We start from the raw sequence: 56,398 nt of genomic DNA, 5'->3' as shown, positions 1-56,398 counted from the left end.
CCGCTGATCGTGCGCTACCTGGTGGCGCCGGGTTTTGCCGGCACGCCGGGGAAATTCGACACCACGGTGACGCTGGCGACGATCATGTTCCCCTATCTGATCTGCATGTCGCTGGGCGCCATGATGGCGGGCATGCTGAATTCGCTGCGCCGCTATTTCGCCGCCGCCGTGGCGCCGGTGTTCCTCAACGTCATCCTGATCGGCGTGCTCGCCTATGCCTGGTACAAGGGCTCGGACGCACTCACAGTCGGCTACGGCCTGTCCTGGGGCGTGCTTGCCGCCGGACTGGTGCAGCTGGCGATCGTCTGGGTGGCGGTGCGCCATGCCGGCATCTCGATCGGCTTCCGCCGTCCAAAAATGACGCCCGCGGTCAAGCGGCTGCTGGTCCTGGCGCTGCCGGCGGCGATCACCGGCGGCATCACCCAGATCAACCAGTTGATCGGCACGGCGATCGCCTCGGCGCAGAACAGTGCGGTGTCCTCGCTCGCCTATGCCGACCGCATCTACCAGCTGCCGCTCGGCGTGGTCGGCGTCGCGGTCGCAATCGTGCTGTTGCCCGAACTGTCGCGGGCACTGAAGTCGGGCAATCTGATCGAAGCGGCCAATCTGCAGAACCGCTCGGTCGAATTCACGCTGTTCCTGACGCTACCGGCAGCCGCCGCACTCTGGGTGATGTCGGAGCCGATCGTGCGGCTGGTCTATGAGCGCGGCGCGTTTGCCGCCAACGGTTCGACACCGACAGTTGCGGCGATCCTGGCGATCTTCGGCCTCGGCCTGCCGGCCTTCGTGCTGATCAAGGCGTTCACGCCGGGTTACTTCGCCCGCGAGGACACGCGCACGCCGATGATCTTTGCCGCCATCTCGGTGGCGGTAAACGTCACCACGGCGCTGACGCTGTTTCCACGGATGGGCGCGCCCGGCATTGCGGTGGCCTCGGCAGTGGCCGGCTGGGTCAACGCGCTGATGCTGCTCGGCGTCTTGATTCGGCGCGGCCATTGGGGCCGCGACGTGCCGCTGATGAAACGCATTCCACGTCTGGTGCTGTCGGCGGTGGTGATGGGAACGGCCCTCTATTTCGCCGAACACTGGTTCGCCGTCAGGCTCGGCCCGGGCTCGCCGCTAGTCGTCAAAGCGACGGCGCTGCTGTCGCTGGTTGCCGGCGGAGCGCTGCTCTACTTCATCACCGCGTTTGCCACTGGCGGCGCCGACTTCGGCATGATCCGGCGCAATATCGGGCGAAAGGGCACGCCGCCTATCAAGGAACAGTCTCCAGATCCGTAAGCCGAAATTCGTCCGCCGTCGAAAGCATCGGAACGCCATAGTAGCGCGCGCAAGCGTAGTGAAAACAGTCGGCCAAGTTCAGGCGGATAGCGTTGTTGCGAAACCGCGACGCGGCCTCGGCGGACAGAGATGTTGCATCGGAGGCTGGCGGAAGCTCCCGCAAGGCAATTGCCCGCTCTTCGAGAAAACGACTGACTATCTTCAGGCTTACGTCGACCGGTATGGCCAGCTTTTCCGATCGCGAAAGCGCCATTGCTGCTTCCCAAACGGCGATCGCCGACGTGAAGGGAGCCGACGCTTCCATGACCGCCTGCGCGCAGCGCTGGGCTTCGGCCTCGTGGCTCAGCATCGCGACGATAGCGGCTGCGTCTACAAACATCAGTCTTCGCCGGACAGTTCGTCGTAGACCGAGCGCGGCAACGGATTGCGCGCCTGCTCGCTTAGCTCAATCCCAAACTCGGCCCGTAACCGAGCCGCCGTCTCCAGCGGCGTCTCGCGGTTGCGCCGGCGCTCAAGTGCCTCACGCATGGCGATCACGATCGCCTCGGTGATGCCTACCCCCTCGACCTTGGCGAAGGCGCGCGTCAGGCTGTCCGCCTCCTTGTTGTTGATGTTGATCGTCATCTCACAGCCCTGTCTTACCAGAAATGTAGCAGACAACATGTAGCAAGCTACATAACAATGTCAACATCCGCGTAGACCCTTTTGACGTTCCGGGAGTCTCTTGATCCTCTCCACGCCTTCGTCCATAAGCGCGCCGTCGTAAGACTTTCGCCGCGCGCGAAACGGCCCTCCACAAGCCATGAGGACAATCATGACCGCCTTCAAGCCACTCGTCTTTTCCGGTGTCCAGCCGACCGGCAATCTGCATCTCGGCAACTATCTCGGCGCCATCAAGAAATTCGTCGCCCTGCAGGACACGTCCGACTGCATCTATTGCGTCGTCGACCTGCATTCGCTCACGGCACAACTCGTTTACGAAGACCTCGCCGACCAGACGCGGTCGATCACCGCGGCGTTCCTGGCCTCGGGCATCGACCCGAAGAAGCACATCGTCTTCAACCAGTCGCGGGTCATGCAGCATGCGGAGCTAGCCTGGATTTTCAATTGCGTTGCGCGCATCGGCTGGATGAACCGCATGACGCAGTTCAAGGACAAGGCCGGCAAGGACCGCGAGAACGCGTCGCTCGGCCTACTAGCCTATCCCTCCCTGATGGCTGCCGACATTCTGCTCTATCGTGCCACCCACGTCCCGGTGGGTGAGGACCAGAAGCAGCATCTGGAGCTGACCCGCGACATCGCGCAGAAGTTCAACAACGACTTCTCCGACCGCATCGCCGCCCTTGGCGTCGGTGTCGAGATGCAGGTCGGCGAAGAGACCGTGAACGGCTATTTCCCGCTGACCGAACCAGTCATCGGCGGACCGGCGGCGCGCATCATGTCGCTGCGCGACGGTTCCAAGAAGATGTCGAAGTCGGACCCATCGGATCTCTCGCGCATCAACCTGACCGACGACGCCGATGCCATCTCGAAGAAGATCCGCAAGGCCAAGACCGACCCGGAAGCGCTGCCGAGCGAGCTGGACGGTCTGGCCAACCGGCCCGAGGCGGAAAACCTGGTCGGTATCTATGCGGGTCTCGCCGAGATGTCGAAGGCGGATGTGCTGAAGGCGTTCGCCGGCCAGCAGTTCTCGGTGTTCAAGCCGGCGCTGGCCGACCTTGCCGTGGAAAAGCTGGCGCCGATCGCCAGCGAGATGCGCCGCATCCAAGGCGATCGCGCCTATGTCGACGCCGTGCTCAAGGACGGTGGCGAACGTGCCAGCGTGCTGGCCGAAGCGACAATGAAGACGGTGCGCGACATCATCGGGCTGCTGCAGGGCTGATCCCCAACGTCGGGTGCACTGCACCAACACTGGCACAAGGCCGGGCGGCTTGCCGCCGGTCCGCCGCAGTGGCAGATTGCGGCCGAAATAGCATCGAGTAGATAGACATGGTCTCCAAACGCCTCAGCCGCGAAGCCGGCCATCGCCGTAAATTCCTGGCGATCATCGACGATACGCCGGAGTGTGAACGCGCCGTCGCCTACGCCTCGAAGCGGGCGCAGAGCACCAGCGGCACGCTGGTGCTGCTTTATGTCATCGAGCCGGATGATTTCCAGCACTGGCTGGGCGTCGAGAAGATCATGCGCGAGGAGGCAACCGCCACGGCGCGGGCAGCACTCGACACCTATGCCAACAAGGTACGCCAGAAGCTTGGCATCGAGCCTGAAATGGTGGTGCGCGAAGGCAAGCCGACGGAAGAGATCCACAAATTGATCGAGGAAGACCAGGACATCGCCATCCTGGTGCTGGCCGCCGGCGCGGGCAAGGAAGGCCCCGGGCCGCTGGTCGGCGCCGTGGCCGGCAAGGGCGCCGCCTTCCCGATCCCGGTGACCGTCGTGCCGCAGAACCTGTCCGACGAGGAGATCGACAGCCTGGCCTGAGGTGTATTGATCTTCAGGCGATGCCGGCCTGCAAATGGCGGTGTCCTGCGCTTCCGGTGCTCACGTACCAAAGTACGCTCCGCTCCGGTTCTCGGACACCACCATTTCGACTCGGCCTGACCTGAAATCTCGACACACCTCAACGCACCTCAAAGTGTGGTAAGAGCCGAAAAAACATTCCGCCAGCCAGCCGTTACGGCGATGCGTTTCGCTTGAATGTCCAGCCAATAGAGCCTATTTAGAATTATTCCAAACTAGCTGCCCGAAATGGGCACGGAGATGGCCATGTTCATCCAGACCGAATCGACGCCAAACCCGGCGACGCTGAAATTCCTGCCCGGCAAGGAAGTGCTTCTGGAAGGCACTGCTGATTTCCGCGATGCTGACAGCGCCGCTGTTGCCTCGCCGCTGGCTGGCCGGCTGTTCGAGATTGCCGGCGTCACCGGTGTTTTCTTTGGCTATGACTTCATCACCGTGACCAAGGACGGCCCCGACTGGCAGCATCTGAAGCCGGCGATCCTCGGCGCCATCATGGAGCATTTCATGACAGGCGCGCCTGTCATGGCCAAGGCCGGCCCGGCCGCAGAGACCAGTCAGACCGGCGAGTTCTACGACAAGGCCGACGAGGAACTGGTCATTACCATCAAGGAACTGCTTGACACGCGGGTGCGCCCGGCGGTCGCCCAGGATGGCGGCGACATCACCTTCCGTGGCTTCGAGAACGGCACGGTGTTCCTGCACATGAAGGGCGCCTGCGCCGGCTGCCCGTCATCGACGGCGACGCTGAAGCACGGCATCCAGAACCTTCTGCGCCACTTCGTGCCTGAGGTGCAGCAGGTCGAACAGGTCTCCTGATCGTTCAGCTTGCCGTCTTGCCGGCTAACAAATTCCATCGCAAACAACAAAAAACCGGGCCGAATTGCCCGGTTTTCTGTTTGGGACGTCCGTTGTTGCCTAGACGGTCCGCGTACGAAAGCTGCCTCTATCTGATCATGGTTTTCCCGAGAACCGGTACCGGTTTTTCGGCATCATGATCTAAAGAACAATGACTTTGGCGCCGACCGAGGCGCGGTCATAGAGGTCGATAATGTCCTGATTCATCAGGCGGATGCAGCCTGACGACATTGCCTTGCCGATCGAATTCCATTCCGGGCTGCCATGCAGGCGATAGCCCGAATCACCGCCCTTGTTGAACAGGTACATGGCGCGCGCGCCGAGCGGGTTCTTCAGGCCAGGCTCCATGCCGCCGGCAAACTTTTCCAGTTCGGGCTGGCGCTGGATCATCTGCCTCGGCGGCGTCCAGGTCGGCCATTCGCGCTTCAGCGCTATATGGGCGGTGCCATGCCACTCGAAACCCTCGCGACCGACGCCGATGCCGTAGCGAATTGCCCTGCCGTCACCCTCGACGAAGTAGAGAAACTTGTTCTGCGTGTCGACGATGATGGTGCCCGGCTTTTCCGGGCTGTCGTAATTCACTTCCTGCCGATGGTACTTCATCGGCACCTTCTCGATCGGGATGCGCGGCAGCTGGTAACCGGCGTCGGTGACCGCGCCATAGTCGTTGGAGAAGATCTGCGAGCCGATGGTACTGCAACCGGCGATAGCAGTGGAGAGCGCCAGTGCGGCGACGATTGCAAACGACTTCATGCGCATCAGGTGATCCGGTGCCCCGCCCCAACTTCGGCGGCACGAGTCGGCCGCTTTCTCGCCGATATTCATGCTGGCATTTGCTTTGCTTGCCAAGCGCGCGATGCCTATATGCCTGTGTTGACGCGCGGGTAAGCGTATCACTATGGCATTTCGGCAACAGCCCTCACAGGATTGTGAAGGAAATTCAAGGGGCAAGCCCACGGGCCCCTGAGAATCGAGGAGAATCCCAATGAACGTCGGTGACGCCGCCCACCGCTCCGGCCTGCCGGCCAAGACCATCCGCTACTATGAAGAGATCGGCCTGATCGCCCCGACGCGCGCCGCCAACGGCTACCGCGACTATTCCGGAGACGACATCCACCGGCTGGCCTTTCTGCGCCGCGCGCGCAATCTCGGCTTTTCCATCGACGATTGCCGCCAGTTGATGGCGCTCTACCAGGACCGCGGCCGCGCCAGCCACGACGTGCGCGAGATCGCCGCCGCCCATGTCACGGCGATCGAGGAGAAGGTGCGCGAACTGCAGTCGATGCGCTCTACCCTGCAGAAACTGATCCATGCCTGCCACGGCGACGAAAGGCCGGACTGTCCGATCCTTGATGACATGGCGGGCGCGGCGTTGCTCGACGACAAGGCCGCTTCAGCGAGACCCTAGGAAGAAACTGCTGAATGCCGGTCGGGACAACGGGGCCGGTGGCAGCGAACGATCTAAAGAAGCCCCCACCACAGCCGGCACGCGGTTCAATCGAATTTTCTTTTGCATCTAGGCGCGTCAATCTGCCGCTCTATGTCTTCCTTGTCGCAATGATCAACGATGGAGGTTTGGCATGGATCGGCGATTGTTTCTGACTGGAATGCTTGGGCTGGCAGGGGCTGCGACCGTGGTCGCCATCGTGCGTCCTGCCACTGCGTTGGCCGGCATCCCGAATTCGGGACCCGGCATTCTCGATGAACTCGACAAACCGTCCGACGATATCCTCGACCAGGATGGTTCTGATGTCCAAGACGGCATCGAGCTCGTGCGGCATCGCAGGTGGCACCGCCGCCGCCGCCGCCGCGTGTGGAGACGGGTTTGCCGTCGCTATTGGCGCAACGGTTACTGGCACCGCAGATGTTTCCGTAGATCTTTTTGGATCCGCTTCTGACGAGAGTCGGCAAACGCGAGGGCCTCGGCATCCGCCGGGAGTCTTCGCTGTTGCTGTCGGCAAGAATTCCAACCTGGCAAAAAAGGCCCGCCACCGTCGGGCAGCGGGCAGGTTCTGGAGTGCCAGGGGATCAACCCAGCATTGGGTCAACGAGCGGGCCATGGGTTGGTTGCAAAAGCACACGGGACTCGTAAGGCAAGGCGATAGGTCACTACGCCACGATAGCCAATATATGATGATTGACTAAAGTGCGGAACATCCAACAAACATTTGTGGAACCTTTACAGGCCCCTCAGACCTTTGCGTGCGCTTTGCAAGACTTTAGTCCCACCGTCTTATATTTAGGAGCGCAAGTTGCAGCACCGCATAAAGACCGTCCGCCTTCTACGGCTGGGTAGGGACTTCAGTCTCAATTGAGCAATCTCTAATGTATCTATAGCTTAGGCAATGCGGGGGACTATCCAAAAACCTAATCCCGCGATGGCCGGTGCCCACTCAACCCCTAGCATACCCAAGCACCGGCCATCCTTTTGGGCATATGTTGTGATTGGCTGACACAACGGACGTCCAAGGGACATTCGCGGAACTAAAGCGGTTACGTCAGACCTTGGTTGGTAACGCGCAAGATTTTCGTCCTGCTGCCCTATATTTAATAAATGGAGGTTCATCAGCGCGACACATCAAGTCGATTCGCGCTGACGATCTCTTTGTTTTTCGAGGAACTGCTTGGCGTGTTCCGCCCAATCAGCCGCCGTGACTTTGTGTTCCTGAACGGACGTTCTGAAAGCCTTGCGCAGCGCGTCAAGGTCGAAGGCCCACAGTTGTTGGCCCTCGGTGCTGTTTGATTTTGCGTCGCCCGTTCCCATGGAAGCGACGGTATGCACCGCAAGTTCAATCTTTCAAGGATCAATGGCTGACTTCTTTTGGGTATATCCGGGTATGTCAACCAGATAATCGCCTGCATAAAGGCGATTATATCGTTGACAAACCAAGCGGCACAAGGTAGAAAGATTCCAACAACTTAGGAACTTTCGCCATGTCTGTTCTCTCCCGCCCTCACTTCCGCGACGAAGCCGCAGCTTTCGAGCATGTCGAGGGTATGCTTTGGCCGTATGGCCCGGTCTGCCATCACTGCGGTTCGATGGAAAAGCCGTACAAGCTGGTAGGCGTCCGCACCAAGGCTTCGAAGAAGAACCCGAATGGTATCGAGCGCCACGGCCTCTATAAGTGCCGCGACTGCAAAGGCCAGTTCACTGTCCGCATGGGCACTGTCTTGGAAGAAAGTCACTTGCCGCTGACCATCTGGCTACAGGCTATCCATCTCATGTGTTCGTCCAAGAAGGGTATCAGCGCCCATCAGCTGCACCGCACCTTGGAAATCACCTACAAGGCGGCTTGGTTTCTGGCGCACCGCATTCGTGAAGCCATGCGCTCTGGCGACTTCTCGCCCATGGGCGGCAACGGCAAGACCGTGGAAGTTGACGAGACGTACATTGGCCGTCTCGCTGGTACCCCTGTGAAGCGTGGCGGCGGCGCTCACAAGAACTCTGTCGTTACGCTTGTCGAGCGTGGTGGCCGCGCCCGTTCCTTCCACGTCGATACCGCCCGCATTGGCACGGTCATGCCGATCGTTCGCGCCAACATCGCTAAGGAAAGCGCGCTGATGACTGACGAGGCTGGCATGTATCGCCGCGTTGGCCAGGAATTCGCTTCGCACGATGTCGTCACGCATTCCAAGGACGAATACGTTCGCTACGAAGGCGAAAAGACCGTCCATACGAACACCGTGGAAGGCTTCTACAGCATCTTTAAGCGCGGCATGAAGGGCGTTTACCAGCATTGCGGCGAACAGCACCTGCACCGCTACCTTGCTGAGTTCGACTTCCGCTATTCGAACCGTTCGGCCATGGGTATTGAAGATAACGTGCGGTCGCTCATCGCCTTGAAGGGTGCCGCAGGCAAGCGCCTGACCTATAGGGCGTGAGTTGACGCTCGTAAGGGATTTCGCAGGAAACCAATTCAATTAGGTCTGGAACTTTTTAGGAACAAAAAAAGGCGCAAAAGCTCAAGTGATTGAAAATTAATGACAAAAGTCTCTTTATAGACTCGGATTGGCGCCCATAGTGCAAACTTGCCCCATTGTCAAGCACCCTCTATATATGCGTTAACGGATTCGCCCTTAAAATGAGGGCGAAGAATCACAGGAGGTTGTCATGGCGACCGCAAAATTTAAGGCGCTTGTACACTTCATTGTGCATGAGTGCAGAGAACATCCGGGCCGGCTCGGGGCGATCCGCCTCAATAAGGCCCTTTGGTACACGGACGTCATGTCATACAAAATGAATGGCGTGTCTGTGACAGGAGAATCTTACGTCAAGCGCAAGAAGGGACCGGTGCCGGCTCAAATTTTGGCCACGCTTCGGGAATTGAAGAATGAGGGCAAGATACTCATTCAAGAGCCGGAATTTCTCTACGATGCACGCAAGTTCATTTCGTTGGCAAACCCAAGTGTGGAAACTCTTTCGGAAGATGACCGGATATTGGCGAAGTCAATATTGGATTCTGTGTGTGGCGTAACAGCCAACGCTATAAGCGAAATGACCCATGACGTTATTTGGGATGCCGCTGCCGAAGGTGAAGAGATTCCGCTTTACGCGACCCTCGCGTCCGAACTAGGAGAGGTCACGGAAGATGTGAAGTCTTGGGCTGCTTCTATGACAGCCGAAGTGGAAGCAGTGGCGGCATAACAAATGGCTTCATGGCCTACCTATCGCACCGTGGTGCTAGACAAGCGCGCACAGGACTTCGTGGATGAGCATTCTGTGCCGGGGAATCGGTTTGAAGACCAATGGCACGGCATCGAATGGCTGATTTGTAGGAAGCCAGAAAAGGGCCTACCTCGCCACCCCCAAGAGCCATCCAAGTTTTTGCTCCTAGTGGTGACTGGGTACGACTTAGCCGGCACGAAAGAGGTTTGGGTGTTGTACTCCTATGACGACAGCGATGTCGTCGTTCATGCGGTTACCTTCGCCCCAAACAAGCCAGAAACCGATGAATGACACTAAGCGGAAAAAGCAAACAGACCTGTCAAAAGACAGACAGTTCCAGAAGTTTGTCGAGAAGGCGCGCGAACTGGAAACCGACGAGTCAGAGGAAGCCTTTGACCGCGTGTTGAAGAAGGTGGTGAAGTCGCCGCCGCCAAAGGACAAGCCGAAAGCGGCGGCGAAGTAGCTACTTTTTGCCGCCAATTTTCTTTGGCTCGTACAGCGCCGCAATCTGTTCCGCGTGATCCAAGCCGCCTGACAAAACATTTGCCTTCCTTAAGATATAGGCCGGGTATTTGGTCGGCAGATATTCATGCCGAAACCACCGCCTGAACTCACCCAGCGCGCTGTCAGGATATGCCCATGGCAATTGCGGGTTGCTCGCCGACTGCGGGTAGTACCGTGGGTAGTTATGCTCGAACTTAATGCGTTCGGCGTGGTCGTCACGAAGTCCGCTGTCTTCCCAATGTTTGCTCCAGCACTTGCCCACACTGATATCAGGAATCGACTTGTCGTTAACGGGTAAGCCGGCCCGAATTAGGTCAACCACCATACCAGTGGTTTCCTTGAAGACGATGAAATGGCCATCCGGCGAACTGTCTTGGAGGATCGACACGCGGTCATTAAAATAGACCCACTTATCGGTCGGCGAATACCCAAGGGCGTCATAAATGTACTGATTAAGGCCGTACCTGGCCAGCTTGCGGAAGTTCAAAAGGGCGGTGTCATTCGTCCTTTGGGCCTCGAAGGCGAAGAACTCAATGAAGGCCATGCAAACGAGTTCGGGATAAGCGTAATGGGTAGAGCCATTGTGCTGGATCTCCATAAAGAGCGTCGGCTCGTCGTACCCTGCTTGCCTGAGGTAGTCGGAAAAATAGAGAGAACGGCCGCGCTGGAGATCGAGGCCGAAGTTGTCTTCCCATTCCTTGGTGATCTCTTGGATGGTTGACCGGGCCGCGCCACAGATTGCAGAAAGGCCGCGTTGCGTGAGATAGGCCATGCCATTTTCAAGCACACCCATTTCGATGCCGTTGACGTCTTTTTCAACCTCGATTCCGAGGTCGAGGGGAAGCTGTTTATAGGTGGCCGGAAGTCGAGGTGAATTTGCCATTAACCCATTGATCCCGCTGATGAACAGGGTGGCCGGTCTTTTCCTTAGCCGCAACCCTTGATTCGAGTCACGTAAGGTAACACAACTATAGCGATTCCTAATACAGGAGCTTTACTTATCCCCGGAGCTGAACGGGTCGGCCATTCCCCTACGGCTGGGTAGCGCTTACAGCCGTTGCCTGAGTGCAGAAACGAAAGCTGCCGCCGCATCGTCTGGCGCGGCCTTCACCATGGCTAACGCCAATTCTTCGAAGCTGTCGGCTTCGATATGGACGGCCCATTCGGTGCCCCGTTGCTTCAAATCGCCGGTCTCAAAATCTATCGCCACAACAGGACCGAGCCGGCGAACCCTGCCATCAACCGCGTCACTTACTTTCTTTGCCTGCCTACCCCTACGAACACAGGTGATGCCCATTTCCAGAACCCCCTCCCATTCAAGCCGAATAGCGCAAGCGGCCGCGCCTTTTGGAAGGGCGGGCCTACCGCGCTAGCTTTAAAGACATTTCGGTCATTCAGCGGATAGAGCAAGAGTCCGTGATTTGGCTGGGTTTGTCAAAGACATAAACCCCTGCATAAAACAGGTTCAAACCGTGAACAAAATCTGGCATGGTGCCTGTCATGCCGATCATCTCCCCCATCCCGATCAATCCGCTCATCGACGGTCGCCAGTCCGAACGCGCCATGCTGGTGCGGCGCGGCGTGCAGCGGCTGCTGATGGACATGGGCGCGCATGTGCTGCCCGAGCTGTCGCTGGCCACCGGCCGCCGCGCCGACCTCGTCGCGCTGACCCGGCAGGGTGATATCTGGATCATCGAGATCAAATCCTCGATCGAGGATTTCCGGGTCGACCGCAAATGGCCGGACTACCGGCTGCACTCCGACCGCTTCTTCTTCGCCACCCATCCCGGCGTACCCTCCGAGATCTTTCCGGAGGAGTGCGGCTTCATCCTCTCCGACGGCTACGGCGCCGAGATCCTGCGCGATGCGCCCGAACACCGCATGGCGGCGGCAACGCGCAAGGCGCTGATGCTGCGGATCGCGCGGGCCGGTGCCTCTCGGCTGCTGGCGGCGGAACTTGCCGGTGTGTCGGTGCCGGCGCTGGAGGGTGAAAGCGAGTAGGTTTTCGCCTTACTCTTCGCTCTCTTCCACCCCACCAACCGGCGGCGCCATCAAAAGCACGGCAGCCCCCAGGATGGCGGCGATGAAGGAGCCGGCGAGGATGCCGACCTTGACCGCGTCCTGCAACGCCACATCACTGGCGAAGGCGAGCAGACCGATGAACAGGCTCATGGTGAAGCCGATGCCGCACAGCAGCGAGATGCCGATCATATGCGACCAGCCGGCATTGGCGGGCAGGTCGGCAAGACCGAACCGGATGGCAAGTGCCGAGGAGCCGAACACGCCGACCAGCTTGCCTATAACCAGGCCGGCGGCGACACCCAGCGTCAGCGGCTCGATCAGCGCGCCAAAGCTCAGGCCGGCAAGCGAAACGCCGGCATTGGCAAAGCCGAAGATCGGAATGACGACAAAGGCCACTATCTTGTGCAAGCCGTGCTCGAGCCGATGCAGCGGCGAATGGTCGAGATCGTGGCCGATCCCGGCGGAGCGCTCGAGCGGGATGGTCAGCGCCAACGCCACGCCGGCAAGCGTGGCATGGACGCCGGATTTCAGCACCAGCACCCACAGGATGACGCCCAGCACGAGATAAGGCACCAGCGTCATCACCCGCATGCGGTTGAGCACGACAAGCGCGGCAATGACGGCGAAGGCAGCACCCAGATAGGCGAGCGAAAGGCCGCTGGTGTAGAAGATGGCGATGATGATGACGGCGCCGAGGTCATCGATGATGGCAAGCGCGGTCAGGAACACCTTTAGCGAAGCCGGCACGCGGCTGCCGAGCAGCGACAGCACACCGAGCGCGAAGGCGATGTCGGTGGCGGTCGGGATGGCCCAGCCGGACAGTGCCGCCGCGTTGTTGCGGTTGATGGCGACATAGACGAGTGCCGGCACCACCATGCCGCCGGCCGCGGCGATGCCGGGCAGGACGCGGCGCGGCCAGGTGGAAAGCTGGCCGTCCAGCATCTCACGCTTGATCTCCAGCCCGACGAGCAGGAAGAACACCGCCATCAGCCCATCATTGACCCAATGCGACACGCTGAGCGGGCCGAGATAGGCGTGGAGCGCGGAGAAATAGGTTTCGGCCAGCGGCGAATTGGCGACGATCAGGGCAAGGGCGGCGGCCACCATCAGGATAATGCCGCCGGCCGCTTCGCTCTCGAGAAATTCGCGGAAGACGGAAACCGGCCGCTGCTTCAAGTCCTGCATGTCGCCTCCGTCATGCCGCCTGTCGGCCGGCGTCATTGCGCAAGATGCGCAAGTCGCGCCTCAGCGCGGCGCGCGCTTGGCCAGTATCCGCTGCAAGGTGCGGCGATGCATATTGAGCCGGCGCGCCGTCTCGGAGACATTGCGCTCGCACATTTCATAGACGCGCTGGATATGCTCCCAGCGGACGCGGTCGGCCGACATCGGGTTTTCGGGAGGCGCCGCGCGCTCACCGGCGGTGCGCGTGAGTGCGGCGAAGATATCGTCGGCGTCGGCGGGCTTGGAGAGATAATCGACAGCACCGAGCTTCACCGCCGTCACCGCGGTGGCGATGTTGCCGTAGCCGGTCAGGATGATGGTGCGGGAATCCTGACGCTTTTCGCGGATGGCCGCGACCACGTCGAGGCCGTTGCCGTCGCCGAGCCGCATGTCCACCACGGCATAGGCGGGCGGATTGGCGCGCGCCTTGGCAACCGCCTCCTCGACGTTCTCGGCCGTCTCGACCACGAAGCCCCTGGTTTCCATGGCGCGGGCCAGACGCGTGAGGAACGGCTTGTCGTCATCGACGATGAGCAGCGAGGTGTCCTCGCCTTCAACCATTGCGCCAATATTTTCGTCGCCTGTCATAGTCTCAAAATTCCTGCTGCCTTAATTTTACGCAGATATAGTTCCTGAACCTCATTGTCCAATTTTTAGAGCTCCTTCAAGGCTCTCAGGCGGTATCGAACATGCTGGCCGAAGTGATTTCCGGATTGAGAAACACACCGCGCGGCCACGATATCTGTACCACGGCGCCCTCGCCCAGGCCGCTCGAATTGCGGAAATCGAGTGTCGCGCCCGAGCGTTCGAGCAGCGTCTTGGCAATGAACAGGCCGAGCCCCAGGCCGCCGCCGGCTTCATTGCCCTGGCGCGTCGACATATAGGGCTCGCCGATGCGGTCGATGATCTCGGCCGGAAAGCCGGGTCCGTCATCGATGATCGAGAAGGTCACAGAGGCGTCGTCCCAGCTCCAGCGCACGGTGACGCTCTTGCGGGCGAAATCGACGGCGTTCTCGACCAGATTGCCGAGGCCGTAGATGACGCCCGGATTGCGGCGACCGACCGGCTCCGGCCCGATGCGTTCGCCGGGCCGAAGCTTGATCGAAATGCCGAAATCGCGGTGCGGCGCGGTGACCTCCTCGACCAGCGAAGTCAGCGGCAGCCGCGAAAGATGCGCCTCGCCCTCGGAGGACAGGCTGGTCAGCCGCTTGAGGATTTCGCGGCAGCGCTCGCTCTGCGAGCGCAACAGCGTCACGTCTTCCCCGTATTTCGGATCCTTGCCGAGCGCCTTTTCCATCTCCTTGGCGACAAGCGCGATGGTGGCAAGCGGCGTGCCAAGCTCGTGCGCGGCCGCGGCGGCCAGTCCGTCGAGCGCCGAAAGGTGCTGCTCGCGCTGCAGCACCAGCTCGGTGGCGGCAAGCGCATTGGCCAGAAGCCGGGCTTCGGCGGCCACCCGAAAGGCGTATATGGCGGTGAAGGCGATCGAGGACAGCACCGCCATCCACATGCCGGCGACATAGATGAAGGGCATCGCCAGCGGCGCGTCTTCGTGCCATGGCAGCGGCAGATGGACAAAGACCAGAAACGTCGCCGCCGACATCACCAGCCCGCCGAGGATGGCGGTCAGGCGCAGCGGCAGCGATGTCGCCGAAATGACGACAGGCACGGTCATCAGCAGCGAGAACGGATTGGTCAAGCCGCCGGTCATGTAAAGCAGGCCGGCTAGCTGCAGGCTGTCGAAAATGAGGATGCCTAAGGCCGCCAGCGGGGTGAGCCGGTGCGCCGCCGGAAACCGGAAGGCGAGAAACAGGTTCATCCAGGCCGAACAGGCGATCAGCGCGAAGCACAGGCTGACCGGAAACGGAAACTTCAGGCCATAGGCGACGACGAGCACCGTCAGGCTCTGACCGACAATGGCAAGCCAGCGCAACCGGATCAGCGTGTTGAGGCGCAGTCTCTGGCTCTGCTGGAAATCGGGCGAACGCAAAACGTTGATCATGGCCATGGATTACAGCCGTCGGACTGGAAGCGCTAGGTCCCGCTCCAATCCGAGGAATCGGATTGGAGCTCTACTTCTTGTTTGAGCATGATCTTTTCCAAAAACCGGTTCCCACTTTTTGGGATCATGCTCGCGGTTTGGCCCGGGCGGTGGCGGCGGCGAGCAGCGGGTTTTCCGGCCAGACATGCTTGGGATAGCGGCCGCGCATGTCGGCGCGCACATCGGCCCAGGAGCCGCGCCAGAAACCGGGCAGGTCACGCGTCGTCTGGATCGGCCGGTGCGCCGGCGACAGGAGTTCGAGCGTCAGCGGCACGCTGCCATTGGCGATGGCGGGATGCCGGTCGAGGCCGAACAACTCCTGCACGCGAACCGCCAGCACCGGCCATTCGCCGTCATAGCGGATCGGCACATGGCTGCCCGACGGGGCGTCGAAATGGGTTGGCGCCAGCGTATCGATCCTGCGCTGCAGATCATGCGGCACGAGTGTGGCCAATCCGGCCGAGACAACGCCCGCATCGATGGCGGCAAACGATGCCGCGCCGGACAGGAACGGCAGCAGCCAGTCGTCGAGGCGCTCGATGAGGGCGGCATCGGCCATATCGGGCCAGGGCGCGCCGAGGCCGCGATGCAGCCAGCCAAGCCGCTGGCGCAGCGTTTGCGCCTCCTTGCTCCAGGTCAGCAGCGACAGCCCGTGCTCGCGCACCGCATCTGTTATTGCGCGATCGGCGTCAGCGCCGGTTGGCGGCGGCAGCATGCGCTCGGCAAGCGTGATGGCACCCAAGCGCACGGTTTCGCGCACGCGCACGGCGCGCTTGTCGCGATCGAAGCTCGTTTCACGGCGTGTTTCGATCCTGCCTGAAAGCGCGGCGCGGACATCGTGCTCACTGATGGCCGCCGCCGCCGTGATGCGCGCATTCTGTGCCTTGCCCTGCAGGTCGGCGACGACCAGAAAAGGCTCGCCGGCCAGCGCGTCGGCGGCGTCGAGCATGGCGCCTGAGCCATTGGCCAGCACGAAACGGCCGCGCTCGCCGCGCGCCTTGGCCACCCGATCCGGCCAGGCGTGGACGAGAAGCGCGCCGACGGCGGCAGCTTCGCTGCCCTTCGCCCCGCCAGCCTGCCGCGCCAGCCGTTCGGCGAGCTGCTTGGCGGCTGTAGCGCGCGGCGATCTTTCCTGGCGAAAGCGGATCAGCCGTCGCTCCAGATCGGCGCCGTCGCCACCAAGGCCGCGTTCGGTGAGCAGCACGGCAAGCATCGCCGCCGCGAAGGCATGGCCGCTCTTCGCTGCCTCGGCGACCATATGCGCCAACCGCACCGGCAGAGCGAGCTTGCGCATCGCAGCACCCGTATCCGTCAGGCGCCCTGTCTCGTCGATGGCATCCAGCGCGCGCAGCAGCACCCTTGCCTCGTTGAGCGCCGGAGCGGGCGGCGGATCGAGAAAGGCGAGCCCTGCCGGATCGGCAACGCCGAAGGCGGCGCAATCGAGCAGCAGCCCCGACAGGTCGGCCTCGAGGATTTCCGGCGGCGTGAAGGCGGGGAGTGCAGCCGTCTGCTCGGCCCGCCACAACCGGATGGCGATGCCAGCTTGCGTGCGCCCGGCACGGCCGGCGCGCTGGTCGGCGGAAGCCCTGCTGACGCGCACGGTTTCCAGCCGAGTCAAGCCGCTGGCCGGCTCGTAGCGCGGCAGCCGCGACAGGCCGGAATCGATGACCACGCGCACGCCGTCGATGGTGATCGAGGTTTCGGCGATCGAGGTCGCCAGTACCACCTTGCGACGGCCCGACGGCGGCGGCTTGATCGCCGCGTCCTGCGCCTTGGCGTCGAGCATGCCGTAGAGCGGCACGATGTCGGTTTCAGTGCCGACCTTGCCGGCCAGCCGCTCGGCGGTGCGCTCGATCTCGCGCTGACCGGGCAGGAAGGCAAGCACGCCGCCGCTCTCGTCGGCAAGGGCTGCGCGGATCGCCTTGGCCATGGCGTCCTCGATCGTGGTGCCAGCGGAACGCTCGTCATAGCGGATGTCGACAGGGAAGGCGCGGCCTTCGCTTTCGATCACCGGCGCGCCCGACAGCAGTTTGGCGACACGCGCACCGTCGAGCGTCGCCGACATCACCAACACGCGCAGGTCCGGCCGCAGCGCACCCTGCACGTCGAGCGCCAGCGCGAGACCAAAATCGCCATCGAGCGAACGCTCGTGGAATTCGTCGAAAATGACAGCCGAGATTCCAGGCAGTTCGGGATCGTCGAGGATCATGCGCGCCAGAACGCCTTCGGTGACGACCAGTATCCTGGTCTTTGCCGAGGTGCGGTTTTCCATGCGCATGGCATAGCCAACGGTGGTGCCGGGCTCCTCGCCCAACAATTCGGCCATGCGGCGGGCGGCGGCGCGGGCGGCGAGCCGGCGCGGTTCGAGCAGCACGATCTTGCCGGCACCCAGCCAGGACGCGTCGAGCAGCGCCAGCGGCACCAGCGTCGTCTTGCCGGCGCCGGGCGGCGCCACCAGCACGGCGCTGTTGCCATGGCCGAGCGCTTCGCTCAGCGCCGGCAGCACGGCGGATACCGGAAGCTCCGGCAGGGGTTTTGTGGTCATCGCGTCCGCATATCAGCGGTGGTGGTGGCCGTGCAACTTATCGCACCAACGCCAATTCAAAGCCGGGTGCGCGAAAACGGGTTCCAGCGCACCGTGCCCAACCGCGCTTCCTCGCGCACCATGGTCAGCAGGCCGGCTCCACCGACGACCGCCAGGCCGACCAGCGACAGCCCGTCCGGATATTCCTGGAAGAACAGCGCGCCGAGGATCACCGCCCAGACGATCTGCGAATAATGCGTCGGCGCGACCCGGTTGGCGGGTGCGTATTTCATGGCCAGCAGCTGCAGGAATTGTCCGCCTGCCGTGAAGGCTCCGGCCATCGCCAGCCACAGCAACTGTGTTCCGCTGGGAACGGTGAATGCGGTGGCGGCGGCGCCGATGCCGTTGAACAACAGGCCGTAGCCGACGAGCACGCCCAGCATGGTGGTGCGCTTTTCCTGCTGCGCCAGCGAGCGCATCAGGATGACGCTGGTGGCAGCGAGGAAGGCAACGCCGAAAGCGGCAAGGTGACCGAGATTGAGTTCGCGAAAGCCCGGCCGCACCACCAGCATGACGCCGGCAAAACCGGCAACCACCGCCAGCCAACGCCAGAGGCCGACCTTCTCTTTAAGGATCACCGTGGAGAGGATGGTGACGCAGAGCGGCGCCAGGAAGATCAGCGCATAGGACTCGGCCAGCGGAATGGTGGTGAAGGCGTAGACGCTGAGCACGCCGGAAGCGATACCCGCCCAGGCACGCGCCTGCACCGCCCAGGGCCGCCTGGTGCGCCAGAAATCACGCCAGCGCTCGCCCGCCGGGCGCGTGAAGAAGAGAAAACAGCCCGCAAACAGCGTCGTGAAGAAGCCTATCTCGAAGACCGTGAATTGTCCGCCCAGACTTTTGACAACGGCATCGCTGCCCGAATAGCTTGCGTAGGCGATCAGGGCGAGCAGGATACCGTTCGTCACGTTGTTCCATTTCCGGGGAGAGAGTGGTTTGAAAATCCTGGCGCTCGGTGCGCACCCGGACGACATCGAGATCTTCATGTTCGGTACGATGGCCGCCTATGCCGCGCAAGGCGCAGAACTCACTTTTGCCATAGCCACGGATGGTGCCAGGGGCGGCAAGAGTGATCCCGCTGTTCTCGCCCGCGTCCGTCGCGAGGAAGCAACGGCCGCGGCCGCGCTGCTCGGGGCGGCGCCGCGCTTCCTCGACTTTCCCGACGGCGAACTGGTGGCCGATGCAGCGCTGATCGGGGCGCTGAAAGAGCTGATTCGCGAGACCGGACCAGATCTGGCGATCACGCATGCGCCAAACGACTATCACGCCGATCATCGCGCGCTGTCGGACGGCGTGCGCATCGCGGCGTCGTTCGGGGTTCCGGTGCTGCATGCCGACACGATGGGCGGCACCGGTTTTTCTCCGACGCACTATGTCGACATTTCCGCCCATGCCAAGATCAAGGCGAAAGCGATCCGCATGCATCAGTCACAGGATCCGGAGCGCTTCGTCGACGGCGCGCGAACGCAAAACCTCTTTCGCGCCGGCCAGTGCAACGGCGTTCAAGGCTCGTTGGCCGAAGCCTTCCGCTTCGAACCGACGTTCCCCTTCGCCGACATCCGCGCGCTGCTGCCGCCGGCGCCGCCGATCCGCAAGGTCATGGTGAGCACCAAACGAGTCGGCTGAGAGCCGCTACGATTTTGCAGCCGGGTCGGAACGAGCCCGCACGGCTTCGATAGGGGGCGGATCCGACTCGTGATCCGCACTTTTCCCAACGTTTTCCGAGACCGATGCAAGCATGCTGCGGCGCAGCAACGAATTCGCTTGCCTTGTTTAGTAAAAATTGCATCACTAAACAAATTACTAAACATCTGCGGTGCTGTCGCGCCGCCATGTTTGGGCCCCTGAGGAGAGGGGTTGAGGGCTCTTGAAACCGTCATCCGGGCGCGTTTCGCAAATGGGAGGAAGGCATGAAATCGAGCTTGAAACTGGCGTTGGGACTGACCTCGGCGATAACCGCGTCGACAGCTGCCTCGAACGTCGCGCACGCTGAAGACCTGACGCTGTGCTGGGCCGCCTGGGACCCGGCAAACGCGCTTGTCGAACTGTCCAAGGATTTTACCAAGGAAACCGGCATCGGCATGAAATTCGAATTCGTGCCGTGGACCAACTATGCCGACCGTTTCCTCAACGAGCTGAACTCGCACGGCAAGCTGTGCGACCTGATCATCGGCGACAGCCAGTGGATCGGCGGCGCCGCCGAGAACGGCCATTATGTCAAGCTGAACGACTTCTTCGACAAGGAGAAGATCAGCATGGACGATTTCGTGCCGGCAACCGTCGTCGGTTATTCGGAATGGCCGAAGAACACCCCGAACTACTGGGCGCTGCCGGCCATGGGCGACGTCGTCGGCTGGACCTATCGCAAGGACTGGTTCTCCAAGCCGGAGCTGCAGAAGGAATTCAAGGAGAAGTATGGCTGGGATCTCGGCCCGCCGACCACCTTCGACCAGCTGAAACAGGTCGCCGAGTTCTTCCAGAAGCGCGAGATCGACGGCAAGACCGTCTATGGCGCCTCGATCTACACCGAGCGCGGCTCGGAAGGCATCACCATGGGCGCCATGGACGTGCTCTACAGCTATGGCTTCCAGTACGAGAACCCCAAGAAGCCCTATGAAATGGAAGGCTTCGTCAATTCCGACAAGTCGGTGAAGGGCCTGGAATTCTACAAGGCGCTCTATGATTGCTGCACGCCGCCGGGCGCTTCGAACAGCTACATGGGCGAAGGTGTCGATGCCTTCAAATCCGGCCAGGTGGCGATGCACATGAACTTCGCCTTCACATGGCCGGGCCTGCAGAAGGACGAGAATGTCGGCGGCGACAAGATCGGCTACTTCGTCAACCCGAAGGGTCCGGACGGCGACCAGTTCGCCCAGCTCGGCGGCCAGGGTATCTCGGTGGTGTCCTATTCCGACAAGCAGGAATCGGCGCTGAAATACATCAAATGGTTCGCCAACAAGGACGTGCAGGCCAAGTGGTGGTCGCTCGGCGGTTATTCCTGCCTCAACGCCGTGGTCAAGGATCCGACCTTCCCGGCCAGCCAGCCCTACGCGCAGACCTTCCTCGATTCGATGGCCATCGTGAAGGACTTCTGGGCCGAGCCGAGCTACGCGCCGCTGCTGCAGGCCTCGCAGAAGCGCTTCCACGACTATGTCGTCGCCGGCCAGGGTTCGGCCAAGGATGCGCTGGACGGCCTGGTCAAGGACTGGACGCAGGTCTTCCAGGATGACGGCAAGATGTAACCGGCTCCTCCCGAGCTAGACCCAAGCGTCCCGTGCCGCCTTGGCACGGGACGCGGTTCAGATAAATTCCATGACAGAGACGACCAAGTGACCGAAGCAGGACTCACCATGCTCAATCGGACCGCGGAGAACGTTGCCCGGGCGACCCCGGAACCGTTGGCCCGCAAGGTCCGGGGCATCAGCGACAAGGGCCTCGCCTGGCTGTTCATCTCGCCGACGATCCTGTTGCTGCTGGCCATCAACATCTTCCCGCTGTTCTGGGCGATCTATCTGTCGTTCACCAACTACCGCGCCAACCGGCCGAACGAAGTGGTAAAAAATCTCGGCTTTGCCAACTACCAGCGCATCCTTGGCGACAAGGATATCTGGATCGCCATGCAGACGACGGCGCATTTCGTGTTCTGGACCATCCTGTTGCAGACGCTGATCGGCTTCACGCTGGCCTGGCTGATCGACAGGAAGTTCCGCGGCCACGCCTTCTGGACGACGCTGATCCTGGTGCCGATGATGCTGTCGCCGGCGGTGGTCGGCAATTTCTGGCGCTTCCTCTACGAACCGCAGATCGGCCTGTTCGCCTACGCGATTTCCTTCTTCACCAGGATTCCGCCGACCGATATCCAGATGCTCTCCAACGTCTCGCTGGCGCCGTGGTCGATCATCATCGTCGATACATGGATGTGGACGCCTTACGTGATGCTGATCTGCCTCGCGGGCTTACGCTCCATCCCCGAATACATCTACGAGGCGGCCGAGGTCGACCGCGCCTCGAACTGGCGGCAGTTCTGGTCGATCACGCTGCCTATGGCGCTGCCCTTCATCATGCTGGCGGTGCTGTTTCGCGGCATCGAGAACTTCAAGATGTTCGACATGGTCAATCTGTTGACCGGCGGCGGGCCGGGCTCGACCACCGAGGTCGCCTCGATCACGCTGAAGCGCCAGGCTTTTGAGAGCTGGCGCACCGGCTATTCCTCGGCCTTCGCCATCATCCTGTTCGTCGCGGTGTTTGGTCTAGCCAACATCTACGTCAAGGCGCTCAACAAGGTGAAGCAGAGATGAGCCTGACCACAGCCCATTCGGTCGTCGCACCCTCGGCCAACTCGAAGCGCATCGCCGGAACGATCATCGTGCTCTACGCGCTGATCTCGATCGTGCCGCTGCTGTGGATCTTCGCCACCAGCTTCAAGACGCCGCCGGATTCGATTGCCTATCCGCCCAAGATCCTGTTTCAGCCTAGTCTCGAAGGCTACTGCAATTTGTTCACGACGCGGACGCGGCAGACGCCGGACTATATCAACTCGCTGGGACCGGCGACGGGCTTCTGCGACGAGACCACGCGCAAGCGCAACATGGTGATCGCCGGCCCCTCCAACTTCCTGCCGCGCTTCGTCAATTCGCTGATCATCGCCTTCGGCTCGACCTTCTGCGCCGTCTTCCTCGGCACGCTGTCGGCCTACGGCTTCTCGCGCTTCAAGGTGCCGCTCGCCGACGACCTTCTGTTCTTCATCCTGTCGACGCGCTTCATGCCGCCGATCGCCGTCGCCATTCCGATCTACCTGATGTACCGCGAGCTTGGCCTGTCGGACACCGCGCTTGGCATGATCCTGCTCTATACGGCGGTCAACGTGTCGCTGGCTGTGTGGCTGCTGAAAGGCTTCATCGACGAGATCCCGCGCGAATATGAGGAGGCGGCGATGATCGACGGCTATACGCGGCTGCAGGCCTTCTGGCGCACCGTGCTGCCGCAGGCGACGACCGGCATCGCCGCGACCGCGATCTTCTGCCTGATCTTCGCCTGGAACGAGTATGCCTTCGCGGCGCTTCTGACCTCCGGCACGGCGCAGACCGCGCCGCCCTTCATTCCGACCATCATCGGCGAAGGCGGCCAGGACTGGCCGGCGGTAGCAGCCGGAACGACGATTTTCCTGGTGCCGATCCTGGTCTTCACCATCCTGCTCCGCAAGCAATTGCTGCGCGGTATCACCTTCGGCGCGGTGCGCAAATGAGCTTGATCAACCCCCAGAAACGCAAATCGCGCTGGCCAGCCTGGGCACGGCGCGGCCTGATGGAAAACATCGCCACGGCACTGATCGCCATCGGCTTCCTGATGCTGTTCCAGCCCTTCGCGCTGTCGCTCTACACCTACTCCTTCATCACCATGCTCGCCGGCACCGTGATGTTCATCATCGTCTCCAAGTTCCCGGAATAGTCATGGCCGAAATCCGCGTCCAGCACCTTAGAAAGGCCTTCGGCGATTTCGTCGCCGTGCAGGATTCCAACTTCGTCGTCGAGGATGGCGAGTTCTTCGTCATGCTCGGACCATCCGGCTGCGGCAAGACGACGACATTGCGCATGATCGCGGGGCTCGAATTGCCGACAGGCGGCCAGATCCTGCTTGGCCGCGACGACGTCACCATGCTGCGGGCACGCGAGCGCGACATCGCCTTCGTCTTCCAGCTGTTCGCGCTCTATCCGCACATGAATGTGCGCAAGAACATCGGCTTTCCTCTGCTGGCGCAAGGTATGCCGGCAGCCGAAATCCGCACCCGTGTCGAGGAGACAGCGAAGCTACTGCGCATCGACCATTTGCTCAACAAATCGGTCTCCGGCCTTGCCGGCGGCGACCGCCAGCGTGTGGCGCTCGGCCGCGCCATCGTGCGGCGGCCAAAATGCTTCCTGATGGACGAGCCACTCGGCACGCTCGACACCGAATTCCGCGATCTGATGGTCCACGAGCTGCGCGAGCTGCACAACCGCATCCACGCCACGACTGTCTATGTCACGCACGACCAGATGGAAGCCATGTCTATGGCCGACAAGATCGCGGTGATGAACCATGGCGTCATCGAACAGTTCGGAAGCCCACGCGAAATCTATGACCGCCCGGCGACAATGTTCGTCGCCGACTTCATCGGCTCGCCGCCGATGAACTTTCTGGCATTCGGCGGCGGGCTCGCCAAGGGGGCAAGGGAGATCATTGTCCAGGGCGCGAAGGTCGCGGTACCGGAAGTGCGCGAGGATATCGCACCTAGCGACATGGCGCTTGGTATCAGGCCCGAACACATCCGCTTCGACGATGCTTCCAAGCTGCGCGGCGCCATCTACGGCACCGAATATCTCGGCACAACGCAGATCGTCGCGGTGGAGACGGCGGATGGCATCATCAAGGCACGCGTGCCGGCCGAGATCCGGCTCTCCACCGGCGACCATGTCGGCCTGGCGCTGAGCAGCGCACGGCTGTCGCTGTTCGAGAAAGGATCCGGCCGCGCGGTGAGAACCGCGATCCACGATGTGGCCTCGGAACGGAGGGCCCAGCATGGCTGACGTGCACATCAAGAACGTGACCAAGAATTTTGGCGACCATGCCGCCGTCGACGGTCTCGACCTGCACATATCAGATGGTGAATTCGTCGTGCTGCTCGGGCCGACAGGAGCCGGCAAGACGACGACGCTGCGGCTGATCGCCGGGTTGGAACGGCCGGATTCCGGCACGATCGAAATTGGCGGCCACAATGCCACGACACTGTCGCCGGCCGAGCGCGACACGGCCTTCGTGTTCCAGCAGTACTCGCTCTATCCGCATCTGTCGGTGTTCGACAATCTCGCCTTCCCGCTCCGCTCGCCGGCCCGAAAGATGCCGGAAGACCAGATTCGCCGCCGGGTCGAGGAGGTGGCGAAAATGGTGCGCATCCATCACAAGCTCGCCAACCGCTCGACCAAGCTTTCGGGCGGCGAAATGCAGCGCGTCGCCATCGGCCGCGCGCTGGTGCGCAAGCCTTCGATCTATTTGATGGACGAGCCACTGTCGTCTCTCGACGCCAAGCTGCGGGCGGATCTGCGGCTCGAGCTGAAACGCATCCAGACCGAACTCGGCGCCACCATGCTTTACGTCACCCACGACCAGATCGAGGCAATGACCATGGCCGACCGCATCGGCATTCTTGCCGATGGCGTGCTGGTGCAGATCGGCTCGCCGCGCACCATCTATTCCGAGCCGGCAAACCTGCATGTCGCGGCGAGGCTCGGCCAGCCGGCGATCAATCTTCTGCCGACCGGACTGCTGCCCGATGGCGGCGCGCCGGCGGGAACCAAAACCATCGGCGCGCGTACCGAGCACCTGACGATCGCGAAAGCCGCGAATGGCCATGCCGACGGCGTCGTCGACTGGGTCGAGCATCTCGGCGACCAGAACCACCTGCATGTGACGGTGGGCCAAAAGAAGCTGGTGACGCTGACGGACCCCGACACGGATCTGGCGCAGGGCGACAGGGTGGTAATCCGCTACCGGTCGCCGCTGTATTTCGGTGCCGATGGACAACGACTGATGTGAACGGCTTCGGTGCCTCCTTCCAAGGTTCAGCACCGGTTTTTGATTGACGATTGCGGATACGGGGCTGGACGAAATTCGATGAAGCACTTTTTCAATCGCAGGGAAACGATCGTCACCGAGGCGCTGGATGGCCTGTTGCGGACCATTGGATCAGGCGATCTCGCGCGTCTCGACGGCTATCCCGAAATCAAGGTCATCCTGCGCGCCGACTGGGACAGGACGAAGGTCAGCGTCGTCTCCGGCGGCGGTGCCGGGCACGAACCCTCGCATGCCGGCTTCGTCGGCAAGGGCATGCTGACGGCGGCGGTCTCGGGCGAGATCTTTGCCTCGCCAAGCGTCGAAGCGGTGCTGGCGGCCATCCGCGCGGTGACCGGCCCGGCCGGATGCCTGCTCATCGTCAAGAACTACACCGGCGACCGCCTCAATTTCGGCCTGGCCGCCGAGAAGGCGCGCGCCGAAGGGGTTCGCGTCGAGATGGTGATTGTCGCCGACGACATCGCGCTCCCCGACATTGCCCAGCCGCGCGGCGTTGCCGGCACCCTGTTCGTGCACAAGATCGCAGGCCACCTGTCGGAGGCCGGCCACGATCTGGCGTCCGTTGCGGCAGCCGCTCGCGCGGCGGCGAAGGACATCGTTTCGCTCGGCATGTCGCTGTCGTCATGCTCGATCCCGGGCCAGCCGCACGAAGACAGGTTTGGCGAGAACGATGGCGAACTCGGCCTCGGCATTCATGGCGAGCCGGGCGTCGATAGGATTGCGGTGCAAAGTGCCGACAGGCTGGTCGCGATCATGGCTGAGCGCCTCGCGGCACGGCTTGATCCCAAGGCCACCTACGCCCTTTTGATCAACAATCTCGGTTCGGTGCCGCCGCTCGAAATGTCTGTTATCGCCAACGCGGTGCTTGCATCGCCGCTCGCCAAAACCATCAAGCTGACGATCGGCCCCGGACCGCTGATGACGGCGCTCAACATGAACGGTTTCTCGCTGTCGCTGATCCGGCTCGACGCCACGCGCGAGACGGCCTTGTTGGCGCCGGTCGGCCCGCACGCCTGGATGCCGGCAAAGCCTGTTGTGTCACCCGTCATCCTGCCGATGGCGAAACCAGCCGGACAGAGCGCGGCACGCAAGCCCAGTCAGAATGCGCGGACCAGATCCCTTGTCGTCACGGTCTGCGAAAGGCTGATCGCGCTCGAAGCCACTTTGAACGGGCTGGATGCCAAGGCGGGCGACGGCGACACCGGTTCGACAGTGGCGACCGGCGCGCGCAGTATTCTCGAGCGGCTTGATATGCTGCCGCTTGCCGAACCTGCAGCCACCCTTGGCGCGATAGGCGACATTCTGAGCGCATCCATGGGCGGCTCCAGCGGCGTGCTGCTGTCTATCTTTTTCACCGCGGCGGCGCAAGCGTTGGACAGCGACGCGAACCTTGCCAAGGCGCTGCTTGCCGGCCTTGAGCGAATGACTTTCTATGGCGGCGCGAGCATTGGCGATCGCACCATGATCGATGCCCTGGAACCAGCCTTGAAAGCGCTCGACTCCAGTGGTCTGGAGGAAGCGGCAGAAGCCGCTCGGCGCGGTGCCGAGGCCACCGCCGCCATGGACAGGGCGAAAGCCGGACGGTCCGCCTATGTCGGCAGCAAGCTGCAAGGCGTGGTCGACCCCGGTGCTCATGCGGTGGCCGAAGTCTTCGCGGCGGTCGCCGCGCTGCATGCAGCGGCCTGACGCATGCTCCAGTTGTCGAATGACCGTTCTTTCGATACTGCGGACGGCATGGAAACCGGGAATGCGGGCGACATGGCGGCGTTGAACCTTGCCAGGCTGATCGCGGCCGCCGCGGATACGATTGCCGCGCACGCCGAGGAGTTGACCACGCTCGACCAGGCGATCGGCGACGGTGACCACGGGCTGAACATGAAGCGCGGCTTCGAGGCCGTGCGGGCCGAAGCCGCGGCGTTTTCGGCCAGGCCGTTGCCCGAAGCCCTGAAGGCGATCGGCACCAAGCTGGTGATGACGGTCGGTGGCGCCTCCGGCCCGCTGTTCGGCACCCTGTTCCTGGCGCTCGGCAAGCAGATTTCGGCGGCGCCCGATCGCGCCAATCTGACGGCGGCTTTCGGCAAGGCCATCGAAGCTGTGGCAGCTCGCGGCAAGTCGCAGGTTGGACAAAAAACCATGCTCGACGTGCTTCAGCCGGTGCACGACGCGCTGCTGCAGGGAAAGACAGCGCCGGAAATCGCCGATATCGCCGACGCTGCGGCCAAGGCGACCGTGCCTATGAAGGCCCTGCGCGGCCGTGCGTCGTTCCTCGGCGACCGTTCGATCGGCCATATGGATGCCGGCGCACGTTCGACCACGCTTCTGGTGCGCACGATCGTCGAAACGCTGGAAGGTCAGCCATGAGCAATGTCGGCATCGTCATCGTTTCGCATTCGCCGCTGGTCGCCGAGGGCACGGCCGACATGGTGCGCCAGATGGTGGGCGACGAAGTGCCGCTTGCATGGTGCGGCGGAAACGGTCATGGCGGGCTTGGCACCAATGTCGAGGCGATCATGGGCGCCATCGAGAAGGCCTGGTCGGAAGCCGGCGTCGCCATTCTGGTCGATCTCGGCGGCGCCGAGACCAACTCAGAAATGGCGGTGGAGATGATCGGCGAGCCACGGTCGCAAAAGATCATCGTGTGCAACGCGCCGATCGTCGAAGGCGCGGTGATGGCGGCGACCGAAGCCTCCGGCGGCGCCTCGCTCAGGGAAGTGGTGGCGACGGCGCATGAATTGTCGCCGTCGTGATTGAACAGGAATTTTGAAAGACATGTCCGTATCCGCCGAAGCGACCGTTGTGATCACCCACGAGGTGGGCCTGCACGCGCGTCCTTCGGTGAAGTTCACCAAGCTGGCCAAGACCTTTGCCGCCGAGGTGGAAATCGCGCTGGCCGCCAATGGACCATGGTTCGACGCCAAGAGCATCGTCAAGGTGATGGCGGCCAAGGCGCCGAAGGGCACGGTGCTGCACATCAGGGCCAGCGGCGACGGCGCCAATGATGCCGTCGACGCGCTGGTCGAACTGGTGCGGCGCGATTTCGATGAAGGCGCGGACCATGTCCGGACCGCTTAGGCTTAAGCCGCATTTCTCACACTCGATGTGGCCTGCGCCGGTTCAAGAAGCCGGCAGGGTAGGAGCCGCGCGACGAGCGATGCGGCTCCATCGGGCAAGCGCGGCGACGCCGCCTGCCGGTTTCTTCAACCGGCCCTTTCGGGTTGCCTTTCGGCGGCCATCTACGGCGACGGGCGGCTCAACCGTATGTCTTTATACGCTTTTCGCCGCCCGTCGCCGTATATGCCTCGCCGAAAGAGCAACGCAGGCCGCATGGAGTTCGAGAAATGCGGGTTAAAGGCATTTCGGCCTCGGCCGGCTATGCCGAGGGGCCGCTGTTCGACCTCGACAAGACTGTCGTATCCTATGTCGGCAAGGAAACAGCCGACGACGAGAAGGCCGCGCTCGAAACCGCAATCGCCATCGCGGCGGGCCGCCTTACAGTATTGATCGAGATGGCCGTGGGCGATGCCGCCGACATTCTCGAGTTCCAGATCGCCATGCTGGGGGATAATGCGCTGAGCAGCCCGGCCTTTGCCGCGATCCGGACCGGCCTGCCTGCCGACAAGGCCTGGCGGCAGGCGCTCGACGCCGAAATCGCCGGCTACGATGCTTCCGACCAGGATTACTTTCGCGCGCGTGCCGCTGACATCCGCGACATCAGGGACCAGGTGCTGCGAGCCCTGTCCGAGGATGGCGACGTCCCGGCGCCAGCCGGTGCCATCCTCTACGGCGAGGACATCGCGCCGACGCGCTTCCTCGAAACCGACTGGACCAGCGGCGGCGGCATCGCGCTAAAGGCGGGCAGCACCGCCAGCCACGTCGCCATGCTGGCGCGCTCGCGCGGCGTCCCCATGGTTGTGGGTCTTGGCAGCTCACCGGCCCATCCTGCCGGCATCGCCTTGCTCGACGCCGAACATGGCGGCATCGTGCTGTCGCCGTCCAAAGCCGAAATCGACGCCTTTCGCCAATCCTCTTCATCATTCTCGGCGCGCCGCGACCGGGCTGGAACGTTCCTGGCGCGGCCGGCGGTGACCAAGGCCGGCACGATGGTGCGTGTGCAGGTCAACATCGCCGACCCGTCCGATGTCGACGGCATCGACATCGCGACCTGCGACGGCGTCGGCCTGATGCGCACCGAATTCCTGTTCGGCAAGACTCTGCCGGATGAGGAGACGCAGTATCGCGCCTATCGCAAGGTGCTGGAGTGGGCCGGCGACAAACCGGTGACGATCCGCACCGTCGATGCCGGCGGCGACAAGCCGGTGCCGGGCTTCACCGTCGCGGAAGGCAATCCATTCCTCGGCCTGCGCGGGATCAGGCTGTCGCTGGCAAGACCCGAGGTGTTTCGTGTACAGATCCGGGCGCTGCTGCGCGCCGCCGTCCACGGCAGTCTGAAAGTGATGTTTCCGATGATCGCCATTGTGGAGGAATACCGGCAGGCAGCGGCGATGTTCGCCGAGGAGCAGGCGGTGCTTGCCACGCGCGGCATCGTGCACAAGATGCCGCCGCTCGGCATCATGGTCGAGGTGCCTTCGGTGGCGATCGTGCCCGAAGCCTTTACTGATGCCGCCTTCTTCTCGATCGGCTCCAACGACCTTACCCAGTATGTGATGGCGGCGGCCCGCGACAACGCTGCGGTGGCACATCTCAATTCGGTCCGTCATCCGGCCGTGCTGCGGCTGATCGCTGCGGTGACCGCGTTTGGCCAGCGGGAGAATATCCCTATCAGCCTGTGCGGCGATGCCAGCGGCGACCCAGCCTCGATCCCGTCACTGCTCGAGATCGGCCTGCGCGATCTTTCCGTTGCACCGGCGCAACTCGCCATGGCCAAGGCGGCCATCGCGGATATTTCGGTCTAGGCGCGGCTGGCATGGTCGACAAGGCACCCGAACCCGGTTCCGAAGAGGCGATCCGCGCCTACAAGACGATCCTGTCGCACGTCATCGACCAGCGCCCGTCCGGTATGCGCCAGCGCCTCGCCGATGCGCTCGGCAAGCACCGCAGTTTCGTCACGCAGATTTCCAGCCCGGCCTACTCGATCCCGATTCCATCAAAACATTTGCCGGCTATATTTTCCGTCTGCCATTTCAGCCCGGCCGAGCGTGACCAGTTTCTCGCTGCCTATCACCAGGCGCATCCAGGCAAGATGTCGATCGCATCGGGCATGCGCAAGACGCGGCATGTCTCGCTGATCGTGCCCGATTTCGGCGACGACAAGCAGAACGCCGCGCTCGACAGGGCGGTGAACGATTTTATCCAGAAGATCACCAGCATCACCGGAAAAGGTAGCTGATCGCTTTGTATAAGGCCTATTTCGGGAGGAGACGGCCGTGAAGAAATTCATGAACTCGGTGGATACGGTGCTGACCGAGAGCCTCGACGGTTTCGTGGCCGCCCATGCCGACATCCTCGTGCTTGGCGACGAGCACAAATTCATCCGCCGCAAGGCCTTGCGGCCGGGCAAGGTGGCGCTGATCTCCGGCGGCGGTTCCGGTCACGAGCCACTGCATGGCGGCTTTGTCGGTCACGGCATGCTGGACGCCGCCTGCCCCGGCCAAGTGTTCACCTCGCCAACACCGGACCAGATGCTGGCGGCGGTGCAGGCCGTCGACACCGGTGCAGGCTGCCTGTTCATCGTCAAGAACTATGAAGGCGACGTGATGAATTTCGACATGGCGGCCGAGATGTCGGAAGGCGTCCAGCAGATCGTGACCAATGACGATGTCGCCGTCGAGAATTCTTCTTATACGACGGGCCGGCGCGGCGTCGCAGGCACGCTGGTGGTGGAAAAGATCGTCGGCGCGGCGGCAGAACATGGCCTGGCGCTGGCACCGTTGAAGGCGCTCGGCGACCGCGTCAACGCTGCCACCCGCTCGATGGGCGTCGCGCTGACCAGTTGCACCGTGCCGGCGGCGGGCAAGCCGACTTTCGACATCGGCGACGGCGAGATGGAGTTTGGTGTCGGCATCCATGGCGAGCCCGGACGCCGGCGCGACACGTTGAAAAGCGCGGATGCTACCGCGCAGGAGATTTGCGCCGCGATCCTGGGCGATCTCGGCGACAAGGCGAAAGGCCCGGCGCTGCTGTTCGTCAATGGCTTCGGCGGCACGCCGCTGATGGAACTCTATCTGATGTACAACAGCGCGCGGGCGATTTTCGAGAAGCACGGCGTGACGGTGACCCGTTCACTGGTCGGCTCCTACGTCACCTCGCTCGACATGGCCGGCTGCTCGATCACACTCACCATGCTCGACGACGAGACGACCGCATTCTGGGACGAACCGGTACACACGGCGGCGTTGCGCTGGGGCATGTAACCCTGGCTTCCATCAGGCTTTTCTGCAACCATTCCTGACTTGCTCGCAACGCTGGCTGGTTCGATGCTGTCATCGCTTACTTCTGCCGAAGAAAGACTCTTGCTGCGCTTCGCCGATCCCGAGGCAGCGGCTACCAGCGAAAATTTGTCGGCAAAGTCCCTGACCGCGCTGCTCGACAATGCCGAGTTCCATGGCGTGCTGCCGATCATGCTGCGCAAGCTGCAAGAGCGCGGCGACGCGCATCTGCCGGCGGATGCGGACCTGCACGGCAGGCTGGACGATCTGCGCCAGAAGGGAACGATCGCCACCGGCCAGTCGATGCTGCTGCAGTACCATGGCGACCGCATCATGAAAGGGCTGGCGGCGGACAATGTTCCGGCGCGGATCGTCAAGGGTCCGGTCTTCGCGCGAAAGCTCTACCGCAACGTCGCCGACAGGCCGTTCACCGACATCGACATCCTGGTCGAGCCCACCAACCTTTCGCGGGCAAACCGGGTGATCGCGGCCTGCGGCTTCGAGCTTGGCAGCAATGAGGCTGAATCCTACGAGCTGCAGGAGTTCAAATGGCTCGAAAAGGAGAATTCGAGCCTGCTGGTCGAGCTGCATGGCGACCTGGTGCATGACACCGGCATGCGGCGGCGCCTGTCGCTGGGGTTCCGGGAATTGCGCGCGATCGACGGCGAAGCGACAGACACGCCGGCGGCACTTTTGACGATCGCCATCGTGCACGCCGCCGGCGGCCACAAATTCCATCGGCTGCAGCTTTGCGTCGACGTGCTGCAAGGCGTGCGAGCGCTGCAGTCACCCGAAGCGGAAAGACGCCTGTTCGACGCTGCCCGCATGACCGGCATCGAGCTTGAATTGGCTGTTGTGCTCAATGTGACCGGCCAATTGTTCGAGGAGAGCCGCGCGCTTGAGCTCGCCGGCCGGATCAAGCCCGATCTCTCGATACGGCTGGCCAGGCGGTTGATCAACACGAACACGCTGCTTAGCGTCAACTCCAGGGACAAGCTTGGTTCGCGCCTGCGCCGCGACGCCTTCCGGTGGATCCAGCGGCTGGCCAAGGCCAGGCCGCAGATTGCCTGACTTGATTTCAATCCAGAGCGGCGCTGATCAGCGTCGCCGCGTCGGCCGGGCGCGCACCCACCTCCAATCGGAAGGTCGGCACCGAATTGACCAGCCCGGCGATGGTCGCCAACCGGCGTTTTTGCATCGGCAGCAGCCCGGTCATGCCCGTGCGGACATTGTCCACCGCCAGCGCCACCATTGCGTCGGTCCTGGCCATGGCGACGAGTCGGGTCTGGCTGTCGGCGGAGCGCGCCAGGTGGAGAAGGGCCGCCACCGGCCTGGCGGACGCGTTTTCGACCCGCACGATCCCGGCCAGCCTTTCAAGCGAGACGGGCTGCTCGCCGTTGCGATCCCACGTCTGGCGAAGGCATGGCGCCACCTGCGGGATCATCTCGGCCGTCTTCCGGTGGATCTTGACGGCGCGCGGCAAGCCCCAGGCCACGACCTTGCCCGACGCGACATTGACGATCATGGCGTCGTCGGAGCAGAGGCCAAAGCCTTGTGTTGCCAGCGCCAGCGACGTCGTGGTCTTGCCGGTTCCGCTCGGGGCATGGATCAGCACCACTGCGTCGCTATCCGGCAACGTCAGGCCCGCGGTGTGAAGCATATGCTGGCCACCGGCGTCGAGCGCGGCGTCCAGGACCAGCATCGACGGCGTCCACGCGGCTTTCGTACCGGGGCGAACCCGGAGCTCTGCCCAACCATCCCCGCCATTGATCGCAACCGTCTGACGCCCGGGAAAGACGAGATGGACGGTGCCGCCGTCCTCGATCATCCGGCAGGAGCCATCCTCCGGCACCTCGCCAGCGAAGACGAGCGATCCATGGGGTGTCTCGTCCAGGGTCTCTGTTTCGGTGATCCCGAGACGAAAGTCAGGCTCGACCGGTTCCGCGACACGCAAGCCTGCGAGCATCCTGTCGAGATCCTGCCATAGCTCGGAGCGCTCGGCTGATATGCCGAGGATCTGGCCGTTGAGGCCATAACACGCTGAAGGTCTGGTCAAGTGGGACGCACCTTTTGGGCATCGGCATGGTGACGGTAGATCTCGACCATGCCGGGAAGACTGTCGCTGACCACCGGCCTGCCGTCGAGGCAGACCCAGCAATGCGCCGACATGCGCGGCGCCTGCATCGACTTCGGATCGACGCCGAAACGCAGGTCCGGATCGAAGCCGGCAAGGCGCAGGAAACGATGACCGAGCAGGCCCTCTCTCAGGCACCTGCGGTCGCGCATCAGCCAGGGATGGCGAACGGCGCGGTTGACGGCGGCGACGATGTAGGCGGATGGCAAGCCGCGATAGGGCGTCGACGAGGTGAGCGGCGCCCATTTGAGCACGTCCTCGAAGCTGCGGTTGGCGACCAGGACCGGCATCAGCCGTGCGCTTGCCCAGATGTGGCAGCGAAACAAAGCGCGCAGGAGAGGACCGTCGGCCATCAGGCGGCACCCTTAGCCATCAAGCATCTGGCGCGGCGAGGATACCTTCCGAGACCAGGTCCGTGGCCAGTGCCGCGATGTCCTGGTCGAGCGTCCCCTTGTCGACCTCGAACTCCTCGCAAAGCAGGTCGACGATCTGGTCGAGGTTGCGCGCGCCGTCCACCTTGTCGAGAAAGGCTTCGGTCGTGCCGTTGCACGTGTAGAGCTGGCCGCTACGCGCCAAAAGCACGACGGCGCCATCGCCGACATGCTGGACCGAAGCGTCTTCCGCCAGCCGCAGAACCGTTTCAGAGGCAATTTCCATCACGAACCCCACCAAGCCATGCAAAACCCAGAATTCAGATAGCGCGGCGAGGGAACCATGTCTATCAGACGACATGGGGGACGCCCGTGCGGCTCGTGCGGCGATGCGTTCCGACAGGCCCTCGCCAAGTCGCGAAAACGGCACGGCTGTCTGTTCCCGGCCGGCATCGTCCCAGAAATAGTCGTCGACGCGAGGTGACAAGCAACTGAACCGATCGGCTGGACGGTTGCTTTTCTTCCCTAGAGTAAGGTAAAACCTGCCTGGGTCTGGGGAGATTGCGTATGCGTTACAATTGGGAACGGGCTCCGACGAGCTTCGAACGTCACAGAAAGGCGCTGGCGACGGCTATTTTGATCGCTGGCGGCATTGGCCTAATGCTTGTGGCCTTGCCGATCTAGTTAAGCTTCGGGCTTGTCAGTGCGGCTGCCCTGTCACGGCAAGGAAGCGGCGATCGCGCCCCTCGAAACCCTGGCTGAAACGCTGCACCAGCACGACGATCACCGTCGGCTTGCCGGCCGGGGTGAATTGGTAGGATTCCGACAGGCTGTAGGAGGTCGGGCAGTTTCTCGAGCCCGGCACGGTCTTGTCCTCGTGCAGGATCTTGAACGGGTTGCCGTCCTGCCCTTGCAACGTCAGCCGGAAGCCGAGCGCCTTGCCAGATGTCTCGTCCTGCTGCGTCGCTGTGAAACTCGCCGAACAATCACTCGTGCTGGCTGCAAGGATCTCGTCGAGGCGGATGGTCGAAATGCCCGTTTCGTCATAGAGCGGCGACAGCCATTTCTGCGACACCCGTTTGAGGCGGGAAATGTCGTTGTAGGCAACCATCTCACCCGGAAAGGTGAACTTGTCGGACACTGTCTGCTCGCCCAGTGAGGCAATGGCATATCTGGCAAGGATGGGCGCCGCCTGTGCCGCGGCCTGGGCTCTCGCCTGCTCCAGCGTCAGCGTCGCCTCTTCCGTTTCGTCGACAATAACGATCGGCTTGCCGCCAACGAACTGATCCGTACGGGTATCGATGACGTCGATCTGCGACCAGCCGGAGTCCGAGGCGCCAGCGTCGAGCGTTCCATATTGCTCGAAGGCGAAATAAGCGCCATCGGGCGAAAAGCCGATGACACGCCGTGCGGCGGCATCGCCAGCCTGAGCGGTTCCAGCGGGGATCGCAAGTGCCGCGCGATGACCGATGAGAGCGCAAAGCGTCCGATGATCCGCACAGCAGCAAACATCGCCGCTCCAATCCCGTATCGCAATTTCATAGCTGCTTGCCCCCAAGCGCCCGGTCGATGTCATCAGCACAATGGCGTCTATTTGCGGCCAAGGTTAGAGCGCACTATCTGGAGGGGAGGAAAAATCATTCCTGGGGAGGATACGGATGGCTTCACGCTATCACGAGGTCTACGACGGCTGGAAACGCGACCCGGAACAATTCTGGGCGGACGCGGCCGAGGCCATCGACTGGTATTCGCCCTGGGACAAGGTGTTCGATGCCACGGCCGGTGTCTATGGCCGTTGGTTCACCGGCGCCACCTGCAACACTTGCTACAATGCCGTCGACCGCCACGTCGCCGGCGGGCGCGCCGACCAGATCGCGCTGATCCATGACAGCGCCATCACCGGAACGGTCAGGAAATTCACCTATGCCGAGCTCAAGCGCGAGGTGGTCGCGCTCACCTCGGTGCTGAAGAATCGCGGCATTGGCAAGGGCGACCGCGTCATCATCTACATGCCGATGGTGGCCGAGGCGGCGATCGCCATGCTGGCCTGCGCCCGCATCGGTGCCGTGCATTCGGTGGTCTTCGGCGGCTTTGCCTCGCATGAACTTGCCACCCGCATCGACGACGCCAAGCCGAAGCTGATCATTTCCGCGTCCTGTGGCCTGGAGCCGGGCCGCGTCGTCGCCTACAAGCCGCTGCTCGACAAGGCGATCGAGATCTCCCGCCACAAGCCGGACGCTTGCCTGATCCTGCAGCGCGACCAGTTGCGCTGCGAGTTGAAGGAGCATTTCGACATCGACTACGCCGATGCCGTCGCCCGCGAACGGGCGGCTGGCGCCAATGTCGACTGCGTGCCGGTGCTTGCCACCGACCCGCTCTACATCATCTACACATCGGGTACGACCGGTCAGCCCAAGGGCATCGTGCGCGACAATGGCGGCCACATGGTCGCGCTGAAATGGACGATGGAAAACGAGTTCGGCGTCAAGCCGGGCGAAGTGTTCTGGGCAGCATCCGATGTTGGCTGGGTGGTCGGCCATTCCTACATCGTCTACGGGCCGCTGCTGCATGGCTGCACCAGCATCCTGTTCGAGGGCAAGCCTGTCGGCACGCCGGACGCCGGCACCTACTGGCGGGTGATATCGGAGCATGACGTCGTCGCCCTTTTCACCGCACCGACCGCGTTCCGCGCCATCAAGGGGCAGGATCCGAAGGGCGATTTCATCGCGAAATACGATCTGTCGAAATTCCGCACGCTGTTCCTCGCCGGCGAACGCGCCGACCCGGAAACCATCAAGTGGGCGGAGCAGAAGCTGAACGTGCCGGTGGTCGACCATTGGTGGCAGACCGAGACCGGCTCCCCGATGACGATCAATCCCGCCGGGCTTGGCCTGCTGCCGGTGAAATACGGCTCGCCCGGCGTGCCGATGCCCGGCTACGACATCCGCGTGCTCGACGATGGTGGCCACGAAGTGCCGCGCGGCACGCTGGGCAATGTGGTGATCAAGCTGCCGCTGCCAGCCGGCTGCCTGCCGACGCTATGGAATGCCGATGCGCGGTTCCGCCAAGCCTATCTCGACGAGTTCCCCGGCTTCTACAAGACGGCGGATGCCGGCATGGTCGACGAGGACGGCTATCTCTACGTCATGGCCCGCACCGACGACATCATCAATGTCGCCGGGCACCGGCTGTCGACCGGCGCCATGGAGGAGGTGCTTTCCGCCCATCCCGATGTGGCCGAATGCGCGGTCATCGGCATTGCCGACGCCATGAAGGGCCAGGTTCCACTTGGCTTCGTGGTGCTGAACGCGGGTGTGACGCGCGACGTCGGCCTGATCGAGAACGAAGTGGTCGGTCTGGTGCGCGAACGCATCGGCCCGGTCGCCGCCTTCAAGACGGTGGTGACGATCAAGCGCCTGCCCAAGACACGCTCGGGCAAGATCCTGCGCGGCACCATGCAGAAGATCGCCGACAAGGAGGAATGGACCATGCCGGCAACGATCGACGATCCGATCATCCTCGACGAGATCACCGCGGCCCTGAAGGAGCGTGGAATCGACCTTTGAGCCGCTGAAGGATTTGGCTTGTCGAGGTGGCTTTTCTGATCGACGAGCAATCTCTTATTGTGCAACGCAGCAATGCACCCTACAGTTTTTCGCGGGGGCCACCGATAAGGTCGCATGTCTCAGCAGAAGATTACATTTGGCGGCGTCGACATCCTGCGGTTTCCCGCCGCCGTCATGGTCATGGTTTACCACTATGGCTTCTGGGTGTGGGCGTATCCGGACGGCGTTTCGGCGCGCGCCACGGGCGGTATTCCCCAGCAACCGGCAATAGGCGCCTGGGTCGAATCCGGCTCGGCGTCCAGATCTTCTTCGTCATCAGCGGCTTCGTCATCGCCTTCAGCGCCGAAAGGTCGACGCCCTTGCGGTTTTTCGAAGCAAGGGTGAAGCGGCTGGCGCCGGCGGTGTGGATCTGCGCACCGGTCACCGCCGTCGTGCTTTTGATCGTCGGTCTCAGTTGGCCGACGGATTCCGTCATCCGGCTCGTCCGCACCGGCCTGTTCGCCCCTATGCGCCTTGGGTGGACAGCGTCTACTGGACGCTGGGCATCGAGATCGCCTTCTATGCCATCGTCTGGATCCTGCTCAGGCTCGGCCGCTTCCATCAGATAGAAATGGTGGCCGTTGCCATCGGCCTGGTCAGCACGCTGTTCCGGTGCCTGTACTACCCGCTCGACTGGGCCGACCTTGCCGAAGCACGCACGCTCGACCTGCTTCTGGTGCATCACGGCGTTTTCTTCGCGACCGGCGTCATGCTTGGCTGATGCGCTTCAAGGCGGTGACCGCCGCTCGCCTTGCCTTCCGCGCCCTGTTCCTGGGCGGCGGCGTGCTGCAGATCGCCAGTTCGGTCGACGTTCATATCCTGAAGGTGGGGCGAGAGATGCCGTTCGCACCGCCGATCCTCATCTTCCTCATCGCCATTGCCTTAATGGCATGGTCACTGCGGCTCGACCTGCCCTGGAGCGGCTGGCGCCGCATCGGGCTGATGACTTATCCGCTCTACCTGCTCCACGATGTCGTCGGCGCGGCCCTGCTCGGCGTCATGGTCCGCGCCGGGCTGCCGCATCTCGTCTCGATGGTGATCGTCGGCGCGACTGTCCGTGCAGGCGCCCTACTGTCAAGCCTCGGGTTTCCGAACTACTCGACACTGGCCGCCATCCTTTAGCGGACGGGCTGACTGCCGTCAGAATCGCCGACGAGCTGCTCCTGGAGCGGACCGGCTCCCAAGGCATGTCGCGGCTTTGGCGCAACGACATGTCTGAAAACAAAGACTTAAAGCGCGCCGACCCTCATCCCTCGCAATGCTTGGAGAAAAGGGCCTGCTTGGGCAACGGCCGATATCAGACCGGCGCCTTGCCGCGCACTTCCGACTTTTCCAGATAGTAGCTCGAGTATTTGTCGAAGAACTTTTCCGAGCCGCCAAATGATCCGTATTTGGCCAGCTTTTTCAGGTCTACCTTGTTCAGCACCGCGCCAACGATCTTGTTGGCGACATAGGGTTCAGATTCCAGCATCGACCTGACCATCGCGCGCGGCGTGCGGCCCCATTCGGTGACGAGCACAAAACCGTCGACCAGCGGCGCGAAGGCCTTGGCGTCGACCACCGGTCCGAGCGGCGGCAGATCGACGACGATGTATTCGAACGTGTCCTTGGCGTTCTCGATGAAGCGCCGCATGCCGGCCGAGGAGAGAAGTTCGCTGGTATGCGAGAAGTGCCCGCGCAGCACCGCCGGGATGATCGCCAGCTTCGTCTGCCTGTCGATCTTGCCGACGGACTGCCAGCTCTGGCCGTTGACCACCGCTTCCATCAAGCCTTGCTCGGCTTCCATGCCAAGCCCCCGGCTGAGGCCGGGATTGCGCAAGTCACCGTCGATCAGCAGCGTCTTGGCGCCGTTGGCGGCAAGCAAGCCGGCGAGATTGGCCGCGACCGTCGACTTGCCCTCGCCGGGAAGCACCGAGATGATGCCGATGACGCGGCTGCCTTGCCCTTCCATGACGACGTCGAAGGCTATCTTGGCGCTGCGCAGCGTTTCGGAGAACATCGAGGCAGGCGAATCGATGCTGACCCGCATGCGCGCTCGTTTTTCCGCGGCCGACAGCGATTTGGCGGTCTTGGCATCCACCTGGGTCTCGCCCGGCTTTTCTTCCTTGCCGAGCTTGCCGCCGATCGTCGGCAGATAGCCGAGGAATTTCAGGCCGACGCGGTCGCGTACATCTTCGGCGGTCCTGAAGAAGCGTTCGTTGAACTCGTTCAGGCCGCCGAAGCCGGCGCCCATCAGCATGCCAAGAACCAGTGAAAGTCCGAGCACGACGATTGTGCGTGGGCTTGACGCGGCCATCGGCATCGAAGCGTCCGAGATGATGCGAATCTTGCCAACCGGGAAGGACTGCTGCTGCGCGGCTTCCTCATAGCGGCCGAGGAATGTCTGATAGAGCGTGGTGAGCGCCGTCGCCTGCTGATCGAGTTCACGCAGCTTGACTTGCGTCTGGTTGTCGACGGAACTCTTGCCCTGTGCGGCCGCGACATTGGCCCTGAGCGCGGTCTCGCGCGCCAGCGCCACCTCATATTCGTTGCGATAGCTTTCGGTCAGCTGCTTCAGTTCGCCGAAAATCTGCGTCGATATGTCGGCCTTCTCCTTGGCAAGCGCCACCGCCTGCGGATGCTCGGGGCCGAAATTCGCCTCGACGTCCTGCAGCCGCTTGGTCACCGTTAGATAGCGGGTCTTGAGCGCCGCGATGACCGAGCTGCTCGGCTGGTCGCTCGATATGGCGGCATCCTTGAAGGCGTTGTCGGAGCCGCTGTCGACAATCGTCTTGTACTGCTGGTAGCGGGCGCTGGCACGCGCGGTATCGGCCTGCGCCACGATGAGCTGGGCGTTGAGATCGGAGAGCTGCTTGTCGCTCATCAGCTGGCCATCGCTGTTGGCGGCCAAGCCATGTTCGGCCCTGAATTTCTCGACCGCGAGCGATGCCGCCTGCGAGCTCTGGCGCAATTCCGTCAACCGGCCCTGCAGCCAGACCGCCGCCCGCTCGGTGGCGTCAAAGCTGGCATCGAGCTGATCGGCGAGATAGGCATCGGCATAGGCTTTGGTGATCGCATGGGCCAGGGCCGGATCCGTCGCCTGATAACCGAGGTTGATGACGAAGCTTCGCCCGGTGCGCGCCGCCTGGATCTCGTTTTGCAGCTTGAGGATCGCATAGTCGCGACGCGACGTGGCGATCAGCGCGTCGCGGGCTGCCGGGTCGAGCTTGCTGAAGTCAGCACCACCGGACATGGAAGGGCTGGGGCGGACATACTGGATCACGCTGCGGACCAGACCGACGCCCTTCGCCAGAGCCGATACGGGCGGATTCATGAACGCATCGTTCTGGTCGAGCTTCAGTTTGTCGACGACCACGGCGGCAAGCCGCGTCGAGGTCAGGATCTCGATCTGACTCAGGATGGCGGAATCGGTCTGCATGGTTGTCGACGCCGCCGAAATATCATCGACGATCTTGTTCAAGCCTTCGTCGATCAGCACGCTCGCGACCGACTGATATTTGGGCGGCGTTGTCTGCAGATAGAGCAGACCCAGAAAAACACCGATGACAGCACACACGGCAACCACCTTGGCCTGCCGTGCGGCCATGCCAAGCAGCCGCTCGATATCGATGAAGTCTTCACCGTCTCCTGCGTCCGAATTCGGCAATGGCATCCTCTTGTCGAGAGGAAAGTTGGCATAATTCATCTTCGGTCCAATTCTAGAGCCGGTCCCATTCCGATTGATCGCAATGGGCTCTATCTCACTGTTTGAACATGATCTTTTCCGGAAACCGGGACCCACTTTCCGGGATCATGCTTTGGCTTGCAGGCGCCTCGAAGATCGGGAGCATCGCCAGGAGCAACGCAAGCGCCGTGCGAGACGGCGAGGGCTTGGCGGCCCCTCTTCGCCAACCACCCGACAATACTCCCGAAAGATGGGCATTATGCGGCTTCTTCCTGGCGTTCATGCGACCGGACGAACTCCTGAAGCATCTCGAAGACCGGCCCCTTCATGTCGTCGCGCGACAAAGCGAAGGCGATGTTGGCCTGGATGAAACCTTCCTTGGAACCGCAGTCGAACATACGACCCTTGAAAGGCTGGGCGAAGAACGGCTGATCCTTCGACAGACGGACCATGGCGTCCGTCAGCTGGATCTCGTTGCCGGCGCCGCGCTGCTGATTGCCCAGAAGCGCGAAGATCTCGGGCTGCAGGATGTAGCGGCCGTTGATGTAGAAGTTCGACGGCGCGTTGGCCGGCGCCGGCTTTTCGACCATGCCCGTCACCTCGAAACCGCCGCCGATCTCGGCGCCACGGCCGACGATACCGTATTTGTTGGTCTCGCTCGGTTCACAACGCTCGACGGCGATCACATTGCCGCCGGTGCGCTCGTAAAGGTCGACGGTTTCTGCGAGGCATCCTCGCCCGCCGAAGGACACCATGTCCGGCAGCAGCAAGGCGAAGGGCTCGTTGCCGATAACCTCGCGCGCGCACCAGACGGCGTGCCCGAGGCCCTGCGGCGACTGCTGGCGGATGAAGCTGGTGGCGCCGGCCACAGGCAGCATGCTTTCGAGCGCCTCCAACTGGGTCTTCTTGCCGGTCTGCTCCAGCGTTCCGATCAATTCCGGATGCAGGTCGAAATAGTCCTCGATCACCGCTTTGTTGCGACCGGTCACGAACACGATGTGCTCGATGCCCGCCTCGAAGGCCTCGTCCACCGCATATTGCACGACAGGCCTGTCGACCACGGGAAGCATTTCCTTCGGCATCGACTTGGTCGCCGGCAGGAACCGTGTTCCAAGCCCCGCCACCGGTATCACGGCCTTCCTGATTTTCTTCATCGCAAATTCCTTCTGAGGAGATCGACTTCAGTCCATTCACAGGCCACGAAAAATCCCTCCATGTGCCTGCATCTTCACCTCCCCACCCCAACGGCAAACTGTGCCGCCATTCTTCGCAACCGCACCGCGATCGGCATGCCCATATGCCTGACCGCTGCCGGGTCGCTGAGCGCCGTCCGGATCGCCTTGAGCGGGGACCGCGCCTTGATGTGCTGAACCATCGACAGGAACGAGGCGGCCTTGCGCAGGCTGCGGCTGCGCCGGGCAAACGCCGCTTGCGCGGCCTCATCCATCTGATGGGTTTGGGCGAACACGGCATCCGCCTTGCGCATCGCTTCGACGTGGTGAAGCTCGAGCACGCGCGAGATGGAGCCGCTGCGGATATGATAGGCATAGCCGATATCAGGCTCGACGACGCATTTGCCGCCCTTGGCCAGGGCGCAGGCAAACAGGATGTAGTCTTCGCCGATCCTCAGCTTCTCGTCATAGCGAAGCCGGTTCTCGTTCAGGAACTCGCGCCGGAAGATCGGCTTGAGATAGCCGAGATTGAACTTCGATTCGAAGACGACGTTGCCAGCGATGTAGGTGGCCAGGGAAATCTCGCGCAAGCCTTCCAGATAGTGCCGCGGGAACATCGTGTCCTCGACGACACCGTCCTCGCGAATGACCTGCAGATTGTCGATGGCTATCTGGGCACCGGCCGTTTCGGCGCGCGCGATCATCTTGGCGATGCGGTCGGGGAAGACCGCGTCGTCGGAATCGAGAACCGCGATCCATCTGCCACGGGCGGCGTCGAGGCCGGCATTCCTGGCGCCGCCAGGGCCGCGATTGCTGGCCAGGGCGACGACGCGGACGACATCCTGCGGATGGGCCCGCGCCACGTCCAGGGTCGCATCGCGCGACTTATCGTCGACGACGATGATTTCGACGCTGACATTTTTCTGGGCGATGGCGCTGGCGATCGCCCGATCGAGGGTCGCCTCGGCGTTGTAGGCGGCAATCACAAAGGAAACATCGGGGACAAAGGAGACGTCAGGCTGCACGCTTGCCTCCTTCCTGTGGCGAAGGCTGGCCGTAAAGGCGGATTTCGCGGATGCCGACGAGGCCGCTGACGACGCCGACATGCATGATGCCGCGCAGCACGCTGCGGTTCCTGCGAACCGGACTGACGACGACCGGAAGTGCCGAGGCGAAGCAATAGATGGCCTTTGCCGACGCCAGGCCGACCTGCCCGACCAGACCGATGCCGCTGGCGCTGCTGCCCAGAAGATGGCCATGCGTCTGCCCGACACGGAAGCGGCGGCGACCGAGCCAGTCGAATGCCGCCCTTGAGCGCGGCACCACCTCGTCGACCCAGGCCTCGGGCGAGAAGGCGATGCGGCCGCCGGCCTTGTACATCTGGTCGAAGAACTCGGTGTCCTCGCCGCCGGTCTGGCCGCGCGCCAGGCTGAAGCGGCGGCCGCGCAGGCTGTCCGATCCCATCCGCAGCAGAACGTTGCAGGTGTAGCCGGTCCGGATCTCACCGCGCACCCAGACGGGTAAGGTCGAGTGGAAATCGCCGCGCCGCATCCAGTCCGGTGCATCCGGGCGATAGCGCGCCCTGACCGGACCGAGCACGGCGGCGGCACCGCTGGCTTCAGCCGTCGCGACCAGCCCGGCGAGCCATGCGGGTGTGGCAGTCTCGTCGTCGTCGATGAAGGCGACGAAATCGGCCATGCTGGCGTCGAGGCAGGCGTTGCGGGCGATCGAGATGTTGCGCGCCGGGGCATGCTGATAGTGGATAGGCACCGTCAATTCCTGCGATAGCGCCATCACTAGGTCGCTTGCGGTCGGGGTGTCGTCATTGTCGGCGACGATGATGCGGATATCGAATCCCGCCGGCATCTCCATGGCGTCGAGCGAGCGCAGCGTGTCGGCCAGTTCCGACCGGCGGAACGTGCAGACGCCGATGTCGATGCTGCGGTTCTTGGCCTGCGCCGTCATCACGCTACCCCGCGCCGCGACCCGAGGCCGAGAAGCTGCAGCCAGAAGCCGACTGACCAGCCAAGATGCATGACCATAGCCGAGACGCCGGCCAGCGCGACGTCGGCCTTGCGCTGGCGGAGCGCCGTCACCAGTCCGTAGCCCAGGCACACCGATGCCCACAGCAACAATGGCACCGCCGCCAGCCAATGCACGAACGAAAAGGCCGCCAACAGCACGACCGGAAACACCAGCAACGGCACCATCTGCCGGACCTTCGGGATAACGCGGTGCTTCAGCACGTTCTTGGCGCGGCCGCGGCCGTAGCCGAGATACTGGAAATAGAGGCCGCTGAGCGAGGTGCGCGGATAGTAGACCATCTGCGTCTTGCCGCTCATCCAGATCTTGTAGCCGGCCTTGCGGAGGCGATAATCGAGTTCGGCGTCCTCGTTGTGGCTGAACGTCTCGTCATAGCCGCCGACAGCGCCGAAGGCCGATATCCGCATCAGTGCATGATGGCCGTGGTCGATCCACTCTCCCCCGGAAAGGTGCCGATGCTTCGAGCCGCCGGTGCCGAGCTTGGAATTCTGTGCCGCGGCCGCCGCCTTCTGCACGGTGCCGCTGCCGCTGGTAAGCATCGAAACGACAACCGAATCTGCCCCGGTGGCCAATGCTTCCTCGACCAGCCGGTCGCAATAATCGTCGGGATAGCCGCCATGCGCGTCGATCCGGATGAGATAGTCGGCACCCTCGCCAAACGTGCCGACGGCGAGATTGATCGCCGCGCTTTGTATGCGCCGCTTGTTGTGGAGCAGGATAACGCGCTGGTCCTTCGCAATGACGTTCTCGACGATGGCCAACGTGCCGTCGGTGCTGCCGCCATCGGCGACAATGATCCTGGCGCCAAGCCTTGCCGCGGCAGGTCGCAATTGATCGAGCAGCACGCCGATATGGGCGGCTTCGTTCAGGCACGGGATAACGATCAGGCTGGACGAGGGTTTTTTAGTCTGCGTCATCCGCCTCTGTCCATCTTGCCTCTGTCCATCTCTGGCCATCCTATGCCAATGCCTCGGCGGCAAAGGAGCCGGGCACGGCGGTCAGGCTGCGCAGCCGCTCGACAAGCGCCCGGCAATCGCTGCGGTCGTAGCTCCAGGTCCTCGGGTTGCGGGCCAGAACACGCCCCTTCAGCCTGGCGAAGCGATGCTCCTCCATCTTGCCGAGCGCGGCTTCGAGCGCCTCGGGTGACGCATCGGGCAGGAGCACGCCGATATCCTGCTGTTTGAGGAACCGCCCGGTCTCGGTGTTGCCCATCGAGATCGGCACCGCGCCGAAACGGCAGCCTTCATAGAGCCGGTTGGGCAGAAGCCATTCTGAGTTCTGCCCCGCTTCGAAGAAATCGATCGCCCAGGAAAAATGGACGTCGTTATAGATCGCAGCCATGTCCTCCGGGTTGCGGTAGGGCCCGCGAAACGACAGCCATGGTTCAGCTTCGACAAAGCCATGAAAATCCGGGAATTCGGACAAAGCTGGACGGCCGCGCAGCACAATCTCGCAGCGCCCATCCATGCGGCGGGAGAAATCAGCCAGCAGTTCGAGCGAACGGCGGCAGCGCAGCGCGCCGAACCAGCCGATCCGCCATGGCGGGCCGACCGGACTCCCTTCGGCCTCGGGGGCGCCGGGCAAAATCGCCGCGGCCTCGAAATACTTGTTCTCGACCAGCTCGATGGGTGCAGCGACCTGGCCGAAGGGCTCGAAATAATTGGCGATGAAGGCAGGCGAACTGGTCACCAGCAGCTTCACGTCCCTGGCCAGAAAGCGTTCTGTAGCGCGCAGCGCCTTGCCCAGGACATCGTTGCGAAGCACGAGACGATGAATGTCGAGGCACTCGTAAACGATCGGGACCGACGCACTGAAGGCCGATCTGGCGCGGCGGGCCAGCGCCAGCATTTCCAGGTTGCGCGCGATGATGAGATCGGGCCTTGGCACGCCGCCAAGCTTCGAGCCTATCGATAGGGCAGCCTTGGCGACCGCCGCGAGGCGTTGGCCGAATCGCCCGTCACGCGTCGCGCCGAGGTCGATCGGCCGCAATCCCTCGACATCCGCGATCGGATTCGTGGTGCGACGGAAGCCGGCCAGGGTGACCTGGGCCCCACCTGCCCTGAGCATCGTGATCCGCCGGCGCACGGCCGGGTCGGAAACGTCGTGCACAAGGTACAAGACATGCAGCATGAAAACTCGACCGCTGTTGGCCCACCCAAAGGAATGCTAGTACAGCTCTTGCTGCATCGCAACATTTTTGCTGCATCGATCGACGTTTTCTGTTGCACTGCAAAATTGATGCGTTAATCTCGGGCCTGCTTGGGTCCACTTGGACCGTGCGTTGGTCACCAGCATGGTGCGGCGCCCTAAATCGTGACGCGGAGCGCATCGGGATCGTCCTGGCGTGCGGCATTTTCGGTCACCATGCCCGTCTGCACCGCTGGCCTGGCCGCGGAATCTGCTGACGAAATGAGGTAATTCCATGAAGATCGTGGTCGAAAACACCGTCTGCCTGAACACCGGGGATGCCGCGATTCTCCTGGCGATCCGGCACATCCTCAAAGCAGTCGCCGGGAGCGACCCGCGGTTCTTCATCTTCGATAGCCAGCCCGACGTCGCGGCGAGGCTCTATTCGAAGAAAGACTATCCGGACCTCGAATTTCACAAGCTGCTATCGGAGTCCATATTCAAGTACCAGCACGGGCGCGGGCTGAAGAACCTGCTCAAGCCCGTCTACAACAAGATTATCCTTCAGGGTCTGCGTTGGTTTGGCAGCAGCGCGCTTGGCACGTTTTTCAGCCGCAGCGATCGTCGCAGCCTCGATATCTACACTGGCGCCGATCTCGTGGTCACGACCGGCGGAACCTATCTCGTCGAGAACTACAATCTCGAACGACGCCTCAATCAGTTCCGGCTTGATGCCATATTTGGCAAGGATCCGGTCTTCTTCACGCAATCCCTCGGCCCGTTCAACAAAAGTTACAACCGCCAGGAGCTTGGCCCGATCTTTGACCGCAGCCCGCTCATCCTGCTGCGCGATGAACGGTCGCGGACCCATATCCAGGATCTGGTGAAGGATCTCGGCAAGTGCCACGTGGTGGCCGATGCCGTATTCGCCCTGGCCGATACCGATAGGATCGGCAAGTCACTCGCTTCCAGCCAGCCGCCGGCGCCGACTGGCCGCGTCGCCATTTCCGTACGTCACTGGAACTACGTCAGCGACGGTGAAGGCGGCATGCGCCGCTATCTCGATTCGATCCGCGAGATCGCGACGATCCTTGTCAGGGACCATGACAAGGAGGTGACCTTCGTCTCCACTTGCCAGGGTGTACCGGAATATGCCCACGACGATTCCAAAACCGCACGGGCAATCGTGGCCGAGCTCGATCCGGAGATCGCCAAGCATGTGACGGTGGACGCTGCGTTTCACACGCCGGACCAGTTGATGGCATTGGTGAAAGGCTTCGACTTCGTGGTCGCCACGCGCATGCACATGATGATCATGTCGCTTTGTGTCGGCACGCCGGTGCTGCCAATCGCCTATGAGTTCAAGACCAAGGAAGTGGCCAAGCGGATCGGTGTCGCCGACGTGGTGCTCGACATCGACACGGTGACGCCTGAGGAAGCGAGGGAAAAGCTCGGTAGATTTGCGGGAAACCTCGACCTCTACCGCCAGACCAGCCTTCAGGCCGTGCTTGAGGAACATGCTTCGGCAATGTCAGCCACAAACCTGCTGGCGCCGTTGATCGACGGTCGCTCAGCGGATGTTGCGCGCGGCATTGGACAGGGTGGTGAACAACGCGCGGCGCGACTGGGGGACGGCAAGCATGAGAACGAGACCGATCCCGTAGTTGAGGGCAGCCGCCAGAAAGACCGCGAGCAGGTCTGACTGGCCGGTCAGCGACGCCGGCAACCACAAGTACGCGAGCCAGGCGAGCAGGGACGAGGCAATGAAAAGCCCCTGCATGACCAGGAAGTCGGCGGCAGTGACGGGACCGACGCGATGGACCAGCACGGCAAGCACGGGAACGCGCAGCACGTAACCGCTGATGGCATAGGCCGCGGCAACGCCGACGGCACCCCAGTGCAAGCCGACGATGAAGGCGGTGACGGTCGTCAGCGACGAATAGATGCCCCAGTGGAACATGGTCTTCGTCTTGCCCTGACAGATGAATATCCATCCGGTCGTGCTTGAAACGGACTGGGTCAGGCTGGCGATGCCCAGCCAGGCGAAAATCGGCGCTACTGGCGCCCAACCCGTGCCGAAGAGAAGTCCCACCACCTGATCGGAGGTCAGCGTCAGCGCCGCGACCCCGGGCATGGTAACGGCGGCAAGCATCCAGTTGGTCCGCACATAGATGTCGCGAAATCGAGCCTTGTCCTCATGGATGCGGCTGAGCAGCGGCACGATCACGCGTGTCAGCGGCTGGTTGATGTTCTGCAGCGGGAACAGCAGGAGCTTATAGGCACGGTCGTAATAACCGAGCTCGACCGCGCCGGAGTATTTTCCGATGAGAATGTTGTCGAGATTGCGCGAGAAGAAGTTGGCAAGATTGAAGCCCGTCAGATTGGCGCCGAACGACAATATGTCGGCATCGACTTTCAAATCCGGCCGCAGCGGCGTCCACCGCGCCACTCGCCACGCGGCCGCCAATGCGACAATCGCCGAAACCGCCGGGCCGATGACCAGCGACCAATAGCCCAGCCCCGCATAGGCCGCGATTGCGGCGGCCAGAAGTCCGGCGGCGGCGCTTATCACGTCGTTCAGGGCGAGCTGGCCGAATTGCAGGTGGCGATTCATCAACGCCAGCGGCACCGCGGCAAGACTGCCAAGCAGCAGTGGCAAGGCGGAGCCAAGGGTAATGCCGGACATGCGCTGATCGCCGTAGAATGCGGCGATGGCAGGCGCCAGGCCGGCCACCACCACGGCACTGCCCAACCCGACGAGCGCACTGATCCAGAACACCTGGTTGAGCTGCTGGTCGCTGATGTCCTTGCGCTGGACCACAGCCTGCTGGAGGCCCAGGTTTTGAAGCAACCCGACAAAGGCCACGATCGGCCCGACGGAAGCCACCAGGCCGAAATCCTCGGGAACGAGCAGACGGGCGAGTACGATGACGGAAAGAAACTGGATCGCCATCTTGAAGCCCTGCGCACCGATCGTTACCAGCCCCCCACGAAGGGCGACACGACCGAAATGGGGGGGCGGCGGATTGGCATTCATGAACCGAACCTCGTTTCGCCAAGCTGCTTGACGATCTGTGCGAAACGTTCGTTCAGCACATCCGCATTGAAGTCCGCCTCGATCTTCTTGCGCGCGGCGAGGGCGATTTGCTCGCAAGGCTTCGGATTGTCGGCGATCCAGGCCATTTTGCTGGTCAGCGCCGCAATGTCTCGCTCAGGCGCGAGAAAACCCGTCTTGTGATCCTCGATCAGTTCGGGAATCCCAGAGTGATACGTGCTGACCACCGCCAGGCCGGCAGCCATTGCCTCCATCAGTGAAACCGGAATGCCCTCCAGATCGCCGTCGCGTGCGGCGACGCTAGGCAGCAGGAAGACATGGGCATCGCGCAGGCGCTGCTTCACTTCGCTGTGCGGACGGGGGCCAAGAAAAGTCACTCTGTCGGCGATGCCGAGATTCGCGGCGATCCCCTTCAGCTCCTCGAGAAGTTCTCCGCCGCCGATCACCGAATAGACCCAGTTGCGCCGCGGCAGGCTGGCGAGCGCGTGAAGCGCATATTCGATACCCTTTTTTTCGGTCAGGCGGCAGACCGAGATGAAAGAAAGCGTGCCCTGCTCCCATGAACGCCACCGAAAATCGATCTCGCTCGGCCGCACGCCCATATGGTGAACCATAACCTGCGTCGGCGGTGCACCAACCTCGATCAAGGCATCTCGGAAAAACGCATTCACCGGCAGTTGAAGAGCGCCCTTTTCGAACACAATTTTGTAGCGCGCGAGCGTATTGTCATGCAGCGGCTCGCCGACATCGCGGCCATGAAATATCGTCATAAGGGGAGCGGAAATCCTGCCTCGCTTGATGGCACGGGCCACGCGCATGCCGTTGTTGCCGAAATGAGCGACGATCACGTCGGCATTCTGCAATTTTCGCGCATAGGCGATGTCGATGGCGGTGGAGAGTTTATCCCAGAACCTGCCAGACCACTTCCTGAGCAGTGGGCGATAGCGGCCCAGGCCACCCCACCAGCATACGACCTTTCCCGGCAACGCGTGCCAGCGCGAGTCGTCGATATTGCTGTCCTTGCCGAAGGACATCTCGTTGCAGACGACGCCGACTTCCATGCCGCGCTCAAGGCACCCGGCTATCTGGTCGAGAACGAAAGTCTCGGACAATGAGGGAAACTTGTCGACTACGAAGCAAATCTTCATCGGCAGGATATGCTCGTGCGAATACCGATCAAGCAGCCCGTTGCGAACCGCCCGCCTTGGGAGCGGACAGGGGGCACGGAAACCTCGCAAGGTGGCTGCAGGTCGACCGCGCCGGGAGCCGGTGCGCGTCCAGCGACGGCCGGGCCGAAAACATTGTGCCCAAGGCACAAGACATGCAGCATGGAATTCTACCGCTGTTGGCCCACCCGCGGGGACGTTAGTACAGGTCTTGTTGCACTGCAACATTTTTGGTGCGGCGGAGCCAGATTTCCGGCACGTGCAGCCAACTGAGGCATGCCGCCCAAGGGTCGCGACATCCACAAACACAGCGTAAGCGCGTCAATGGAATCCGTCTCGAAGCGACGCCTTTTAGGCGGCACGCTCCAGGCTGCCACGCCTGGCGTTGCCGAGAACGTCGAGGAACGTTGCAAATTGACGGTCCGGGTTCATTTGCGACCGCTCCGAAAACTGAAATGCCGCCGCCGATAGCCGCTTGTACTCGGCCTTGTCGCTCCACAGCCGCCTGACCGCCGCGACCCAATCGGCGAGCGGCGCGTCGTAGTCGAGCACGACGCCGCCATTGCCAATCGCTTCCGGCAAGCCACCGCGCCGCGATCCAACGACTGGAATACCGCTGCAATGCGCTTCCGACGCCACCCGGCCCCAGGCCTCTTCCCACTTGCTGGGGGCAAGCAGAATCCTGGTGCGACCATAGACAGTCTTCATGTCGTTGGTGCGGCTCTCCAGTGTGACATTTTTTAACGGCGCGATCGTTTCCTCGATCCGGGCCCGATGATCGTCGTCAAGCTTCCAGCTTTCGACGAACAGGAACGGGATTTCGGAGCACGCCGCGGCGATGCGGACCGCAAGATCGAAGCCTTTTTCCTCATAAGGATTGATCATCGTGACAAATTCACCGGTCGTCTGCGTGCTGTAGAACGCCGGATTGATGGTCGGCGGGATCACAGTTGAGTCGATGCCGAACTTTTCCTTGTAAGTGCGTGCGGTGAAATCGGAGTTGGCGATGTAGACCGCCGAATGAAGTTCGCGCAAGTCACCGGCCAGTTCGTGGAATTCGACATTTCTCAGATAGACAACCAGCGGCACGCCGAGCGCCTGCAGCTCTCTGCCGATCGGCACCGACTTGTGGCATTGCACGACCGCGACATCCGGACTCAACCTCTCGACCGCGAAGCCGGCCGCTTCCCAGGGAAACCAAGCCCGCACCACCGGATAGCCCGGAAAATTGTCGATGACCGCGCGCTGACGAAGCAGCTTCATCTTGGCGCGCGCCTTGAAGCCGAAGATGCCATCGCCGAACAGTGCTGCCAGAACGGAAGCCTCGTGACCGTTCTCGCGCAGCTGTTCGACCAGATGGTGGGTGCTCGATTGAACGCCGCCGCTGAATTGCGGCGTATAGCCGTTGCCACCTGCAAAAAGAACTTTCATGGACCTGGCTCCTTGTTGCGCCGCCCTGTTATCCCGCCTTGCCGTCACGCCGCCATTCTGCCGATCGAGTGATATTCGATGCCATGGCGGGCGATGACCTTGGGGTCATAAAGATTGCGGCCATCGAAGATGATCGGCGTGGTCAGCGCGTCCTTCATTGCGTCGAAGGCGGGCGCGCGAAAGCTCTTCCATTCGGTGGCGATCAGCAGCGCATCGGCGCCGCGCAGGGCCGCCTCCTTGGTGCCGCACAGGAGCAGGTCGTCGCGCAGCCCGTAGATGGCCTGGCATTCCTGCATCGCCTCGGGATCATAGGCCTGCACATTGGCGCCGGCCTGCCAAAGCGCTTCCATCAGCACACGCGCCGGCGCCTCGCGCATGTCGTCGGTGTTGGGCTTGAAGGCCAGACCCCACAGCGCAAAGGTCTTGCCTTTGAGATTGCCCTTGAAATAACGGTCGACCTTGTCGAAGAGAACCGATTTCTGTGCGTTGTTGCGCTCCTCGACCGCGCGCAGCAACTTGGCGTCGAACTTGACGCCCTCGGCGGTCTTGATCAGCGCACGCACGTCCTTCGGGAAGCACGAGCCGCCATAACCAAGACCCGGATAGATGAAATGGTAGCCGATGCGCGGATCACTGCCGATGCCCTTGCGGACCTCCTCGATGTCGGCGCCGAGCTGCTCGGCCAGATTGGCCATCTCGTTCATGAAGCTGATCTTGGTCGCCAGCATGCAATTGGCTGCGTATTTGGTGAATTCGGCGCTGCGCACATCCATCACAATCATCTTCTCGTGGTTGCGGTTGAACGGCGCGTAGAGCTCGCGCATCACCGCCTCGGTGTCCTCGCTGTCGGTGCCGACAATGATGCGGTCCGGCTTCATGCAGTCCGCGACCGCGGACCCTTCCTTGAGGAATTCCGGATTGGAAGCGACGTCGAAGGCCAGGTCCTCGTGACCTCTTTTCTTCAATGTTTCGGCGATCCTGGCCTTCACCTTTTCGCAGGTGCCGACCGGCACCGTCGACTTGCCGACGACGATCTTGGGTTGGTCCATCTCGCGGCCGATGGTCTCGGCGACGGCCAGCACATATTTGAGGTCGGCCGAGCCGTCCTCGCCGGGCGGCGTGCCGACGGCGATCATCTGGATCTCGCCATGCCTGACGGCAGCGGCGGCATCGGTGGTGAACTTGATGCGGCCGGCGGCATGGTTCTCCCTGACAAGGTCTTCCAATCCGGGTTCGAAGATGGGAACCAGGCCCTGGTTGAGTCGCTCGACCTTATCGGCGTCGATGTCGACGCACACCACATTGTGCCCGACTTCGGCAAGCACCGCCGCCTGCACGAGGCCGACATAGCCAATTCCAAACACCGTCAAATTCATTCGGTTTCATTCCCATGCAAGGCAGCGGACCGCTTTCGGCCCGGCCAGTTCCAATCGACTTTCCCGACTACTTTACGCTACATGCCAGCGATTCCGGAAACTGACAGGGTTCGCCGAGCGCCGTAAAAGCAACGCGCTCGACCTGCAGCGAGAGCTTGCGGCCCGGATCGGCGAAGGCTCCCATCCAACCCTTCATCGTATCGCTTCCCCAAAAGCTGAAGAAGATCTTCTGCGCATGGGTCGGCAATTTCGCCGGATCGGTGATCGTGTTGACCAGCTGACCGTTCAGATACCAGCGCAAGCTGTCCTTCTCCCAGACGAAGGCATAGTCGTTGAAGGCCTTCTCGGTGCCCCCCGACACGTCGACCAGTTTCTCGTTCTTGCCCTTGCCTGCGATGTAGGCGTTGACTTGCACCTTGGAGGTGTCCTTGGTCAGTATCTCGAAGTCGATCTCGTCCCAGGGCTGCTTGTCGGTGGGGCCGATATACGTGAAGAACGCCGCGTTGAGGCCGGAGCCGGTGTCGGTCTTCAGCCGCGCCTCGTAGGTGCCATAGCCGAAGCGCTGCTTGGTCTGGATCTCGCCGCAGACAAACTCACGGTCTTTCAGCTTCTGCTTCTCGAAGCCGAGCGACAGCACGCCGTCCGACAGGCTGACCTGTCCCTTCGACCAGGTGCAATTCTGATGGCTGCCATTGTTCCAGCCGTCGGAAACATACCAGCGCGCACGATCGAAGCTTTTGAAATCATCGACAAAGGACGGCGATGTCGGAATGTCCTGGGCATAGGAGGGGGTTGCCAAGAAACTGCCAAGGGCGGCTAGCAGCAACGCACCGAGCGGAACCAGTCGCCGCCGGCCGGCTTGCCCGGTCCGGTGCGTGAACGGCGATGTGTCGATTGCAGTCGTGGACGTAGTCCTCGGATTCGAATTCATACCAAACTCACCTTTGCGCTGTGCGTCCCCAACCCAAAGTCGACGTTCGAACCGCTCCTGAACGGGCCAACCTTGACCTCCTCCGTGACCCTCTCGAATTGCTTTTCCTGCCTCGCATCAAATCTGTTGCAACAGTTCCGTGCCTTCATTTTCAACCTCTGCCGGCGCCTGCCGGCCTGGAGAATTCGGCCGTGGCGGCCGAATCGGCATTCTCGTCGAAGACCATATCCACCGAATGACGGAGCTCTTTCATCATGCCGGCCTGGCGCGACAGCGCCGCGATGCGGCGTTCGCAATTCAGGATCGACGTCGTCAGTGCGCTGACTTCGGATGACCGACGGTCCGAGGCCGAGCCGTTTTCCATCGCTTCGACCAGGAAGGCGGCGTTGGTCGAAGTCGTCCGGTAGCGATTCTCAAGCCCGACCCTCTCGGCCTCGATCTCGGCCGCGATCTGCTCGAACAGCTTTGCCAGACGATCGAGACGCGAAACATCGGCCTGCCGGTCGCGGGCCGGTTCCCTTGATCTGAAACCGAATATCGAGGCCATGAACTCCGATTCCTGTCATCGCCGCCTTGTGGGCCGGGCTTCTGGCCGATCCCCGCAGCCGGGCTCAAAAAACTCGTGTTGCGTTGTCCTGCTCCTTTGAAGGAGAGACATCAGACCAATCCGATCGGGGGCCAGTTCGGCTGGTCGTCCAATATGCTGCACCGCAACATAGACTGCCATCGTCGGAGCCGCGAGGCAACCATCAATTCGTAAACTCATAAATCCGGCCGAAATGGTTTGCGTGATGAATGTGCCCCTGCGGACAAACCGCAGGCGCCCGGCACCGCTCTCAACGTTCCTTGCCCGCGCTGGTTCCGGCCATCAGAAAACGCAGCGGCGGCACATGCTTTTGCCTGGACATGAGACCGACACGGCGAAACAGCGCCTCGAGCTTGTCGGAAGCCACGCCATGGACGATGGGAACGAGGTTGGATTGGCTGGCTAAAGCGTAAGCCGCGGCCGATGCCAGGCCCCGCTCGGCCTTGACGTCGAGGAAATTGCGCAGCCGATACTTGTCGCGCACGTGCCGCTCGTGCCGCCGCAGCACCGCTTTCGAGCCTTCCGGCAGGCTGTCGATCGCCAGCAGCGCCAGATCCGCATCGGCCAGACGCTTCAGGTCCTGAGTCTTGTGGCGGCCGCTCAGCGAATCGGCGCGGACGATGGCGCCGTAGCCGCAGGAGCGAATGACCTTGAACCGCGCCCCGCGGGCGACTGCGCGGGCGTAGAGCTCGTAGTCCTCGCCCAGCCGCAGGCTCTCGTCGTAGCGCAACCCATGGCGGTCGAGGAAGGCACGGCTGATGAGCGGCTTCAAAAAGCCCAGTTCGCCCCTCTGCACGCTCCGCCTGGAGATGTTGCCTTCGACGAAGCGCTCGAAATCGAGGAATTCCGGATCGGCGGCAAATTTAGGCGCGACGATTTTCGTCGCATCGCCTGTCGCATCATCCCTGATCAGCATGATGTTGTCGGCCGCGAAATCCCAATCGGCGCCGGCAAACAGGCTGCTAAACCGGCCTTCGAGGAAGAAATCGTCGGCATCGAGAATGCTGATGAACGGCGATTTCGAGCGGGCGATCGCAGCATTGCGGGCAAAGGAG

The 56,398-nt window shown here is 62.3% G+C and carries 57 protein-coding genes and 1 pseudogene (2 of these 58 only partly in view); 29 read left to right on the top strand and 29 right to left on the bottom strand.

Features of this window, described 5'->3' with window-relative positions; all coding sequences use genetic code 11:
* A protein-coding gene (gene murJ, locus ASD12_RS20450; RefSeq protein WP_056590051.1) for a murein biosynthesis integral membrane protein MurJ crosses the window boundary here: on the top strand, positions 1-1,281 show its 3' portion. The gene continues 318 nt to the left of window position 1, outside the view; the window shows 1,281 of its 1,599 coding nt (coding positions 319-1,599); the start codon falls outside the window, past its left edge; it ends in the stop codon at positions 1,279-1,281.
* On the opposite strand, the gene ASD12_RS20445 is transcribed toward murJ, so the two are convergent.
* Entirely contained in the window at positions 1,256-1,660 is a 405-nt protein-coding gene (locus tag ASD12_RS20445) for a type II toxin-antitoxin system VapC family toxin (RefSeq protein WP_056590048.1), read from the bottom strand. The two genes, murJ and ASD12_RS20445, sit on opposite strands and share 26 nt — an antisense overlap.
* The gene (locus ASD12_RS20440; RefSeq protein WP_027142906.1) at positions 1,660-1,905 is read right to left on the bottom strand and encodes a PSK operon transcription factor; all 246 of its coding nucleotides are present in this window, start codon (positions 1,903-1,905) and stop codon (positions 1,660-1,662) included. The genes ASD12_RS20445 and ASD12_RS20440 overlap by 1 nt, the downstream gene beginning before the upstream one ends.
* A 190-nt stretch (positions 1,906-2,095) precedes the next feature.
* On the opposite strand from ASD12_RS20440, the gene trpS reads away from it, so the two are divergent.
* The 3 genes from trpS to ASD12_RS20425 all read left to right on the top strand — a co-directional run bounded on the left by trpS (position 2,096) and on the right by ASD12_RS20425 (position 4,617).
* Entirely contained in the window at positions 2,096-3,163 is a 1,068-nt protein-coding gene (gene trpS / locus ASD12_RS20435; RefSeq protein WP_056590045.1) for a tryptophan--tRNA ligase, read from the top strand.
* 107 nt (positions 3,164-3,270) lie between these two features.
* A complete protein-coding gene (locus ASD12_RS20430) occupies positions 3,271-3,762 on the top strand; it encodes a universal stress protein (RefSeq protein WP_056590042.1) in 492 nt (163 codons plus the stop codon).
* Between the two features lie 285 nt (positions 3,763-4,047).
* The gene (locus ASD12_RS20425) at positions 4,048-4,617 is read left to right on the top strand and encodes a NifU family protein (protein ID WP_056590040.1); all 570 of its coding nucleotides are present in this window, start codon (positions 4,048-4,050) and stop codon (positions 4,615-4,617) included.
* Positions 4,618-4,797: 180 nt separating this feature from the next.
* Here the strand turns inward: ASD12_RS20425 and ASD12_RS20420 are convergent, their stop codons facing one another.
* Positions 4,798-5,415 carry a L,D-transpeptidase gene (locus ASD12_RS20420; protein WP_056590197.1) on the bottom strand — a complete coding sequence of 206 codons (618 nt, stop codon included), beginning with the start codon at positions 5,413-5,415 and terminating at the stop codon, positions 4,798-4,800.
* A gap of 226 nt (positions 5,416-5,641) precedes the next feature.
* Between ASD12_RS20420 and cueR the strand changes: the two genes are divergently transcribed.
* Both cueR and ASD12_RS33305 read left to right on the top strand, forming a co-directional pair.
* Complete coding sequence (gene cueR / locus ASD12_RS20415) at positions 5,642-6,064, top strand: Cu(I)-responsive transcriptional regulator (protein WP_056590037.1); 423 nt, start codon at positions 5,642-5,644, stop codon at positions 6,062-6,064.
* 172 nt (positions 6,065-6,236) lie between these two features.
* Entirely contained in the window at positions 6,237-6,554 is a 318-nt protein-coding gene (locus ASD12_RS33305) for a protamine-2 (modular protein) (RefSeq protein ID WP_082525553.1), read from the top strand.
* A 680-nt stretch (positions 6,555-7,234) separates the two neighbouring features.
* Here the strand turns inward: ASD12_RS33305 and ASD12_RS35070 are convergent.
* Entirely contained in the window at positions 7,235-7,438 is a 204-nt protein-coding gene (locus ASD12_RS35070; RefSeq protein WP_156388911.1) for a hypothetical protein, read from the bottom strand.
* A 152-nt stretch (positions 7,439-7,590) separates the two neighbouring features.
* Between ASD12_RS35070 and ASD12_RS20400 the strand changes: the two genes are divergently transcribed.
* The 3 genes from ASD12_RS20400 (at position 7,591) to ASD12_RS20385 (ending at position 9,785) form a co-directional block, all read left to right on the top strand.
* The gene (locus ASD12_RS20400) at positions 7,591-8,538 is read left to right on the top strand and encodes an IS1595 family transposase (RefSeq protein WP_056590027.1); all 948 of its coding nucleotides are present in this window, start codon (positions 7,591-7,593) and stop codon (positions 8,536-8,538) included.
* Between the two features lie 229 nt (positions 8,539-8,767).
* Positions 8,768-9,301, top strand: a complete 534-nt coding sequence (locus tag ASD12_RS20395) for a Panacea domain-containing protein (RefSeq protein ID WP_056590024.1) — start codon at positions 8,768-8,770, stop codon at positions 9,299-9,301.
* Positions 9,302-9,545: 244 nt separating this feature from the next.
* Positions 9,546-9,785 carry a hypothetical protein gene (locus ASD12_RS20385; protein WP_244482912.1) on the top strand — a complete coding sequence of 80 codons (240 nt, stop codon included), beginning with the start codon at positions 9,546-9,548 and terminating at the stop codon, positions 9,783-9,785.
* Here ASD12_RS20385 and ASD12_RS20380 read toward each other — a convergent pair whose 3' ends face one another.
* A complete protein-coding gene (locus tag ASD12_RS20380) occupies positions 9,786-10,709 on the bottom strand; it encodes a hypothetical protein (protein ID WP_056590017.1) in 924 nt (307 codons plus the stop codon).
* A 165-nt stretch (positions 10,710-10,874) separates the two neighbouring features.
* Positions 10,875-11,123, bottom strand: coding sequence for a hypothetical protein (locus tag ASD12_RS20375; protein ID WP_056590014.1), 249 nt, complete (start codon positions 11,121-11,123; stop codon positions 10,875-10,877).
* 203 nt (positions 11,124-11,326) lie between these two features.
* Between ASD12_RS20375 and ASD12_RS20370 the strand changes: the two genes are divergently transcribed.
* Entirely contained in the window at positions 11,327-11,827 is a 501-nt protein-coding gene (locus tag ASD12_RS20370) for an MmcB family DNA repair protein (protein WP_056590194.1), read from the top strand.
* Positions 11,828-11,836: 9 nt separating this feature from the next.
* Here the strand turns inward: ASD12_RS20370 and nhaA are convergent, their stop codons facing one another.
* The 5 genes from nhaA to ASD12_RS20345 all read right to left on the bottom strand — a co-directional run bounded on the left by nhaA (position 11,837) and on the right by ASD12_RS20345 (position 18,599).
* Positions 11,837-13,033, bottom strand: a complete 1,197-nt coding sequence (gene nhaA, locus ASD12_RS20365; protein ID WP_056590191.1) for a Na+/H+ antiporter NhaA — start codon at positions 13,031-13,033, stop codon at positions 11,837-11,839.
* Between the two features lie 60 nt (positions 13,034-13,093).
* Positions 13,094-13,657: an ActR/PrrA/RegA family redox response regulator transcription factor gene (locus tag ASD12_RS20360; protein ID WP_056590011.1), complete on the bottom strand. Its 564-nt coding sequence runs from the start codon at positions 13,655-13,657 to the stop codon at positions 13,094-13,096.
* Positions 13,658-13,742: 85 nt separating this feature from the next.
* Positions 13,743-15,074: an ActS/PrrB/RegB family redox-sensitive histidine kinase gene (locus ASD12_RS20355; protein ID WP_056590008.1), complete on the bottom strand. Its 1,332-nt coding sequence runs from the start codon at positions 15,072-15,074 to the stop codon at positions 13,743-13,745.
* 118 nt (positions 15,075-15,192) lie between these two features.
* Positions 15,193-17,652 carry an ATP-dependent helicase HrpB gene (gene hrpB / locus ASD12_RS20350; protein ID WP_056590005.1) on the bottom strand — a complete coding sequence of 820 codons (2,460 nt, stop codon included), beginning with the start codon at positions 17,650-17,652 and terminating at the stop codon, positions 15,193-15,195.
* Positions 17,653-17,708: 56 nt separating this feature from the next.
* Positions 17,709-18,599, bottom strand: a complete 891-nt coding sequence (locus tag ASD12_RS20345; RefSeq protein WP_056590002.1) for a DMT family transporter — start codon at positions 18,597-18,599, stop codon at positions 17,709-17,711.
* 28 nt (positions 18,600-18,627) lie between these two features.
* On the opposite strand from ASD12_RS20345, the gene ASD12_RS20340 reads away from it, so the two are divergent.
* From ASD12_RS20340 to ASD12_RS20270, 15 genes are all read left to right on the top strand, one after another.
* Positions 18,628-19,317, top strand: a complete 690-nt coding sequence (locus ASD12_RS20340) for a PIG-L deacetylase family protein (RefSeq protein ID WP_056589999.1) — start codon at positions 18,628-18,630, stop codon at positions 19,315-19,317.
* A gap of 284 nt (positions 19,318-19,601) precedes the next feature.
* Positions 19,602-20,933, top strand: coding sequence for an ABC transporter substrate-binding protein (locus ASD12_RS20335; RefSeq protein ID WP_056589996.1), 1,332 nt, complete (start codon positions 19,602-19,604; stop codon positions 20,931-20,933).
* Between the two features lie 108 nt (positions 20,934-21,041).
* The gene (locus tag ASD12_RS20330; protein WP_056589993.1) at positions 21,042-21,989 is read left to right on the top strand and encodes a sugar ABC transporter permease; all 948 of its coding nucleotides are present in this window, start codon (positions 21,042-21,044) and stop codon (positions 21,987-21,989) included.
* A complete protein-coding gene (locus ASD12_RS20325) occupies positions 21,986-22,936 on the top strand; it encodes a carbohydrate ABC transporter permease (RefSeq protein ID WP_056589989.1) in 951 nt (316 codons plus the stop codon). Before ASD12_RS20330 ends, ASD12_RS20325 begins: the two co-directional genes overlap by 4 nt.
* Complete coding sequence (locus ASD12_RS20320; RefSeq protein WP_056589986.1) at positions 22,933-23,139, top strand: hypothetical protein; 207 nt, start codon at positions 22,933-22,935, stop codon at positions 23,137-23,139. Before ASD12_RS20325 ends, ASD12_RS20320 begins: the two co-directional genes overlap by 4 nt.
* A 2-nt stretch (positions 23,140-23,141) precedes the next feature.
* Entirely contained in the window at positions 23,142-24,254 is a 1,113-nt protein-coding gene (locus ASD12_RS20315; RefSeq protein WP_056589983.1) for an ABC transporter ATP-binding protein, read from the top strand.
* Positions 24,247-25,260, top strand: coding sequence for an ABC transporter ATP-binding protein (locus ASD12_RS20310; protein ID WP_056589980.1), 1,014 nt, complete (start codon positions 24,247-24,249; stop codon positions 25,258-25,260). The genes ASD12_RS20315 and ASD12_RS20310 overlap by 8 nt, the downstream gene beginning before the upstream one ends.
* A 78-nt stretch (positions 25,261-25,338) precedes the next feature.
* On the top strand, positions 25,339-26,982 hold the full coding sequence (locus ASD12_RS20305) for a dihydroxyacetone kinase subunit DhaK (protein ID WP_056589977.1): 1,644 nt from the start codon (positions 25,339-25,341) through the stop codon (positions 26,980-26,982).
* A gap of 72 nt (positions 26,983-27,054) precedes the next feature.
* The gene (gene dhaL, locus ASD12_RS20300) at positions 27,055-27,657 is read left to right on the top strand and encodes a dihydroxyacetone kinase subunit DhaL (protein ID WP_056590188.1); all 603 of its coding nucleotides are present in this window, start codon (positions 27,055-27,057) and stop codon (positions 27,655-27,657) included.
* Positions 27,654-28,043, top strand: a complete 390-nt coding sequence (gene dhaM / locus ASD12_RS20295; RefSeq protein ID WP_056589973.1) for a dihydroxyacetone kinase phosphoryl donor subunit DhaM — start codon at positions 27,654-27,656, stop codon at positions 28,041-28,043. The genes dhaL and dhaM overlap by 4 nt, the downstream gene beginning before the upstream one ends.
* Positions 28,044-28,065: 22 nt before the next feature.
* Positions 28,066-28,368 carry an HPr family phosphocarrier protein gene (locus tag ASD12_RS20290; protein ID WP_056589970.1) on the top strand — a complete coding sequence of 101 codons (303 nt, stop codon included), beginning with the start codon at positions 28,066-28,068 and terminating at the stop codon, positions 28,366-28,368.
* A 266-nt stretch (positions 28,369-28,634) separates the two neighbouring features.
* The gene (gene ptsP / locus ASD12_RS20285) at positions 28,635-30,209 is read left to right on the top strand and encodes a phosphoenolpyruvate--protein phosphotransferase (RefSeq protein WP_056589966.1); all 1,575 of its coding nucleotides are present in this window, start codon (positions 28,635-28,637) and stop codon (positions 30,207-30,209) included.
* A gap of 11 nt (positions 30,210-30,220) precedes the next feature.
* The gene (locus ASD12_RS20280) at positions 30,221-30,643 is read left to right on the top strand and encodes a hypothetical protein (RefSeq protein ID WP_056589964.1); all 423 of its coding nucleotides are present in this window, start codon (positions 30,221-30,223) and stop codon (positions 30,641-30,643) included.
* 37 nt (positions 30,644-30,680) lie between these two features.
* On the top strand, positions 30,681-31,667 hold the full coding sequence (dhaK, locus tag ASD12_RS20275; RefSeq protein ID WP_056589961.1) for a dihydroxyacetone kinase subunit DhaK: 987 nt from the start codon (positions 30,681-30,683) through the stop codon (positions 31,665-31,667).
* Between the two features lie 63 nt (positions 31,668-31,730).
* Positions 31,731-32,753 (top strand): nucleotidyltransferase family protein, encoded by a 1,023-nt coding sequence (locus ASD12_RS20270; RefSeq protein WP_056590185.1) that lies wholly within the window; start codon positions 31,731-31,733, stop codon positions 32,751-32,753.
* 7 nt (positions 32,754-32,760) lie between these two features.
* Here the strand turns inward: ASD12_RS20270 and ASD12_RS20265 are convergent, their stop codons facing one another.
* The 4 genes from ASD12_RS20265 to ASD12_RS20250 form a co-directional block, all read right to left on the bottom strand.
* Complete coding sequence (locus ASD12_RS20265) at positions 32,761-33,738, bottom strand: hypothetical protein (RefSeq protein ID WP_056589956.1); 978 nt, start codon at positions 33,736-33,738, stop codon at positions 32,761-32,763.
* Complete coding sequence (locus tag ASD12_RS20260; protein WP_056589953.1) at positions 33,735-34,169, bottom strand: lasso peptide biosynthesis B2 protein; 435 nt, start codon at positions 34,167-34,169, stop codon at positions 33,735-33,737. The genes ASD12_RS20265 and ASD12_RS20260 overlap by 4 nt, the downstream gene beginning before the upstream one ends.
* A 19-nt stretch (positions 34,170-34,188) precedes the next feature.
* Positions 34,189-34,473 carry a PqqD family protein gene (locus ASD12_RS20255; RefSeq protein WP_082525564.1) on the bottom strand — a complete coding sequence of 95 codons (285 nt, stop codon included), beginning with the start codon at positions 34,471-34,473 and terminating at the stop codon, positions 34,189-34,191.
* Between the two features lie 414 nt (positions 34,474-34,887).
* Entirely contained in the window at positions 34,888-35,763 is an 876-nt protein-coding gene (locus ASD12_RS20250; protein WP_082525551.1) for a DUF2259 domain-containing protein, read from the bottom strand.
* A gap of 82 nt (positions 35,764-35,845) precedes the next feature.
* On the opposite strand from ASD12_RS20250, the gene ASD12_RS20245 reads away from it, so the two are divergent.
* A complete protein-coding gene (locus ASD12_RS20245) occupies positions 35,846-37,753 on the top strand; it encodes a propionyl-CoA synthetase (RefSeq protein WP_056589950.1) in 1,908 nt (635 codons plus the stop codon).
* A 178-nt stretch (positions 37,754-37,931) separates the two neighbouring features.
* Here the strand turns inward: ASD12_RS20245 and ASD12_RS35440 are convergent, their stop codons facing one another.
* A complete protein-coding gene (locus tag ASD12_RS35440) occupies positions 37,932-38,228 on the bottom strand; it encodes a hypothetical protein (RefSeq protein WP_244482911.1) in 297 nt (98 codons plus the stop codon).
* 42 nt (positions 38,229-38,270) lie between these two features.
* Here ASD12_RS35440 and ASD12_RS35435 point away from each other — a divergent pair, with 42 nt between their 5' ends.
* Both ASD12_RS35435 and ASD12_RS35430 read left to right on the top strand, forming a co-directional pair.
* Positions 38,271-38,513, top strand: coding sequence for a hypothetical protein (locus ASD12_RS35435; protein ID WP_244482910.1), 243 nt, complete (start codon positions 38,271-38,273; stop codon positions 38,511-38,513).
* Entirely contained in the window at positions 38,513-38,914 is a 402-nt protein-coding gene (locus ASD12_RS35430) for a hypothetical protein (RefSeq protein WP_244482909.1), read from the top strand. The genes ASD12_RS35435 and ASD12_RS35430 overlap by 1 nt, the downstream gene beginning before the upstream one ends.
* A 175-nt stretch (positions 38,915-39,089) precedes the next feature.
* Here ASD12_RS35430 and ASD12_RS20235 read toward each other — a convergent pair whose 3' ends face one another.
* The 6 genes from ASD12_RS20235 to ASD12_RS20210 form a co-directional block, all read right to left on the bottom strand.
* A complete protein-coding gene (locus ASD12_RS20235; protein WP_056589947.1) occupies positions 39,090-41,477 on the bottom strand; it encodes a polysaccharide biosynthesis tyrosine autokinase in 2,388 nt (795 codons plus the stop codon).
* Between the two features lie 236 nt (positions 41,478-41,713).
* On the bottom strand, positions 41,714-42,610 hold the full coding sequence (locus ASD12_RS20230; protein WP_056589945.1) for a UTP--glucose-1-phosphate uridylyltransferase: 897 nt from the start codon (positions 42,608-42,610) through the stop codon (positions 41,714-41,716).
* A gap of 74 nt (positions 42,611-42,684) precedes the next feature.
* Complete coding sequence (locus ASD12_RS20225; protein WP_056589941.1) at positions 42,685-43,653, bottom strand: glycosyltransferase family 2 protein; 969 nt, start codon at positions 43,651-43,653, stop codon at positions 42,685-42,687.
* Positions 43,643-44,593, bottom strand: a complete 951-nt coding sequence (locus ASD12_RS20220; protein WP_056589938.1) for a glycosyltransferase — start codon at positions 44,591-44,593, stop codon at positions 43,643-43,645. Before ASD12_RS20220 ends, ASD12_RS20225 begins: the two co-directional genes overlap by 11 nt.
* On the bottom strand, positions 44,593-45,588 hold the full coding sequence (locus ASD12_RS20215) for a glycosyltransferase family 2 protein (protein WP_056589936.1): 996 nt from the start codon (positions 45,586-45,588) through the stop codon (positions 44,593-44,595). Before ASD12_RS20215 ends, ASD12_RS20220 begins: the two co-directional genes overlap by 1 nt.
* A 40-nt stretch (positions 45,589-45,628) precedes the next feature.
* Entirely contained in the window at positions 45,629-46,801 is a 1,173-nt protein-coding gene (locus tag ASD12_RS20210) for a glycosyltransferase (RefSeq protein ID WP_056589933.1), read from the bottom strand.
* A gap of 292 nt (positions 46,802-47,093) precedes the next feature.
* Here ASD12_RS20210 and ASD12_RS20205 point away from each other — a divergent pair.
* Positions 47,094-48,143: pseudogene (locus ASD12_RS20205) on the top strand (polysaccharide pyruvyl transferase family protein); the annotation flags it as partial.
* Between the two features lie 225 nt (positions 48,144-48,368).
* Here the strand turns inward: ASD12_RS20205 and ASD12_RS20200 are convergent.
* The 7 genes from ASD12_RS20200 to ASD12_RS20170 all read right to left on the bottom strand — a co-directional run.
* Positions 48,369-49,835: a lipopolysaccharide biosynthesis protein gene (locus ASD12_RS20200; RefSeq protein ID WP_056589930.1), complete on the bottom strand. Its 1,467-nt coding sequence runs from the start codon at positions 49,833-49,835 to the stop codon at positions 48,369-48,371.
* Positions 49,832-51,001, bottom strand: coding sequence for a glycosyltransferase (locus ASD12_RS20195; protein ID WP_056589927.1), 1,170 nt, complete (start codon positions 50,999-51,001; stop codon positions 49,832-49,834). Before ASD12_RS20195 ends, ASD12_RS20200 begins: the two co-directional genes overlap by 4 nt.
* Positions 51,002-51,370: 369 nt before the next feature.
* The gene (locus ASD12_RS20190; protein WP_056589925.1) at positions 51,371-52,450 is read right to left on the bottom strand and encodes a glycosyltransferase; all 1,080 of its coding nucleotides are present in this window, start codon (positions 52,448-52,450) and stop codon (positions 51,371-51,373) included.
* A gap of 44 nt (positions 52,451-52,494) precedes the next feature.
* The gene (locus ASD12_RS20185; protein WP_056589922.1) at positions 52,495-53,826 is read right to left on the bottom strand and encodes a UDP-glucose/GDP-mannose dehydrogenase family protein; all 1,332 of its coding nucleotides are present in this window, start codon (positions 53,824-53,826) and stop codon (positions 52,495-52,497) included.
* A gap of 67 nt (positions 53,827-53,893) precedes the next feature.
* Positions 53,894-54,757, bottom strand: coding sequence for a family 16 glycosylhydrolase (locus ASD12_RS20180; protein WP_056589919.1), 864 nt, complete (start codon positions 54,755-54,757; stop codon positions 53,894-53,896).
* 151 nt (positions 54,758-54,908) lie between these two features.
* Positions 54,909-55,304, bottom strand: coding sequence for a hypothetical protein (locus ASD12_RS20175; protein WP_056589916.1), 396 nt, complete (start codon positions 55,302-55,304; stop codon positions 54,909-54,911).
* A gap of 289 nt (positions 55,305-55,593) precedes the next feature.
* Positions 55,594-56,398 carry the 3' portion of a glycosyltransferase gene (locus ASD12_RS20170; RefSeq protein ID WP_082525550.1) on the bottom strand. 218 nt of this gene lie beyond the right edge of the window, so 805 of the gene's 1,023 nt are visible here — the last part of the coding sequence; its start codon lies beyond the right edge, outside the window — the gene reads right to left on this strand; it ends in the stop codon at positions 55,594-55,596.

Source organism: Mesorhizobium sp. Root102, assembly GCF_001425625.1.
Lineage (GTDB): Bacteria > Pseudomonadota > Alphaproteobacteria > Rhizobiales > Rhizobiaceae > Mesorhizobium.
Note: the sequence above shows the minus strand (reverse complement) of the source record. Positions and strands in the feature narration are given on the sequence as shown.

Coding starts and splice junctions, on each gene's coding strand:
- ASD12_RS20220 (WP_056589938.1), bottom strand. CDS start 44,593: ATGACGGCGCAGGCCAAGAACCGCAGCATCGACATCGGCGTCTGCACG.
- ASD12_RS20175 (WP_056589916.1), bottom strand. CDS start 55,304: ATGGCCTCGATATTCGGTTTCAGATCAAGGGAACCGGCCCGCGACCGG.
- ASD12_RS20195 (WP_056589927.1), bottom strand. CDS start 51,001: ATGAAGATTTGCTTCGTAGTCGACAAGTTTCCCTCATTGTCCGAGACT.
- ASD12_RS20180 (WP_056589919.1), bottom strand. CDS start 54,757: ATGAATTCGAATCCGAGGACTACGTCCACGACTGCAATCGACACATCG.
- ASD12_RS20250 (WP_082525551.1), bottom strand. CDS start 35,763: ATGACATCGACCGGGCGCTTGGGGGCAAGCAGCTATGAAATTGCGATA.
- ASD12_RS20360 (WP_056590011.1), bottom strand. CDS start 13,657: ATGACAGGCGACGAAAATATTGGCGCAATGGTTGAAGGCGAGGACACC.
- cueR (WP_056590037.1), top strand. CDS start 5,642: ATGAACGTCGGTGACGCCGCCCACCGCTCCGGCCTGCCGGCCAAGACC.
- ASD12_RS33305 (WP_082525553.1), top strand. CDS start 6,237: ATGGATCGGCGATTGTTTCTGACTGGAATGCTTGGGCTGGCAGGGGCT.
- ASD12_RS20270 (WP_056590185.1), top strand. CDS start 31,731: ATGCTGTCATCGCTTACTTCTGCCGAAGAAAGACTCTTGCTGCGCTTC.
- ASD12_RS35440 (WP_244482911.1), bottom strand. CDS start 38,228: ATGACGGAATCCGTCGGCCAACTGAGACCGACGATCAAAAGCACGACG.
- ASD12_RS20380 (WP_056590017.1), bottom strand. CDS start 10,709: ATGGCAAATTCACCTCGACTTCCGGCCACCTATAAACAGCTTCCCCTC.
- ASD12_RS20440 (WP_027142906.1), bottom strand. CDS start 1,905: ATGACGATCAACATCAACAACAAGGAGGCGGACAGCCTGACGCGCGCC.
- nhaA (WP_056590191.1), bottom strand. CDS start 13,033: ATGCAGGACTTGAAGCAGCGGCCGGTTTCCGTCTTCCGCGAATTTCTC.
- ASD12_RS20255 (WP_082525564.1), bottom strand. CDS start 34,473: ATGGAAATTGCCTCTGAAACGGTTCTGCGGCTGGCGGAAGACGCTTCG.
- ASD12_RS20210 (WP_056589933.1), bottom strand. CDS start 46,801: ATGCTGCATGTCTTGTACCTTGTGCACGACGTTTCCGACCCGGCCGTG.
- ASD12_RS20260 (WP_056589953.1), bottom strand. CDS start 34,169: ATGGCCGACGGTCCTCTCCTGCGCGCTTTGTTTCGCTGCCACATCTGG.
- ASD12_RS20320 (WP_056589986.1), top strand. CDS start 22,933: ATGAGCTTGATCAACCCCCAGAAACGCAAATCGCGCTGGCCAGCCTGG.
- ASD12_RS20335 (WP_056589996.1), top strand. CDS start 19,602: ATGAAATCGAGCTTGAAACTGGCGTTGGGACTGACCTCGGCGATAACC.
- ASD12_RS20430 (WP_056590042.1), top strand. CDS start 3,271: ATGGTCTCCAAACGCCTCAGCCGCGAAGCCGGCCATCGCCGTAAATTC.
- ASD12_RS20315 (WP_056589983.1), top strand. CDS start 23,142: ATGGCCGAAATCCGCGTCCAGCACCTTAGAAAGGCCTTCGGCGATTTC.
- hrpB (WP_056590005.1), bottom strand. CDS start 17,652: ATGACCACAAAACCCCTGCCGGAGCTTCCGGTATCCGCCGTGCTGCCG.
- dhaL (WP_056590188.1), top strand. CDS start 27,055: ATGGCGGCGTTGAACCTTGCCAGGCTGATCGCGGCCGCCGCGGATACG.
- ASD12_RS20420 (WP_056590197.1), bottom strand. CDS start 5,415: ATGCGCATGAAGTCGTTTGCAATCGTCGCCGCACTGGCGCTCTCCACT.
- ASD12_RS20370 (WP_056590194.1), top strand. CDS start 11,327: ATGCCGATCATCTCCCCCATCCCGATCAATCCGCTCATCGACGGTCGC.
- ASD12_RS20325 (WP_056589989.1), top strand. CDS start 21,986: ATGAGCCTGACCACAGCCCATTCGGTCGTCGCACCCTCGGCCAACTCG.
- ASD12_RS35430 (WP_244482909.1), top strand. CDS start 38,513: ATGCGCTTCAAGGCGGTGACCGCCGCTCGCCTTGCCTTCCGCGCCCTG.
- ASD12_RS20425 (WP_056590040.1), top strand. CDS start 4,048: ATGTTCATCCAGACCGAATCGACGCCAAACCCGGCGACGCTGAAATTC.
- ASD12_RS20385 (WP_244482912.1), top strand. CDS start 9,546: ATGACGACAGCGATGTCGTCGTTCATGCGGTTACCTTCGCCCCAAACA.
- ASD12_RS20245 (WP_056589950.1), top strand. CDS start 35,846: ATGGCTTCACGCTATCACGAGGTCTACGACGGCTGGAAACGCGACCCG.
- ASD12_RS20445 (WP_056590048.1), bottom strand. CDS start 1,660: ATGTTTGTAGACGCAGCCGCTATCGTCGCGATGCTGAGCCACGAGGCC.
- ASD12_RS20355 (WP_056590008.1), bottom strand. CDS start 15,074: ATGGCCATGATCAACGTTTTGCGTTCGCCCGATTTCCAGCAGAGCCAG.
- ASD12_RS20235 (WP_056589947.1), bottom strand. CDS start 41,477: ATGAATTATGCCAACTTTCCTCTCGACAAGAGGATGCCATTGCCGAAT.
- ASD12_RS20290 (WP_056589970.1), top strand. CDS start 28,066: ATGTCCGTATCCGCCGAAGCGACCGTTGTGATCACCCACGAGGTGGGC.
- ASD12_RS20400 (WP_056590027.1), top strand. CDS start 7,591: ATGTCTGTTCTCTCCCGCCCTCACTTCCGCGACGAAGCCGCAGCTTTC.
- ASD12_RS20190 (WP_056589925.1), bottom strand. CDS start 52,450: ATGAAAGTTCTTTTTGCAGGTGGCAACGGCTATACGCCGCAATTCAGC.
- ASD12_RS20215 (WP_056589936.1), bottom strand. CDS start 45,588: ATGACGCAGACTAAAAAACCCTCGTCCAGCCTGATCGTTATCCCGTGC.
- ASD12_RS20395 (WP_056590024.1), top strand. CDS start 8,768: ATGGCGACCGCAAAATTTAAGGCGCTTGTACACTTCATTGTGCATGAG.
- ptsP (WP_056589966.1), top strand. CDS start 28,635: ATGCGGGTTAAAGGCATTTCGGCCTCGGCCGGCTATGCCGAGGGGCCG.
- ASD12_RS20375 (WP_056590014.1), bottom strand. CDS start 11,123: ATGGGCATCACCTGTGTTCGTAGGGGTAGGCAGGCAAAGAAAGTAAGT.
- ASD12_RS20230 (WP_056589945.1), bottom strand. CDS start 42,610: ATGAAGAAAATCAGGAAGGCCGTGATACCGGTGGCGGGGCTTGGAACA.
- dhaM (WP_056589973.1), top strand. CDS start 27,654: ATGAGCAATGTCGGCATCGTCATCGTTTCGCATTCGCCGCTGGTCGCC.
- trpS (WP_056590045.1), top strand. CDS start 2,096: ATGACCGCCTTCAAGCCACTCGTCTTTTCCGGTGTCCAGCCGACCGGC.
- ASD12_RS20200 (WP_056589930.1), bottom strand. CDS start 49,835: ATGAATGCCAATCCGCCGCCCCCCCATTTCGGTCGTGTCGCCCTTCGT.
- ASD12_RS20185 (WP_056589922.1), bottom strand. CDS start 53,826: ATGAATTTGACGGTGTTTGGAATTGGCTATGTCGGCCTCGTGCAGGCG.
- ASD12_RS20305 (WP_056589977.1), top strand. CDS start 25,339: ATGAAGCACTTTTTCAATCGCAGGGAAACGATCGTCACCGAGGCGCTG.
- ASD12_RS20280 (WP_056589964.1), top strand. CDS start 30,221: ATGGTCGACAAGGCACCCGAACCCGGTTCCGAAGAGGCGATCCGCGCC.
- ASD12_RS20330 (WP_056589993.1), top strand. CDS start 21,042: ATGCTCAATCGGACCGCGGAGAACGTTGCCCGGGCGACCCCGGAACCG.
- ASD12_RS20310 (WP_056589980.1), top strand. CDS start 24,247: ATGGCTGACGTGCACATCAAGAACGTGACCAAGAATTTTGGCGACCAT.